The following is a 57054-nucleotide window of genomic DNA, read 5'->3' as shown; positions in this document are numbered from 1 at the left end:
CACCGGGCTCGGCCTGCCCGAGGCGCCGGTCTACTTCGCGCTGGCCCCGCTGTTCCACATCACCGGCATGGTGTGCCAGTTCGGTGCCTGTCTGAACAGCGTGGGCACCCTGGTGCTGGCGTACCGCTTCGAGGCGGGCGTCGTCCTGGACGCGTTCGCCGAGCACCGGCCGCACTACACCGTCGGCCCGTCCACCGCCTTCATGGCGCTGGCCGCCCACCCGTCCGTGACCCGCGAGCACTTCTCGTCCTTCGCGAACATCTCCTCGGGCGGCGCACCGCTGCCGCCCGCCCTGGTGGAGAAGTTCCGCGCGGGATTCGGGCCGTACATCCGCAACGGCTACGGACTCACCGAGTGCACCGCGCCCTGCGCCTCCGTCCCGCCGCACCTCGAGGCACCGGTGGACCCGGTGTCCGGCACCCTGGCCGTGGGCGTGCCGGGCCCCGAGACCGTCGTACGCGTCGTCGACGACGAGGGCGCGGAGGTGCCCTTCGGGGAGCAGGGCGAGATCGTCGTCAGCGGCCCCCAGGTGGTGCCCGGCTACTGGCGCCGCCCCGACGCCACCGCCGAGACCTTCCCCGACGGCGAGCTGCGCACCGGCGACATCGGCTTCATGGACCCCGAGGGCTGGCTGTACGTCGTCGACCGCAAGAAGGACATGATCAACGCCTCCGGCTTCAAGGTCTGGCCGCGCGAGGTCGAGGACGTGCTCTACACCCACCCGGCGGTGCGCGAGGCCGCCGTCGTCGGGGTGCCCGACGGGTACCGCGGCGAGACCGTCAAGGCGTACATCAGCCTCCGCCCGGGCGCCGAGACGGAGCCGGACGCACTCGCCGCGTACTGCAAGGAGAGACTGGCCGCCTACAAGTACCCGCGTCAGGTGGAGATCCTGCCCGACTTGCCGAAAACGGCCAGTGGGAAGATCCTCCGTCGGGAACTGCGTTCCCGTACGGAAGACGAATAGAAGTGCAACGGAAAGGCAGGTGGCGGCAGTGCCCAGGACGACGGAAGGGGACGGCACTCCGGTGCCGCAGCGGCTCCTGGCCGCCGCCACCCGGCTCTTCGCGGAGCAGGGCTACGACCGCACCTCGGTGCAGGAGATCGTCGAGGCGGCCGGCGTCACCAAGGGGGCGCTGTACCACTACTTCGGCTCCAAGGACGACCTCCTGCACGAGGTCTACGCGCGCGTGCTGCGCCTCCAGCAGGAACGCCTGGACACCTTCGCGGACGCCGACGAACCGGTCGACAAGCGGCTGCGGGACGCGGCGGCCGACGTCGTCGTCACGACGATCGAGAACCTCGACGACGCGTCCATCTTCTTCCGCTCCATGCACCACCTGAGCCCGGAGAAGAACAAGCAGGTGCGCGCCGAGCGCCGGCGTTACCACGAACGCTTCCGCGCGCTGATCGAAGAGGGCCAGCAGGCCGGCGTCTTCACCAAGGAGGTCCCGGCCGACCTCGTGGTGGACTACCACTTCGGGTCCGTCCACCACCTGTCCACCTGGTACCGGCCCGACGGCCCGCTCAGCCAGCAGGAAGTCGCCGACCATCTGGCGGACCTGCTGCTGCGGGCCCTGCGCCCGTGAGGTGATCGGCGAGGGCCGCCGCCGCGGGATTGCGCGGCCGCGGCCCGCGGCCCGCCAGGACGACCCTGCGGCCCGGCTCCGGCTGCCGGATCTCCACGCACGGCAGCCCGGCCCGCTCGCCGATCCGGCGCGGCACGAACGCCACCCCGATCCCGGCGCGCACCAGATCGACGAGCAGCCCGATCTGGGTGACGTCACAGGTGATACGGCGCTCCAGACCGCAGTGGGCGGCCAGGCGCCGCACCGCCGTCTCCAGGCCGGTGCCCGCGCGGAAGTCGACGAACGGCTCCTCGGCGAGATCCCGTATGAGGGTCCGCCCGGCCCGCGCCAGCGGATGGCCCGGCGCGGTGATCAGCACCAGCTCCTCCTGCCAGGAGGCGTACGCCGTCAGCCCCTCCGGCAACTCCCGCGTGTCCGGCACCAGATAGGCCAGGTCCAGCTCGCCCGCGCGCAGCGCCTCGGTCAGCTCGCCGACCGGGGCGTCCCGCACGGACACCTGGACGCCGGGGAACCGGCGATGGAAGGTGGCCAGCTCGGCGGGCAGATCGGTGCAGGTCAGCGTCTGGATCGTGCCGATCGACACCCGGCCGGTGGCCAGGCCCGCCACGGCCGCGACCGCGTGCCGCGCCTCCTCGGCGCCGGCCAGCAGTGCGCGGGCCCGCGGCAGCAGGGCGCGGCCGGCCTCCGTCAGGACGACCCGGCGGCCGGTCCGGTCGAACAGGTCGGCGCCCAGCTCCCGTTCGAGATTGCGGATCGAGGTGCTGAGCGCCGACTGGACGATCAGCTCGGCGCGTGCGGCGGCCGTGAAACCGCCCTCGGTGACGACAGCCATGAAGTGGCGGAGCTGGCGGATCTCCATCCATCTATTTTAGAGATGGCGTCCAGCGAAACCATCTGTTGGACCGGTGGGCGGTCCGCGCCGCACGCTGAGAGGCATGCAGCGCAGACCCGTTCTTCTCGACCTGTTCCTGTCCTTCGTCCGCGCGCTCGCCCGCGCGGACCATCACTACTCGGGGGGCTATTAGAGATACTTCTTCAGCTCCCGGCGCGCCAGCGACCGCTGGTGCACCTCGTCCGGGCCGTCGGCGAGCATCAGCGTGCGGGCGCCGGCGTACAGCTCGGCGAGCGGGAAGTCCTGGCTGACGCCGCCCGCGCCGTGCAGCTGGATCGCCCGGTCGAGGATGCCGACCACCGCACGCGGTGTGGCGATCTTGATGGCCTGGATCTCGGTGTGCGCGCCCCGGTTGCCGACGGTGTCCATCAGCCAGGCGGTCTTGAGCACCAGCAGCCGCAGCTGCTCGACGGCGACCCGGGCGTCCGCGATCCAGTTCTGCACGACACCCTGCTGGGCCAGTGCCTTGCCGAACGCCGTGCGGGAGACCGCCCGCCGGCACATCAGCTCGATCGCCCGCTCGGCCATGCCGATCAGCCGCATGCAGTGGTGGATGCGGCCGGGGCCGAGGCGGGCCTGGGCGATGGCGAAGCCGCCGCCCTCCTCGCCGATCAGGTTCGACACCGGCACGCGCGCGTGGTCGAAGACCACCTCGGCGTGGCCGCCGTGGTAGTGGTCCTCGTAGCCGAACACCTGCATCGCGCGCGTGACGGTGACGCCGGGGGTGTCGCGGGGGACCAGCACCATGGACTGCTGGCGGCGGATGTCGGTGCCGTCCGGGTCGGTCTTGCCCATCACGATGAAGATCTGGCAGTCCGGGTTCATCGCCCCGGAGATGTACCACTTGCGGCCGGTGATGACGTACTCGTCGCCGTCCCGCTCGATGTGCGTGGTGATGTTCGTGGCGTCCGAGGAGGCGACGTCCGGCTCGGTCATCGCGAACGCCGAGCGGATCTCGCCCGCGAGGAGGGGTTCGAGCCACTGCTTCTTCTGCGCCTCGCTGCCGAACTGGGCCAGCACCTCCATGTTCCCGGTGTCGGGCGCCGCGCAGTTGGTGGCCGTCGGCGCCAGCTGCGGGCTGCGGCCGGTGATCTCGGCGAGCGGCGCGTACTGGAGGTTGGTGAGGCCCGCGCCGTACTCGGCGTCGGGGAGGAAGAGGTTGCACAGGCCCTGGCGACGGGCCTCGGCCTTCAGGTCCTCCACGACCTGCGGGGTGTCCCAGGGGGACGCGAGGCGGGCGCGCTGCTCGTGGGCGACCTGCTCGGCGGGGTACACGTACTCGTCCATGAAGGCGAGCAGCCTGGCGCGGAGTTCCTCGGTGCGTGCGTCGAACGCGAAGTCCATGACGGATCAGCCTTCCTGAAGGGTGGTCAGGCCGTGCTCGATGAAGACGGGGACCAGCTCGCCGATGCGGTCGAAGCCGCGGCCGACCGTCTGGCCCAGCGTGTAGCGGTAGTGGATGCCCTCCAGGATCACGGCGAGCTTGAACCAGGCGAACGCCGTGTACCAGGCGACGGCGGAGACGTCACGCCCCGAGCGCGCGGCGTACCGCTCGATCAGCTCGGCCGGGTCGGGGTGCCCGGGGGCCTGCGCGGTGGTGGAGACGGGCGAGTCGGGCATGCCGAGCGGCCGGCTGTACATCACCAGCAGACCGAGGTCGGTGAGGGGATCGCCGAGCGTGGACATCTCCCAGTCGAGGATCGCCCTGATCTCGTCGTCGTCGCCGATCAGGACGTTGTCGAGGCGGTAGTCGCCGTGCACGACGGTCGGGGCGGGGGAGCGGGGCAGCTCCCGGCCGAGCGTGGCGTGCAGCTCGTCGATGCCGGGCAGGTCGCGGTTGCGGGAGGCGTCCAGCTGCTTCGACCAGCGGCGCAGCTGACGGTCCAGGAAGCCCTCGGGGCGGCCGAAGTCACCGAGGCCCACCTCGGCGGGGTCCACCGCGTGCAGGTCCACGAGGGTGTCGACCAGGTTCAGCACGGCGCCCCGGGTGCGCTCGGGGCCGAGGGGGGCGAGCTGGCCGGCCGTGCGGTACGGCGTGCCCTCGACGAACTCCATGACGTAGAACGGCGCCCCGAGGACGTCCTCGTCCTCGCAGAGGAGGACGGGACGCGGCACCGGCACGTCCGTCGGGTGCAGGGCGCTGATCACGCGGTGTTCGCGCTTCATGTCGTGCGCCGTGGCCAGGACGTGGCCGAGCGGGGGGCGCCTGACGACCCATTTGGCGGTACCGTCCGAGACCGCGTAGGTGAGGTTCGACCGTCCGCCCTCGATCAGCCGGCCGGACAGCGGGCCGTGCACCAGGCCGGGGCGCTCACGGTCGAGCAGGCCGCGCAGCCGGTCGAGATCGAGTCCGGGCGGGTGGTCGGGGCTCATCGTCGCTCCTACGGGCAGGTGAACACTACGCCGTCCATCATGCTGACCGGTCGGTATGCCGTCCAGTGGCTGCCCTGAAAGTGATCGGCGCCACGACGGGTGACAGCTCCCCGCGGGGGTGGCGGGGAGCTGTCGGAGGGGTCCTCCCGGTGGGGGTGGGCGCGGTGGTCCGGCGTGGGGTCAGTGGTCGTCCCAGTGGCCCTCGTGGGCGGCGTGGCGGTGGCCGTCGTGCAGGTAGTCGACGTGGTCGCCGTGCTGCACGCGCGCGTGACCGCAGCCCTCGTCGTGCTGGTGGTCGTGGCTCTCGTGGGGCGTGTGGCCGGAGGGTTCGCACTCGTCCCAGTGGCCGCCGTGCTCGCGGTGCAGGTGCCCGTCGTGCGCGTAGTCGACGTGGTCGCCGTGGGGCACCTCGGGGTGCCCGCAGCCGGGGCCGTGGGTGTGGGCGTGGGCGGTGTGTTCCTGGTGCGTGGTGGTCATGGTGGTGGTCCTCTCCTCGCCTTCGGGTTGCCGGTGTGGGGTGACGACGTCGGACAGGCTGCCACGCGTACGGTGTCATTCCGGACGTTTCGGGTCGTTCCGATTGGGTGGCGTCCGGGTACCCCGGAGCGGCTAGAGGACGAGGACCGCTCCGCAGACCGCCATGGTCACCGTGCACAGGGCCGCCGCCGTGGCGTACGCGGGGGCGAGCGCCGGGGGTCTGTTGTCCGAGGCCAGGGTGCGGATGCGGCGGTGGGCGATGCGCACGAAGCACAGCCAGAGGGCGCAGCACAGGGCGCCGGCCGCGACGGCGGGCGGCGAGGCGCCGTCGTGCAGGGCGGTCTTGGCGGCGAGTACGGCGACGACGGTGCCCGACAGGGTCGTGCGGCGCCAGGCGAGGCGGGTGCGCTCGGGCTGGAGCCCCGGGTCGCGGTCGGCGGCGGGCCGGCGGCCGGTCATCCCTCCCACCCGACGAGCACCACGACGACCATGGCCACGGCGACGACGGCGACGACGAGGCTGAGCAGTGCGGGGAAGCGGGAGACGGGCAGGTCCTCGCCGCGGCGCATGGCGCGCTCGCAGCGGACCCAGTGATTGACGGCGCGCAGGGCGCACAGCACGCCGGCCGCGAGGAGGGCGAGGGCGAGTCCGACCCGCCAGGCCCAGCGCAGGTCGGGCAGGAACTGGTCGACGGCAAAACCGCCGCCGATCAGCGCCAGGGCGGTGCGGAGCCAGGCCAGGAAGGTGCGCTCGTTGGCGAGCGAGAACCGGTAGTCGGGGGTGCTGCCCTCCCGGCGGACCTCCTCCGGAGCGAACCACAGCCGGACGTTGCGTGCGAATTCGATCACGCGGGGGACCCTACCGGGTGCCTGCGTGTGCCTGCGGCGCTCGGGCGGGGATGCCTGCGGCGGCCTGTGCTGCTTCGGCGGGGGTGCGCGTAGCGCGTCGGGTTGGGTTGTGGGGCGGGGCCACGGGCGGCCGGGCTGCCGTAGCTGCGGGCAGTCGTGCCTCCCCCAGTGCCTGAACGGCCTGGGAGGTACCCCCAGGGCGGCACGGGTGGGCGCAGCGGCACCCCGGGAGCGCCGGGCCGCGCGACCCACCCCCGGCCCGCGCCGACGCCGGCACCCGGCGCACGCCGGACCAGTGGACCCACGCCGGTCACCCGGCCGGCGAAACGTCACCACCCTCCCGGAACGCGCGCAGCCGCGCATACGCCGCCAACCCGTCCGGCACCCACTCCCACTCACCCAGCCGCCGCCCCACCTCCTCCTCCGTGAGGAACCCGTGCCACGCCACCTCCTCCACCTGCGGCCGCACAGGCACCTCGCAGCGCACCTCGTACACCGCCGACCACCAGCTCCGCCCGGCGCCGTCGTCGTACAGGAACTTGAACAGGTACTCGGGGCGCGGCAGCCCCGTCACCCCCAGTTCCTCCGACGCCTCCCGCAGGGCCGCGTCGTCGTAGGACTCGCCCGCCCCCACCACCCCGCCGACGAACATGTCGTACAGCGAGGGGAACACCAGCTTCGTCGGCGTGCGGCGGTGGACGAAGACCCGGCCCTCGGCGTCCCGGGCCTGGACGAACACGGCACGGTGGCGCAGCCCCTCGGCGTAGGCGTCCCCGCGCCGGGCCCGGCCGACCACGTGGTCGTTCTCGTCGACGATGTCCAGGATCTCGTCAGCAGCAGTCATACGCCCATCCAAGCAGCGGTCAGCGCTGCTGGAGGTCCCTCACGGGCCCCGTCCCCGACGTGCGCCGCGGCATCGCCGGGTGCAGGCCCAGCAGGACGACGCCGGTCACCACCGCCGCGAGCCCGCACGCCTCCCACGCGAGGGCGCCGGTGTCGGTGCGCAACCGGTCGCCGAGGAAGCCGACCCCGCAGGCGATCCCGGCGAGCGGCTGGGCCGCGGTCAGCGCGGGGAGCGACATGTGCAGCGGTGCCGTTTCGAACGCGCTCTGGACCAGGACCAGACAGGTGACCCCGAGCGCCACCACGGCGTACGGCTGCCAGCCGGTCAGCAGCTCCGGCAGGCCCCCCGCGGAGAACAGCCGGCCGCTGACCCGGGTCAGCGCGTCCTGCACCCCGTAGAGCAGTCCGGCGGCCAGCGCCAGCAGCACCGGGCCCCAGCTCAGCCGGATGCGGCGGGCGCACGTGGCGAGCAGTACGGCGAGGCCGAGCATCACGCCGATGACCAGCCAGTGGCGCAGCGGATCGGTCACCGCGTCGCCGCCGCGCGGCTCGCCGGCCACGAGGAACGCGGTGACCCCGCCGGCGAGCAGCGTGAGACCCGCCCAGCCCTGACGGCCCAGCGGCCGGCGGGTCTGCCGACGGGACAGGGCCAGGGCGAACAGGAGGTTCGTCGCGAGCAGCGGCTCCACCAGGGACACCTCGCCCCGGCCCAGCGCGACGGCGCCCAGGGCCATGCCGGCCACCATCAGCCCCGTGCCGCCGAGCCAGCGCGGCACCCGCACGAGGTCGAGCAGCAGCCGGGGGGAGAGGAAGTCCCTCAGCGGGGCGTGCCGGGCCGCGTTCTGCTGGAGCACGAAACCGAAGCCCAGACAGCACGCGGCGCTCACGCCGAGAACCAGAACCAGAACCGACACGCTGCGTACCTCGTTCGCGGGCCACGGGGTCGTGGGGCCCGACTCTAGTGCTCCCCGGGCCGGTGTGCCGGGCGAGTGCCCGCATCCGGGTGATGACGGGGGGAGGGCACGAGCTACGGGTTTCAACTTCCCATGGAGAGCGGTGAGTTGACGCGTGTAACGAGTCGGCGGGCCTTGACGCCGAGCGTTGGCTGCCGCTTTGCTGTGCGTGATCAGTTCATGGCAAACCGGCTACCGACGACCGACCGCGTCGCGTGAGGAAGTTCCGCGGTGTCCCCACCCCCGCCTCCCCTCGGCCGCGGCCGCAGACGTGCCGCCCGGACCTTCGACGAGGCCCTCGACGACACCGAACTCGTCGCCGCCCGGGCCGCGTTGGCGCAGGGGCGGTGGCAGAGCGCCCGTTCCCTGCTGGTCCACACGGGCGACGACTTCGACCGCCGCGGACACCGGGTGACCGTCCTCGCCAAGGAGCCCTACTGCGCCCCCTGGGCCCGCGAGTGGCTGCTCGCCGAGCCCGAGTCGGCCGACGCCCGCGTCCTGCTCGCCCTCGCCCTGGTCCACCGCGCCCTGCGCGGCAAGGAGAAACCGGACCGGGCCCGGGAGTCCTGCCGGGACGCCGCCGCACACGCCCCCGGCGACCCCACCCCCTGGCTCGGCCTGCTGATGCTGGAGCGCTCGTCCGGAACCGACGAGGCGGTCGTGCGGGCCTTCGAGCAGGTCCGGGGCCGGTACCCCGACCACCACCACGCCCATCACCTGATGGTCGCCCGGCTCGCCGAACGCCGGGCCGAAGGGGGCCCGGACCCGCTGCACGAGGTCTACGACTTCGCCAACTGGGCCGCCGAACAGGCCCCCGCCGACTCCCCGCTGGCCGTCCTGCCGGTGATCGCCCACGCCGAGCGCTACCGCGTGCTGGCCGCCGCCGGACACGAGTCCGCCGACCCGCACGCCTCGGGCCACTGGATCGGCCGCCGCGCCCGGCTGGTGATGAAGGCCGCCTTCGACTGGTGGCTGGAATGGGAGCAGGACGGTCACCCGCGGCGCCTGATCGACCTCAACTTCCTCGCACACGCCAAGTACTGCGAGGGGCGGGGCGCCGAGGCCGCGGCGCTGTTCCACCGCATCGGCGAACACGCCACGCCCGCCCCGTGGTCGTACCCGGACCGCGACCCCTACCCCGCCTTCCGTGCCGCCCGCGCCGGTGCGCTCGGTACGGCCTGATGTTCCCGGATTCGACAGAAGGACGGTCTCGATGACCACGGGCAGTTCGAGCACGAGCACAGCCGCGCCAGGCGGAGGCATCAGCACCTTCAAGGGGGAGGAACGGGCACTGCGCGCCGACCGGCTCGGCACGGGCGGCCTGCTGCTCTCCGTCCTCGCCGCGACGGCCCCGCTCATGGTGGTCGCCGGGGTCATGCCCACCACCTACGCGGTGATGGGCATCGTCGGGCAGCCGCTGCTCTTCGTGGTGCTGGGCGTGGTGCTGATCCTGTTCAGCGTCGGCTATGCCGAGATGAGCCGGCACGTGCACAACGCGGGCGCCTTCTACGCGTACATCTCCCGCGGGCTCGGCGGCACCGCCGGCGCGAGCGCCGCCATGGTCGCCCTCGTCGCCTACAACGCCCTCCAGGTCGGCATCTACGGCATCTTCGGCTTCGAGGTCTCCGGACTCCTGGCCACCTACGCCGACCTGGACGTCGCCTGGTGGATACCCGCGCTGCTGGCCGTGCTCGCCGTCGGCACCCTGGGCTGGCTCAAGATCGACGTCAACGCGCGCGTGCTCGGTGTCCTGCTGCTCATCGAGGTCGTCCTCGTGGTCGTGTTCGACATCGCCGCCGTCACCGACCCCGGTGCGGAGGGGCTGTCGCTGCACGCCTTCAACCCCGACACCCTGACCGGGGCCGGCGTCGGCACCGCGCTGTGCTTCTGCATCGCCGCCTTCCTCGGCTTCGAGCAGGCGCCCGTCTACGCCGAGGAGACCAGCAGGCCGCACGTCCTGGTCCCGCGCGTGATGTTCCTCGCGGTGGCCGGCGTCGCCGTCTTCTTCGCGCTCAGCAGCTGGGCCCTGACCGTCGCCACCGGACCCTCGAAGATCGTGGGCACCGCCCAGGAGCAGAGCGCCGGGCTGCTGTTCTTCCTCACCGAGTCGCGGCTGGGCGGCACCTTCACCGACGTCCTGCACGTGCTGTTCGTGACCGGTATGTTCGCCGCGCTGCTGAGCTTCCACAACGTCGTCGCCCGGTACGCCTTCGCCATGGGCCGCGAAGGTCTGCTGCCCGCCGCCTTCGGACGTACCAGCGGCAGCAGCGGCGCGCCCGGCACCGGCTCGCTGCTCCAGACCGCCGTGTCCGCGGTCGTCGTCATCGGCTTCGCGATCGCCGACGACAAGCCGGCCGGCGACCCGACCGAGCCCGTCCTGCACCTGTTCACCTGGGGCGGCAACATCGGAGCCCTGGGCGTGATCGTGCTGATGGCCGCCGCCTCCTTCTCCGTGGTCGCCTTCTTCGCCCGGCGCGGTGCCGCCGGCCCCCAGGGCGTGCGCCTGGCGACCTCCGTGCTGGCGGGCGTCGCCCTGCTGGTGATCGCCGGCTACACGGTGAAGGACTTCGACGTCCTCGTCGGCGCCGGCCCCGACTCCTCCCTGAGCTGGGTGCTGCCCGGCATCATCGGCCTCGCGGCGGCCGGCGGCCTGGTGCAGGGACTGCTGATGCGCTCCCGGGCGCCCGAGCGGCACGCCCGCATCGGCCAGGGCAACGAGGCGTTCCAGCTGGACAAGGCGGCGTCCCCGTGAGCCTCACGGGGACGCCGACGGCGTGACCGGGTCCGGGGTGGCGACCGTGAAGGCGTCCTCCCGGGCCACCTCCGTGCCGCCGTAGCGGACCCGTACGGCGACCGCAGTGCCCGGGGCCGCCGGCACGGCCGGGACGACGACGGAGAGGACCAGCCGGTCGCCCGTCCCCGCCGGCGCGGTCAGCGGCCCCGCCACACCGACCCCGCCGACGGACACGCTGCCCTCGCGCAGCAGCTCCGCGTGGTCGAAGTACGTCCCGCGCAGCTCGATCGCGACCAGCTCACCGGGCCGGGCGGCGCCGTCGCTGCCCGCGTCCACCCCGGCGATGCCGTAGGTGCAGGCGGTGGCACCGCCCGGTGCGGGCGCGAGCCGTACGGTGGCGCCGGGATGCCGCCGGTGGAACTCCAGCAGACCGCCCAGCACCTCGTACGCGGCGCTGATCTTGCAGCCGGCCGGCCGCCCCGCCAGTTCCGCGTGGTCGCGGGCGGCCGTCTCCCAGCTGCCGCCCCGGCCCTGTACGGCCAGGCAGCCGTGGGCCAGCCCCCGCAGCACCCGCCGGTCGTCGCTCGGCGGCACCGGCCCGAGCGCGGCGAGGACCTCCTCGCACCGGTCGGGCGAACGGAGCAGGTCGTACAGGCTCTGCGGGTCGGCGACACCGTCCGTGTCCGGGGAGTCGGGGCCCGCGGGCAGCCAGGCGGGGACGGTCAGCGGCCGGGCGCCCGGGCTGCTGCCGGGCGGCTCCGAGCGGGGGGAGGAGGAAGGGGAAGGGGCCGGGGAGCCGGGGGCGGCCGGCGCGGGCGCGGAGCCGGCGGGAGCGGGGACGCCCGTCGAACCGCCGCTGCCGTCCGGCCGCCAGGAAGGGGCGGCCTCGGGGGACGGCGCCGTTCGGTCCACGGCACCGTCCGGGCCGCCGTTCGACAGCCCGCCCGCCACACTCGCCTCCCCGCCGCCCCTGGGCGGGCCGCCCTCGCCGGCGACGCAGGAGGCCGCGAGGACCGCCACCGTCCCCGCGACGCACAGCCCCGCGACCCGCATACCGAGCGAAACCCCCATGGACGCCCCCCGACGTGATCCCCCGACGCGCACCGGGCCTCTCATCATCCGGTCGCGCGCCCCCTCGGGGAAGTGGCCCGGCGAGGGGGAAACACCGGCCCGGAGAACCGGAAAAGGGGACGGGCCCGGCGAGGCGGCGGCCGTGACGTCCGTGGAGGACGGTCCGGCGGCCGGCCTCGGCCGGGCCCGCGGGGGTGAGGAGGGGGCGACCCGTCGTCGCCGTACCCCTAGATGATCAGCGACAGGAGCAGGACCAGGGCACCGGCGACCACCGAGATGATCGTCTCCATGACGGACCAGGTCTTGATCGTCTGGCCGACGTTGAGGCCGAAGTACTCCTTCACCAGCCAGAAACCGGCGTCGTTGACATGGCTGAAGAAGAGCGAGCCGGCGCCGATGGCCAGCACCAGCAGGGCGGCGTGCGTGGTCGACATGTCGGCCGCGAGCGGCGCGACGAGACCGGCCGCCGAGACGGTCGCCACGGTCGCCGAACCGGTCGCCAGCCGGATCGCCACCGCGATCAGCCAGGCCAGCAGCAGGGCCGGGATCGACCAGTCCTCGGAGATCTCCAGGACCATCCGGCCCACGCCGGAGTCGATCAGCGTCTGCTTGAAACCGCCGCCCGCGCCGACGATCAGCAGGATGCCCGCGATGGGCGCGAGCCCCTTCTCGACCAGGCCCGACACGCGCTCCTTGCCGAACCCGGCGGGCCGCAGCAGCGTGAAGATGCCCATTATCACGGCGGCGAGCAGGGCGATCAGCGGGTTGCCGATGACGTCGAAGGTGCGCTGCACCAGGTTCTCGGGGTCGTCGACGATGATGTCGACGAGCGCCTTGGCCAGCATCAGCACGACCGGCAGCAGGATGGTGGCCAGGGTGGCGCCGAAGCCCGGACGCTTCTCCAGGTCCTCGGAGGCGCGCTGCGGGATCATCCGGTCGGGGGCCGGGACGTCCACCCAGCGGGCCGCGTACTTGGAGAACAGCGGACCGGCGATGATCACCGTCGGGATGGCGATCAGGACGCCCAGTGCCAGCGTCACACCGAGGTTGGCGCCGAGCGCGTCGATCGCGACCAGCGGGCCGGGGTGCGGCGGGACGAGGCCGTGCATCACGGACAGACCGGCCAGCGCCGGGATGCCGATGCGCATCAGGGAGTAGTTGCCGCGCTTGGCGACCATCAGCACCACCGGGATCAGCAGCACGATGCCGACCTCGAAGAACAGCGGCAGGCCGATGACGGAGGCGATCAGCACCATCGTCCACGGCATCGAGCGCGCGCTCGCCCTGCCGAGGATGGTGTCCACGATCTGGTCGGCGCCGCCGGAGTCGGCGAGCATCTTGCCGAGGATCGCACCGAGGGCGATCAGGACGCCGACGCCCGCGACGGTGGAGCCGAGCCCGGCGGTGAAGCTGGTGATGACCTTGTCCAGGGGAGCCCCGGCGAACGCGCCGAGTGCCAGTGACCCGATGGTCAGCGCCAGGAAGGCGTGCAGCTTGAACTTGGTGATGAGCAGGACGATGACGGCGATGCCCAACAGCACGGCGATGCCCAGCTGGGCGTGGCCGGCCGAGGTGATCGGCTCGACGGTGTCCGCTGCCAGCATCTCGACGCTGAGTCTGGTCACGGTGATTCCCTTGCGGTGATGGGGATTCGGGGGGCGGGGCCGTGCGGCACCCATGAGTGACGCACGTCCCCGGGGGAGGGGGTGGGGGGTGGCAGTGGGGGACCGAGGGGGTTACTGGGCCGGCTCGGAGAGTGCCTTGAGGGCCTTCATCGCCCGCTCGGTGATCTCCTCGGGGCTGCCGGCGACATCCACGGCGACTCCCGCCTCGTCCGGCTCCAGCGGCTGGAGCGTGGCGAACTGGGAGTCGAGCAGGGCCGTCGGCATGAAGTGCCCCTGCCGGTGCGACATCCGGTCCTCGATCAGCTCGCGGCTGCCCGTGAGGTGGACGAAGACGACACCGGGAGCGGCGGCGCGCAGCCGGTCGCGGTACGACCGCTTCAGCGCCGAACTGCTCACCACCCCACCGAGCCCCGCCCGTCCGTGCGCCCAGCCGCCGATGGCGTCCAGCCAGGGCCAGCGGTCCTCGTCGGTCAGCGGGGTGCCGGCCGTCATCTTGGCGATGTTGGCCGGCGGGTGGAAGTCGTCGCCCTCGGCGTAGGGAACGCCGAGCCGGGCCGCGAGCAGGGGGCCGATCGTGGTCTTCCCGGTGCCCGCTACGCCCATGACCACGACGACATGGGGGGTGTGCAGTTGCTGCATCGTGCTCTCGCTGTCTGCTGTCTTCGTCGACACGTGATGTCGACGTAACTGAAACCCATTAGGTACGACGAATTCAAGAGCTTGTGACAAATAAATCTGACTTTTTGTTCCCGTGACGCGCCACGTACGCTGAGTGCATGAGCACACCGGGCCGGGGGCTGCACGGCCAAGTACTGGACACCCTCGGCCCCGACATCACCGCGGGTAAGTACCCTCCGGGCAGCGTTCTGCGGACCGACGAGCTGGCCCAGCGCTTCGAGGTGTCACGCTCCGTGATGCGCGAGGCCGTCCGGGTCCTGGAGTCCATGCACCTCGTCGAGTCGCGCCGCCGCGTCGGCGTGACGGTGCTGCCCGAGTGCGAGTGGAACGTCTACGACCCGCAGGTCATCCGCTGGCGGCTGGCCGGCGCCGACCGGCCGCGCCAGCTGCGCTCGCTGACGGTGCTGCGGTCGGCGGTCGAGCCGGTGGCGGCGGGACTGGCGGCGAGGCACGCCACGTCCGAGCAGTGCGCGGAACTGACCGAGTGCGCGCTCGGCATGGTCGCCAATTCACGCGGTCACAAGCTGGAGGGCTACCTCTTCCACGACGTGGCGTTCCACCGCGTGATCCTGACCGCCTCCGGCAACGAGATGTTCGCCCGCCTCGGCGACGTCGTCGCCGAGGTCCTGGCCGGCCGTACGCACCACGACGTGATGTTCGAGGACCCCGACCCGGCCGCCGTCACCCTGCACGTCCAGGTCGCGGAGGCCGTACGGGAACGCGACGCCGAGCGCGCCGAGCGGCTGACCCGGGAGATCACGGTCGGGGCGCTGCAGGAGCTGGACATCCTGGCGCCGTAGCGGCCGGTCCCGTCCGGGTCAGTCCAGGAACTCGCCGTCCACGTACACCCACGCCCCGTCCACCCGCTCGAACCGGCTCCGCTCGTGCAGCGAGCCGCCGCGGTAGGACGCCCGGAACGTCACGGTGCCGGTCGTGTGGAACGCGGACCCGTCGGCCGTGTCCAGGATCTCCAGCCCGGTCCACCGCGTCCGCGGATCGAGGCCGAGGCGCTCGGGCCGCGTCCTCGGGTGCCACGTCCGCAGCAGGTAGCCCGCGTCCCCCTTGACGAAGGCGCTGTAGCGCGAGCGCATCAGGGCCTCGGCGGTCGGCGCGGCTGCCGCCCCCGTGTGGAACCGGCCACAGCACTTCTCATACGCCTCGGGCAGCCCGCACGGGCAGGAACGCGTGGTCATGGCCGCCATTGTGCCCCGTCCCCGGCCCGGCCGGGAAAGCAGAAGACCCCTGCTCAGCAGGGGTCTCAGCCGGTGTCCGAGGGGGGACTTGAACCCCCACGCCCGATAAAGGGCACTAGCACCTCAAGCTAGCGCGTCTGCCATTCCGCCACCCGGACAAGGTGTCTGTCGTGCGGGGCGCTGCCCCGCGGCGACGACGTAAACATTACCAGGCTTTCGGGGGTGGCCGATCACCCCCGCCTGCCCGTGAACGGCGTGTGACGGACCGGGACCGGTCTTGGGTGCGGGCGGCCGGAGGAGGAGGATGAGGAGGACCCACCAGCAGTGACAGCGGGAGGAAGCACGTGAGCGAGACGGGCACGGCCAGGAACGTCACCGGCGAGGACGAGGTCGTGGACCTCTGCCGCGAGCTGATCCGGATCGACACCAGCAACTACGGCGACCACTCGGGTCCGGGTGAGCGCAAGGCGGCCGAGTACGTCGCCGAGAAGCTCGCCGAGGTGGGACTCGAACCGAAGATCTTCGAATCCCACCCCGGACGCGCCTCCACCGTGGCCCGGATCGAGGGCGAGGACCCCTCCCGGCCCGCGCTGCTGATCCACGGCCACACCGACGTCGTCCCGGCCAACGCGGACGACTGGACCCACCACCCCTTCTCCGGCGAGATCGCGGACGGATGCGTGTGGGGGCGCGGGGCCGTCGACATGAAGGACATGGACGCCATGACCCTCGCGGTCGTCCGGGACCGGCTGCGCAGCGGGCGCAGGCCGCCCCGGGACATCGTCCTGGCGTTCCTCGCGGACGAGGAGGCCGGCGGGACGTACGGCGCCCGCTACCTGGTCGACCGCCACCCGGACCTCTTCGAGGGCGTCACCGAGGCGATCAGCGAGGTCGGCGGCTTCTCCTTCACCGTCAGCGAGCAGCGCAGGCTGTACCTGATCCAGACGGCAGAGAAGGGCATGCACTGGATGAAGCTGACCGTGGCCGGCACGGCCGGGCACGGCTCGATGATCCACCGCGACAACGCCATCACCGAACTGTCGGAGGCCGTCGCGCGCCTCGGGCGCCACAAGTTCCCCGTGCGCGTCACCAAGACCACCCGCGCCTTCCTCGACGAACTCGGCGACGCGCTCGGCACCGAGCTCGACCCGGAGAACATGGAGGGGACGCTCGCCAAGCTGGGCGGGATCGCCAAGCTCATCGGCGCCACCCTGAGCAACACCGCCAACCCCACGCAACTGGGCGCCGGCTACAAGGTCAACGTCATCCCGGGCGAGGCGACCGCGCACGTCGACGGGCGGTTCCTGCCCGGCCACGAGGAGGAGTTCCTCGCCGACCTCGACCGGATCCTCGGGCCGAAGGTGCGCCGCGAGGACGTGCACTCCGACAAGGCCGTCGAGACCACCTTCGACGGAGCGCTCGTCGACGCGATGCAGTCCGCGCTGGTGGCGGAGGACCCGGCCGCGAAGGCGATCCCCTACATGCTCTCCGGCGGGACGGACGCCAAGTCCTTCGACGACCTCGGCATCCGGGGCTTCGGTTTCGCACCGCTGAAGCTGCCGCCGGAGCTGGACTTCGCGGGCATGTTCCACGGGGTCGACGAGCGGGTGCCGGTGGAGGGACTGCAGTTCGGCGTGCGGGTGCTCGACCGGTTCATCGACGCGTCCTGATCTGTCCGCAGAAACGAGACTTCACTTTTCGTCCGCGTGTGCGGTGACCGACCGGGAAGGATGAATGCGCTCATAAGCTCGTAGCCCGATTACTCCCTCCTCGTTACAGGTGATGCGATCAGCAAGCTGGGATCGCATTTGCCAACTAGGAGGAATAATGATCAAGAAGGTCGTCGCCGCTGCGGCTGCCACCGGTGGTCTGGTTCTCGCGGGCGCGGGCATGGCCGTCGCCGACTCCGGTGCCCAGGGTGCCGCCGTGCACTCGCCGGGCGTCCTTTCCGGCAACGTCGTTCAGGCGCCCATTCACGTCCCGGTGAACGTCTGCGGCAACACGATCTCCGTGATCGGTCTGCTGAACCCCGCCTTCGGCAACGTCTGCATCAACAAGTGACGTTGTGTCTCGCCCAGAGGGGTTTCGCCCATGGGGATGTCACCCCGTGAAGGGCTTCGCCCCATGAGGGTCTGAGTCCGTCGGCCCCGGCGCGCGTTATGCGCTCCGGGGCCGACCGGTCTTCTGACCACGGGCAACGCCGGAACGCCGGAATCGGCGTCGACGGCGGCATTGATCGACGTAATTCGGGACAACGGGACAAGGGCAAGGCAGGGATTCATCACATGCGACAGGTCACCCGCAAGGGCCTGATGACGATGGCGGCCGCCACGGGCGTGATCGCCGCCGCGGGCGGCTCCGCCCACGCCGACTCCGGAGCGCACGGTGCGAGCGCGGGTTCGCCCGGTGTGCTGTCCGGCAACACGGTGCAGGTGCCGGTGCACGTGCCGGTCAACGTCTGCGGCAACACGGTCGACGTCGTCGGCATCCTCAACCCGGCGATGGGCAACGCGTGCGTCAACGAGGGCGGCAGTGCCGCCGGCGGACACGGCGACTCGGCCGGGTACGGCGATTCGGCCGGATACGGCGACTCCGTCGAGCACGGCGGTCAGGGCGGTGCGCACGCCGGCGGACGCGCCACCGGCTCGCCCGGTGTCGGCTCCGGAAACCACGTCGAGGTGCCGGTGCACGTGCCGGTGAACGTGTGCGGCAACAGCGTCGACGTCATCGGCGCACTCAACCCGGCGATGGGCAACGACTGCGCCAACGGGGGCGGGGGCGACTCCACCCCGCCGGGCGGCGGCCAGGAGACGCCCCCCGCCGAGCCGGGCACCCCGGAAGAGCCGGGCACCCCCGGCACCCCGGAGCCCCCGAACGGGCCCGACGACGAGACCCCGCCCGGCCCCTCGGACACCGACCGGCCGGGTGCCCCGTCCGTCACCCAGCCGCACGGCTCCGCCCAGCTCGCGGCGACCGGCAGCGACCTTCCGCTGGGCCTCGCCCTGCCGGTCGGCGCGGGAGCCCTGCTCGCGGGCACGGTGCTCTACCGCAAGGCGCGCCGCTCGGCCTGACGCGGGCCACGGCGCGACGGAGCGGGCCCCGCACCGGCGGGGCCCGCTCCGTCCTCTGTTCTCCTGCCTCTGTTCTCCTGCTCTCCTGCGCTCGCGCCCGTCCCGGCTCTCACCAGGTGACGCGTACCTGGCGGATGATCCGCCGGCGCAACCGCACCCTGCGGCTGCCGTCGCGCAGCAGGCTCAGGCGGTACAACTCCCAGTGTCCGTACTCGGCATGGTCCGTCAGCAGACGTGTCGTCTCCTTGCGGGAGACCCCGCGCGGCACGTACACGTCGACAAATTCGTATTCCGGCATCGCATCTATTGTGCGGGCTGGGGCCCGGTACGGATAGCGTCTGCACTATGTCTGATGCTGCGCAGCCCACCGCTGCCGAGGTACGCGCCGCCGCCGAGGCGGTCAAGACCGCGCTCGACCGCCACCTGGCCGCGGTCGAACGCCGGTCCGGGGAGGACGACCCGGCCGTCTACGAGGCGTTCAACGAGCTGGCCGCGGCCGCGGAGGCGTACGACGAACTGCTCTACGACCGCTATGACGAGGTCACCCCCTTCGAGATCCCCGGCGCGGACGACTCGCTGCCGCCGTACACGGGCCCCGAGGAACCCAACGCGCTGAGCGTGCTGATCCGCCGCGACTACGCCGTGGTGGAGCCGCAGCGGCTCATGGCGCAGGCCCGGCGCGTCGAGGCGGCGGACGACGAGGCGGGCCCGGACACGGACGTCTCGGGCACCGTCCACGGGGCGCTCGGCATCCTCTTCGGCGAGTTCGAACCGGACGAGATCGCCTCCCGGCACAAGGAGTTCGGTCTGGAGGAGGCCGACTCCACACTCTGGGTGACGGCCGCGGACGAACCCGCCGACCCCGGCGAGTGGCTGGAGGCACCGTTCGAACAGGTCGATCCGCAGCGCGTGGTCTGCCGCTTCGACGTCAGCGCGGTGTTCGACGACGAACTGGACGACGAGGAGGACGACGAGGACGACGTCGAGGACGTGGAAGACCTGGAGGACGACCTCGACGCGGATCCCGACGAGATCCTGGACGAGGACGAGGACGAGGACCTGGAGCCGCTGGACGTGGAACGCCTCTGAGCGGCGCGCGCGGCGCGGCCGGCCCGCATGGCGGCGGTCACGGGGGTGTCCCCGGTGACCGCCGCCGTCGCCGTCCAGGCCGGGGCGGACTCAGCCGGCCGCCGGAACCTGTGGAGCGAGCAGCACCGGCAGCCGGGTCGTGCGGGGCTTGGCCGGGACCTCGGCCACGGCCCGCGGCAGCGCCTGCTCCACGCCGTGCACCACGGACAGATGGCGGTCGGCCCGGCCGAACGCCGTGTACACCCAGGGGCGGCTGAGGGCCTGCGCGGCGTCGCCGGGCAGGACCACGACCACCGCGGGCCACCGGCACCCCACCGCCTGGTGCGCGGTCAGCGCCCACCCGTGCCGTACGGACCGCTCCACCCGCTCCTTCGGCACGACGACGGCCTCGCCCGCGCACGACAGGTGCAGCCCGTCGGCGTCGGCCTTCACCACGCGGCCCGGCAGCGTACGGCCCGGCACGGGGGAGTAGGCGACACGGTCGCCCGGGTCGAAGCCGCCGAACCGGCCGGGGCCCGGGTTCAGCCGCTCCTTCAGCGCCGCGTTCAGCGCCCGGGTGCCCGCGGCGCCGCCGTGTCCCGGCGTGATGACCTGGGTCTCCTCGGCGGGGACGCCGATGGCCCGCGGCACCGAGTCCGCGACCAGCTGCACGGTCCGGTGCACGGCCTCGCCGGCGTCCCGCACCGGCACGATCACGACCTCCTTGCCGGGCGCCTCCACCTGGAGCAGCTCACCGGCGCCGATGCCGGAGACCAGCTCGCCGAGGGGCCCGGGGTCCGGCCGCCGGGAGGCGACCTGGGGGCAGATCCGTGCCGCCAGCAGGTCGCCGAAGACCCGCCCGGGCCCCACGGACCACAGCACCGCCGGGTCCCCGGCCAGCACCAGCCGCGCCCCGTCCGGCAGCGACTCCGCGAGCAGGGCCGCCGTCTCGACGTCCAGCTGCGGTGCGTCGAGGACGACCAGCAGATCGAGGTCCAGCGCGCCGTCCGCGTCCCGCCCGGGCCCCTCGCCGCCGGCCAGCAGCCCGGCCACCGTGGCGACGGCGGGTCCGGCCGGGCCGTCCGGTGCGGGGGAGTCCGGGGACGCGGCGGACGACGGCCCGCCCAGCAGCCGTGCGAAGCGGTCGCGGCCGATGGGGCCGTGCGTGGCGGCCCAGGCGCGCAGGCCGAGGCCGTGCGCGGCGCGCAGCAGTGCGGCCGGCTCGGCCAGGGACGCCTCCTGGCCCGTGTGCAGGACCAGTCCGTGGCCCGCGACCGCGCGGATCAGGTCGGCGGCGGAGCCCTGTGCGGAGGTGGCGGCCCGCTCCCAGTCCTCCGCCGAGCCGTCCTGCTTCGGCACCGAGTTGATCAGCCGGGCCAGGGCGTCGGCGAGACTCTCCTCCGCGAGCGCGTACCGCTCCAGGCCGACCAGGACCCGGACCGGGCGCTGCTCGTCCCCTTCCTCCGCTTCCTGCCCGTCGGCCCCGGCCCCGTGCACCGCGCCCTGGGCGGCGGGCTCGTCCAGGGCGTCCTGGAAGACCAGGGCCTCGCCCTCGGCCAGCGTGCTCTGCACGGCGGCGTCGGGATCCGGCACGCCCCGCTGGGACAGCGCGGTCGCCAGCCGCGGCAGCTCCAGGGCCGTGTGCCCGCTCAGGGCGGCCTGCTCCAGGAGCCAGACGGTGACCGCGCGCCCGCGCCGCTCGTCGTCCGGGCCGCACTCCGCCCCCAGCAGCGCCCGTGCGAATCCGTCGGCCTGCTCCGGCCGCACCCCGGTGATCCTCAGCAACTGCCAGGGGTCCGCGCGCAGCGAGGCGTCCGCGCCCTCGCCGAGCAGCGCGGCGGCCTGCGGTGCGAGCGCCTCGGGAGCGCCGCCCTCGGCCAGCACGCGCCGCACCGCCTGCACGGTCTCCGGCGCGGGACCGGCGGGTGCGCCGGCCGGCCGGGCGGGCACCGGCTGCGGCTGCCGTACGGGCTCGGGGGCGGGGCGGCGCGGGGCGGGCCGGGACTCGCCGAAGACCGCGGCGGCCGGCTTCTCGCCGCTCTCCACGGCACGGACGGCGGCCAGCAGCTCGGCCGCCGTGCCGCTCAGCTTCCCCCCGCTGCTGATCGGCCCGTGCTTCTCGGCCTTCCGCCGCTCGATCCGCTCCCGCTCGATGCGCTGTGCGGCCAGCTCGGCCTCGGCCTCGGACACCTGACCGCCCGCGGCCTCGCCGCCGGGCTCGCCGGTCCGCCCGGCGGGCGTCGCCGCACCGGCGTCGTCCGCTGCGGTCTCCTGCGCCCTTGCCTCCTGCGCCTCCGCCTCGGCGCCCGGGGTCCCCGGCTCGGCCTCCACGGCGTCCGCGGTGTCCTCACGGGATTCGGGCTCCGTGCTCACAGCGTGCTCCAGTCGTGATCGGGATAGCGGTGCACGGGCGCCGACACGTCGTCGAGCGCCCGGCAGATCTCGTCAGGAAGACTAAGGGTCTCCACTGACAATGCCGCCGTGAGCTGCTGCGCGTTCCGCGCGCCGACGATCGGCGCGACCACGCCGGGCCGGTCGCGGACCCAGGCCAGGGCCACCTGCAGCGGGGTCACCGCGAGCCCGTCCGCCGCGGTGGCCACGGCGTCCACGATGTGCCCGGCCGTCTCGTCCAGGTACGGCGCGACGAACGGGGCCAGATGCTCCGAGGCACCCCGCGAGTCCGCCGGCGTCGCGTCCTTGCGGTACTTGCCCGTCAGCACCCCGCGGCCCAGCGGCGACGAGGGCAGCAGGCCGACGCCCAGGTCCAGGGCGGCCGGCAGCACCTCCCGCTCGATGCCGCGCTGCAGCAGCGAGTACTCCATCTGCGTGCTGGCCAGCCGGCTGCGCACGCCCGGCGCCGCCAGCTGCCAGGTCGCCGCCTTCGCGAGCTGCCAGCCGCAGAAGTTGGACACCCCGGCGTAGCGGGCCCGGCCGCTGCTGACCGCCAGGTCGAGGGCGTGGAGCGTCTCCTCCAGCGGTGTGTACGGGTCGTAGGCGTGGATGTGCCACACGTCGACGTGGTCCGTGCCGAGGCGGGCCAGCGAGGCGTCCAGCGCGGAGAGCAGATGCCCGCGCGAGCCGTCGAAACGGCGGTCGGGGTCCGGCACGCTGCCCGCCTTGGTCGAGATCACCAGGTCCCGGCGCGGAACCAGGCCCTCCATGAGCCTGCCGAGCAGGTACTCCGCCTCCCCGTCGCCGTACACGTCCGCGGTGTCGACGAGGGTCCCGCCCGCTTCCCAGAACGTCTTCAAGAGGTCCGCGGCGTCATGCTCGTCGATGTCCCGGCCCCAGGTCAGGGTGCCGAGACCGATGCGGGACACGCGCAGGCCGGTGCGGCCGAGATGCCTCTGCTCCATGAACGCCGACATTACTGGCCGGGACTTGCGCTGTGGGGGCCTGTGGACAACCGAATCCCGCGCGCTAAGGTCTGGGCCCAAGGGACGTTACTGATCGGTAAGGGGAATCGGCCATGCAGCTCGGGATCAACCTCGGCTACTGGGGTGCCGGAATGGACGCGGACAACCTGGCCGTCGCCCAGGAGGCCGACCGGCTCGGCTACGCCGTCTGCTGGGCGGCCGAGGCCTACGGCTCCGACGCCGCCACCGTGCTCACCTGGGTCGCCGCCCAGACCGAGCGCATCGACGTCGGCTCCGCCATCTTCCAGATCCCCGCCCGCCAGCCCGCGATGACCGCGATGACGGCCGCCACCCTCGACTCCCTCTCGGGCGGCCGCTTCCGCCTCGGCCTCGGCGTCTCCGGCCCGCAGGTCTCGGAGGGCTGGTACGGCGTGAAGTTCGACAAGCCGCTCGCCCGCACCCGCGAGTACGTCGAGATCGTACGGAAGGCGATGACGCGCGAGCGGCTGTCGTACGACGGCGAGCACTGGACGCTGCCGCTGCCCGGCGGTCCCGGGAAGCCGATCAAGCTGACCGTGCACCCGCAGCGCGAGCACATCCCGCTCTACATCGCCGCGATCGGCCCGAAGAACCTGGAGCAGACCGGCGAGATCGCCGACGGCGCCCTGCTCATCTTCCCCTCCGCCGAGCACCTGGAGGAGACCGCGATCCGGCACCTGCGCGCCGGGCGGGAGAAGGCCGGCAAGACCCTCGACGGCTTCGACGTCTGCCCCACCCTGCCGCTCGCCCTCGGCGACGACAAGGACGTCGCCGCACTCGCCGACACCTTCCGCCCCTACACCGCGCTCTACGTCGGCGGCATGGGCAGCCGCAAGCAGAACTTCTACAACCAGCTCGCCCGGCGCATGGGCTACGAGCAGGAAGCCGCCGAGATCCAGGACAAGTACCTCTCCGGCGACAAGCAGGGCGCCGCGGCCGCCGTCCCGCACGACCTGATCGACAAGACCGCGCTCCTCGGCTCCGTCGACCGCATCGCCGACCGGATGAAGGACTACGCCGCGGCCGGCGTCACCACCCTGACCCTCGCTCCCGCGGGCTTCACGCTGGACGAGCGGATCGCCGCGCTGCGCGCCGGCACCGAGGCCCTGGAGCGCGCCGGCCTCGCCTAGGGCCCGTCCGACGTCTGGGATTTCCGCGGCCGTGGTGGGGGCTCGGGGGGTCTTCCCCGCCACGGCCGTCACGGGGAACAACGCCGCCGCGCCCCCGCGGTTACGCCCCTTCGCGGCCTGCGCGGTCCTTCTTTTGGCGGAGTTGTCCGGCAGAGGTGTTGCCGTGCCCGTCCGTCCGCACTTGACTCGTTCTTTGCGAACCCTGCAGAGGCAGAGAGGTGCACCCGATGCTTTCGGCCAAGAGTCTGTTCCAGGAGATCCTCGACCACGATGAGTCATTCCGTCTCTTCTGCTCCATCGCGGCCAGCGGCGAGTCGCAGGGCGGCTGGGAGAACGCGCGCATCGCGGCGCTGGTGCCGGAGAGCGAGCGCGCACTCGCCCCCAAGATCACCAGGCACGGCGCGGACGAGGACAAGCACGGGCGGATCTTCAACGCCCTGCTGAAGAAGCGCGGCCTGGAACCGGTCGAGGTACCGCCCGAGACCGACTACACGATGCTCCTGGAGCGGCACGGCATCGGGCTCGCGCACGAGAAGCTCAAGGCGGACCAGCCGCTGACCGTGCCGGACATCATCACCTACCTCGCACACAGCAGGGTCACCGAGCAGCGCGCGGCCGAGCAGATGCAGATGCTCCGGAAGTACTTCTCCGACCACCCGGACGTCGGCCGGGCCGTCCGCATGATCTCCAACGACGAGGACAACCACCTCGCCTACGCCCACGAGGAACTGCTGCGCTTCGCCCGCGCCGGGCACGGCCGGCTGATCCAGCGGACGCTGCGCGAGTGCGCGCTCGCCGAGATCCGCGTCTACCGGGACGTCAGCCTCGCGGTCATGGCCCACATGGGCCGCGTCCTCGGCTGGCCGAGGGCCAAGTCGGCGGCGCTCGCGGCGGGCATCCACGCGGTGTACCTCTACGAGCGGCTGGGCGGCTGGCGCCGCATGGTGAGCCTGCGGATGCCCGAGCGGCGCGACGCCCTCGGCGGACCGGCGTCCGCGGCCCCCGAGTTCGCCTGACCCCGCTACAGCCAGCCCCTGCGCTTGAACAGCCGGAACAACAGCACCTCCAGGGCGGCCAGCAGCACGATCACGGCCGGATACGACCACACCCAGTGCAGCTCGGGCATGTGGTCGAAATTCATGCCGTAGACCCCCGCGACCATCGTGGGGACCGCGGCCATGGCCGCCCACGCCGAGATCTTCCGCATGTCGTCGTTCTGGCGGACGCTCATCTGCGCCAGGTGCGCCGACAGGATGTCCGAGACCAGCCGGTCCAGGCCCTCCACCGACTCGTTCACGCGCGTGAGGTGGTCGCTGACGTCCCGGAAGAACGGCCGCGCCCGGTCGTCGACGAACGGCACCCCGGCGCCGAACGCGCCCGTCCCGGCCAGACGGGCCAGCGGAGGCGCCAGGGGGACGGTCGCGCGACGGAACTCCAGGATCTGCCGCTTGAAGGTGTAGATCCGCGACGCGGTGTGCCGCGAACCGCCGCCGGCCGGCGAGAAGACCTCGGCCTCCAGCTCCTCCAGGTCGTTCTGGAGCTCGACCGCCACGTCCAGGTAGTGGTCGACGGTGGCGTCGGCGATCGCGTACAGCACCGAGGTCGGGCCCTTTCCGAGCAGCTCGGGCTCCTGCTCCAGACGCCGTCGCACGGACTTCAGCGGGGAGCCCTCGCCGTGCCGGACGACCACCGCGAACCCGTCCCCCAGGAAGATCATGAGCTCGTCGGTCGAGACGGCGTCGCTGTCCGGCTCGTACACCACCGGCTTCAGCACGGCGAACAGCGAGTCCTCGTACACCTCAAGCTTCGGCCGCTGGTGCGCCTTCAGGGCGTCCTCCACGGCCAGCGGGTGCAGCCCGAACTCCTGGCTGACCAGGTCGAACTCGCCCTCCGTGGGCTCGTACAGCCCGATCCAGACGAAGCCGCCCGCGGCCCGTGCCTCGCCGAGCGCGTCGGACAGGTCCTCCGGACCGTCCGCACGACGCCCGTCCCGGTAGATGGCACAGTCGACGATCACCGAACGCATTCTCCTCCCGACGCGGCGCCCCCGCACCGGGTCTGCGCCTACTCTGGGCCGCATGCCCACGCTGATCCTGGTTAGGCACGGACGATCCACCGCCAACACCGAGGGGGTGCTCGCCGGCTGGACGCCGGGCGTCGCCCTTGACGAACGCGGCGCCGCACAGGCCGCCGCACTGCCCGGCAGACTCGCCGGGCTGCCCATCCGCGAGGTCGTCGCCAGCCCGTTGCAGCGCTGCCAGGAGACGATCCGGCCGCTGCTCGACGCCCGGCCGGAACTGCGGGCCCACACCGACGAACGGATCGGGGAGTGCCACTACGGCGACTGGTCGGGCCGCAAGCTCGCCGAGCTCAAGGACGAACCCCTGATGGAGGTGGTGCAGACGCACCCCTCGGCGGCGGCGTTCCCCGGCGGCGAGTCGATGCGCGCGATGCAGACACGCGCCGCCGAGGCGGTGCGCGAGTGGAACGCGCGCGTGGAACGCGACCACGGAGCGGACGCCGTCTACCTCATGTGCTCCCACGGTGACATCATCAAATCCCTCGTCGCGGACGCGCTCGGCCTGCATCTCGACCTCTTCCAGCGGGTGTCGGTCGAACCGTGCTCCGTGACGGCGATCCGCTACACCCGTCTGCGGCCGTATCTCGTCCGCCTCGGCGACACCGGCGACTTCGCCTCCCTGGCGCCGCGCGAGGAGCCGCCCGGCGACGACGCCCCGGTCGGTGGCGGTGCGGGCGCACCGTGATCGTCGGCCGCAGTAGGGTGAAGCGGTCGCAGCACCGCCTTCCCCCGACTTTCCATGGAGACAGGACGTGTCCCGTCAGGTGTTCCTCTACGACCAACCGGAACGTTTCGTGGCCGGCACGGTCGGACTGCCCGGGCGCCGTACGTTCTTCCTCCAGGCCTCCGCCGGCACCCGCGTGACCAGCGTGGCCCTGGAGAAGACCCAGGTCGCCGCGCTCGCCGAACGCATGGACGAGCTCCTCGACGAGGTCGTACGGCGCAGCGGCGGTAGTACCCCCGTCCCGGCCGTCGCCCCCACGGAGAACGCCGACACGGCCCCGCTCGACACCCCCGTCGAGGAGGAGTTCCGGGTCGGCACCATGGCGCTGGCCTGGGACGGCGAGGACCAGCGCATGATCGTCGAGGCTCAGGCCCTCGTGGAACTCGACGCCGAGACCGAGGAGGACCTGGCGGAGGCCGAGGAGCGGATGCTCCAGGACGAGGAGAACGGCCCGCCGATGCTCCGGGTCCGCCTCACCGGTGCGCAGGCCAGGGCCTTCGCCAAGCGCGCCCTCGACGTCGTCAACGCCGGGCGGCCGCCGTGCCCGCTGTGCAGCCTCCCGCTCGACCCGGAAGGACACGTATGTCCGCGCCAGAACGGATACCGCCGCGGGGCGTGACCGCCGACGCGGCGGACACCAGGCTGCTCGCCCGGGGCGAGCTGACCGTGCGCGGACGCATCCGTGACGCGTCCAACGCGGCGCTGTACTGCACGGTGGCCTACGAGGGCCGCGAGGCGCCCTGCATCTACAAGCCGGTCGCCGGGGAACGGCCCCTGTGGGACTTCCCCGACGGCACGCTCGCCCGGCGCGAGGTCGCCGCCTACGAGGTCTCCGAGGCGACCGGCTGGGGGCTCGTGCCGCCCACGGTGCTGCGGGACGGGCCGTACGGCGAGGGCATGTGCCAGCTGTGGGTCGAGGCGGTGCCGGACGGCGAACTGCTCGCCCTGGTGGAGGACGACGAACCCGGCCCCGGCTGGAAGCCGATCGCGTTCGCCGAGGTCGGCGAGGGGCGGACCGCGCTGCTCGTGCACGCCGACGACGAGCGGCTGCGGCGGCTCGCCGTGCTGGACGCCGTGATCAACAACGCCGACCGCAAGGGCGGGCACCTGCTGCCCGCCGAAGGGGAGCGGCTGTACGGCATCGACCACGGGGTGACCTTCCACGCCGAGAACAAGCTGCGGACGCTGCTGTGGGGCTGGGCCGGGGACCCGCTCACCGGGGAGGCCCTGACGGTGCTCGAAGCCCTCGGCGAGGCGCTGAAGGACGGCGCGGACCTGGCGACCCGGCTCGCGGAACTGATCACCCCGGACGAACTCGCCGCCACCCGCGCCCGCGTCGAAACCCTCCTGACCTCCGGCAGGCACCCGGAACCAAGCGGCGATTGGCCGTCCATCCCCTGGCCCCCGGTCTAACCCACCCACCACCCCGGCCACACCCCCGCCCTACCGGACGGCCGACCCCGGGCCGGCAGGCTGCCGTGAGGGGCCCCGGCGGGCCGGTGGCAGGGCGAGCGGTGACCCCCGGAGGCCGTCCTGCCGGACGGCGGCTGTGCCGGTGGGGGCTGTCCACACCGGGCCGCCGGGTCGGGCACGCCCCTGCCGGCGTGCCCGACCCGGCGGCCCGGTTCCCCGTGGGCGTTCTGATCTCAGTCGGCCGCCGGTGCGGCGCAGCATCGGGGGGCGGTTTGCGCAAGAGGGCCTTGTCGGCCATCCGGCTCGGTCCGGTTCGTGTACGGATCAGCCGTCCGGTTAGGCTCATGACATGCATGCCTGGCCCGCTTCCGAGGTCCCCGCCCTGCCTGGTCAGGGCCGCGACCTGAGGATCCACGACACCGCGACCGGCGGCCTGGTCACCCTCGACCCCGGTCCTGTCGCCCGTATCTACGTCTGCGGCATCACGCCGTACGACGCCACCCACATGGGGCACGCGGCGACCTACAACGCGTTCGACCTCGTGCAGCGCGTGTGGCTCGACACCAAGCGGCAGGTTCACTACGTCCAGAACGTCACCGACGTCGACGACCCGCTGCTGGAGCGGGCCGAGCGGGACGGCGTCGACTGGACCGCCCTCGCCGAGAAGGAGACCGCCCTCTTCCGTGAGGACATGACGGCGCTGCGGATGCTCCCGCCGCGGCACTACATAGGCGCCGTCGAGGCCATACCCGGGATCGTCCCGCTGGTCGAACGCCTGCGCGACATCGGCGCCGCCTACGAGCTCGAAGGGGACATCTACTTCTCCGTCGAGTCCGACCCCCACTTCGGCCAGGTGTCCCACCTCGACGCCGCCGCCATGCGCCTGCTGTCCGCCGAGCGGGGCGGCGACCCGGACCGTCCGGGCAAGAAGAACCCGCTCGACCCGATGCTGTGGATGGCGGCCCGCGACGGCGAGCCCAGCTGGGACGGCGCCTCGCTCGGCCGGGGACGGCCCGGCTGGCACATCGAGTGCGTGGCCATCGCCCTCGACCACCTCGGCATGGGCTTCGACGTCCAGGGCGGCGGCTCCGACCTGGCCTTCCCGCACCACGAGATGGGCGCCTCGCACGCCCAGGTGCTCACCGGCGAGTTCCCGATGGCCAAGGCGTACGTCCACGCCGGCATGGTCGCCCTCGACGGCGAGAAGATGTCCAAGTCCAAGGGCAACCTGGTCTTCGTGTCGCGGCTGCGCCGCGACGGCGTCGACCCCGCGGCCATCCGGCTCACGCTCCTCGCCCACCACTACCGCTCCGACTGGGAGTGGACCGACCAGGTGCTGCGGGACGCCGTCGCGCGGCTCGGCCGCTGGCGTGCCGCCGTCTCCCGGCCCGACGGCCCGTCCGCCGAGGCCCTCGTCGAGGAGATCCGCGAGGCCCTCGCGAACGACCTGGACTCCCCGGCGGCGCTCGCCGCGGTCGACCGCTGGGCCGAGCGGCAGCAGACCGAGGGCGGTACGGACCCGGGCGCGCCCGGCGTCGTCTCGCGCGCCGTCGACGCGCTGCTCGGCGTCGCCCTGTAGACGGGGACAAAGAGGTAAGGGGGCTTCCGCGGGCAACGGCTGCGGAGGCCCCCTCACCTGTGGTGGGGTGTTCCACGTCTGTTGACGGAACGGCCGGCCCCCGGGCCGGCCCTCTGCGGAAGGACGTACCGTGGCACCCACCGATCGCTCCTTCGCACGACTCGCACGACGAGGTTTCCTCACCGGCACCGCCGCCGTGACCGGTGCGGCCCTGCTCGGCGGTACCGCACGCGCGGCGGGGCACGACCCCGCCGGGGCCGCGTGGCCCAGGCGGTTCTCCCTGCCCGACGGCTTCAGCCCCGAGGGCATCACCATCGGCACGGCCCCGTTCGCGTACTTCGGCTCCCTCGCCAACGGCGACATCTACCGGGCGGCACTCGCCACCGGCCGGGGCGCGGTCGTCGCCAAGGGACTCGGCGTCGGCCACCCCAGCGTGGGCCTCAGGATCGACCGGCGCGGCAGACTCTTCGTCAGCGGCGGCGACAGCGGCGAGATCCGCACGGTCGACGCCGGAACCGGCGGCACCGAGAAGGTGTACGACACCGGCGGCACGTTCGTGAACGACGTGATCCTCACCCCGGGCGCCGCATGGTTCACCGACTCCTTCAAGCCGGTGCTCTACAAGCTGGTCCTCGACCGGCACGGCCGCCCCGGCGCCGTCGAGACCGTGCCCCTGAGCGGCGACTGGGAGCAGGGCCCGGACTTCACCGCCAACGGCATCGAGCGCACACCCGACGGCAGTGCGCTGCTCGTGGTCAACGCCTTCGCCGACGGCGGCGGCCTCATGCGGGTCGACCCGCGCACCGGGACCGCCCGTGCCGTCGACCTCGGTCCGGCCCGGCTCCCCAACGGGGACGGCCTGCTGCTGCTCGGCCGTACCCTCTACGCGGTCCAGCAGTGGCAGAACGCGATCGACGTGTTCCGGCTGAACCCCGCCGGCACCAAGGGCACCGCGATCGCCCGCATCACCGACCCGCGCTTCCGCATCCCGACAACCGTCGCGGCCTGGGGCGACCGGCTGTACCTGCCCAACGCGCGCTTCGACGTGGACCCGCCACAGCCCGACACCGAGTTCGACGCCGTCGCGGTCGATCAGGTCTGAACCGTCCTGAGCATGACGGGGCGGGGCCGCATGCGCCCCGCCCCGTCCCTCACTCCTCCGACGTCTCCTCGTCGTCGCCGCCGGTCTTCGGCGGCTTCGGCGGGCGGGGGCGGCCGCCCGGACTGTCCCGGAGATACGGCGGCCCGGCCGTGCCGTCACCGCCGTCCGCCGTGGCGTGCCCGCCCGGGCCGGAACCGTCCCGGCGACGCAGATAGCGCTCGAACTCGCGCGCGATCGCCTCGCCCGACGCCTCCGGCAGCTCCGCGGTGTCCCGGGCCTCCTCCAGCGTCTGGACGTACTCGGCGACCTCGCTGTCCTCGGCGGCCAGCTGGTCAACGCCCACCTGCCAGGCGCGCGCGTCCTCGGGCAGCTCGCCCAGCGGGATGCGCACGTCGATCAGGTCCTCCAGCCGGTTCAGCAGGGCCAGCGTGGCCTTCGGGTTCGGCGGCTGCGACACGTAGTGCGGCACCGCCGCCCACAGCGACACCGCCGGCACACCGGCGTGCGTGCACGCCTCCTGGAGGATGCCGACGATGCCCGTGGGCCCCTCGTACTTCGTCTCCTCCAGGTCCATGCGGCGGGCCAGGTCGGCGTCCGACGTGGTCCCGCTGATCGGAACCGGACGGGTGTGCGGGGTGTCACCGAGCAGCGCGCCCAGGATGACGACCAGTTCGACGCCCAGCTCGTGGGCGAAGCCGAGCAGTTCGTTGCAGAACGACCGCCAGCGCATGGACGGCTCGATGCCCCGGACCAGGACGAGGTCGCGCGGCTTGTCACCGCCGACCCGGACCACGGACAGCCGTGTCGTCGGCCACGTGATCTTGCGGACGCCGGCCTCCATGAACACCGTGGGCCGGTTCACCTGGAAGTCGTAGTAGTCCTCGGCGTCCAGCGCCGCGAACACCTCGCCCTTCCATTCCCTGTCCAGATGCGCGACCGCGGTGGAGGCGGCGTCACCGGCATCGTTCCAGCCCTCGAACGCGGCCACCATGACCGGGTCGATCAGCTCGGGAACCCCCTCGAGCTCGATCACCCAGCGCCTCCTTCCGACGTTCCCTCGCGTACCCCCCAACCTTACGGCGTGCCGAGGGGGCACCCGCAGCCCCCTTGCACGGGGGAGTGAACGGATCACTGCCCCGTTCGCCGCGGCCGGACACCCGTCGCGGCCTCGGACGTCGCGGCCGCCGGCTCACAGGCAGGCGCGCAGCCACTGCTCCACGGACGCGATGTGCACCGTCGCCCAGGAACGGGCGGCCTCCGCGTCCCGGTCGCGCAGCGCGCCGAGGATCGCGCGGTGCTCGTGGAGCGTGCGGCCGACCGCGTCCCGCTGCGTCAGCCCGCGCCAGACACGGGCCCGGGTGGTGGGGCCGGACAGGCCGTCGAGCAGGGAGCAGAGCACGGAGTTGCCGGAGTTCCGCACGATGCCCCGGTGGAACTCCAGGTCGCAGGCGACCAGTTCCTCCACCGACGGCTCGTCACCGAGGGCGTCCAACCGCGCGTCGAGCTCGTCCAGTTGCGCCTCGCTGATCCGGGAGGCCGCCAGCGCGGTCGCGGCCGGCTCCAGGATCCGGCGCACGGCCAGGAACTCCAGCACTGTGTCGTCCCGGTGGAAGTCGACGACGAAGCTCAGCGCCTCCAGCAGGAGTTGCGGATCCAGACTGCTGACGTAGGTGCCGTCGCCCTGCCGGACGTCCAGGATCCGCGTCAGTGACAGGGCGCGTACGGCCTCCCGCAGGGAGTTGCGGGACAGCCCGAGCTCGGCGGCGAGTTCGCTCTCCTTGGGCAGCCGGTCCCCGGGCCGCAGCGCGCCGGAGACGATCATGGCCTTGATCTTCTCGATCGCCTCGTCGGTGACTGCCACGTCCGGCCTCCCTGTGTCGCGCTGACGCCCCTAGACATCCGATGTCTTCAGGCCATTATGAGGGCGCCGGACGGGTATGGGGCGCCGGACGGGCCGCGGACGCGCACCGCGCACACGCCGGGCGGCGGCCCCGTCGCCGCGAAGCCGCCGCCCTCGGGCACCCGGGTCCTACTTCTTGTCGAGCAGGTCCTGGACCTTGGCGCGGACGTCGTCCGTGGCCAGGCCGCGGATCGTCAGCGTGGTCCGGCGGCGCAGCACGTCGTCCGGGGTCTCGGCCCACTCGTGGTCGCGGGCCCACACGACCTGCGCCCAGATCTCCGGGGCGTCGGGGTGGACACGCTCGGCCAGCTCCGGGTCGTCGTTGGCCAGACGGGCGATGTCGAAGGCCAGCGAGCCGTAGTGCGTGGCCAGGTGCCTGGCGGTGTCGGCCGCCATGCGCGGGCCGGGCGCCGGGCGGTCCACCAGCAGCCGGTGGGCGACCGCGCGCGGGTTGGCGACGCCGGGCAGCGGCAGCTTCTTCGGCAGGGAGGCGATCGGCTCGAAGTCGTCACCGAGCGGGTGGCCGGGCAGCGACTCCAGCTTCTTCATCACCGTACGGCCGATGTGGCGGAAGGTGGTCCACTTGCCGCCCGCCACCGACAGCATGCCGCCGCGGCCCTCGGTGACGACCGTCTCGCGCTTGGCCTTCGACGTGTCACCGGGCCCGCCCGGCAGCACGCGCAGCCCGGCGAAGGCGTAGGTGATCAGGTCCCGGTCGAGCTGCTGGTCGCGGATGGAGAAGGCGGCCTCGTCGAGGATCTGGGCTATGTCCTTGTCGTTGACCGCGACGTCCGCCGGATCGCCCTCGTACTCCTCGTCGGTCGTGCCGAGCAGCAGCATGTCCTCCCAGGGGAGGGCGAAGGTGATGCGGTACTTGTCGATCGGGGTCGCCAGCGCGGCCTTCCACGGGGAGGTGCGCTTGAGCACCAGGTGCGCGCCCTTCGACAGGCGGATGGACGGCGCCGCGTTCGGGTCCTCCATCCGGCGCAGGTGGTCCACCCACGGGCCGGTGGCGTTGAGCACCAGACGGGCGTTCACCCCGAACTCCTCGCCGGACAGCCGGTCCTTCAGCTCGGCGCCCGTCACCCGGCCCTTGGTGAAGCGCAGTCCGGTGACCTCGGCGTGGTTGAGGACGACCGCGCCCGCCTCGACCGCCGCGCGCACGGTCATCAGGGCCATGCGGGCGTCGTTCATCTGGTCGTCGCCGTACACGGCCACGGCCTTGAGGTTCTCGGTGCGCAGCTCGGGCACGTCCGCCTGCGCCTTGGCGGGGGAGAGCAGGTGGCCGACGCCGTCGCCGAACGCCGACAGCGCGGAGTAGGCGAAGACGCCCGCGCCGAGCTTCGCCGCGCCGTGCGGCCCGCCCTTGTACACGGGGAGGTAGAAGGTGAGCGGGTTCGCCAGGTGGGGGGCCACCTGACGGGAGACCGCACGGCGCTCGAAGTGGTTCTCCGCGACCAGCTTCACCGCGCCGGTCTGCAGGTAGCGCAGTCCGCCGTGGAGCAGCTTGGAGGAGGCGGAGGAGGTGGCGCCGGCGAAGTCGCCGGCGTCGACCAGGCCCACCCTGAGACCGGACTGCGCGGCGTGCCAGGCGGTGGAGATGCCGAGGATGCCGCCGCCGATCACGAGGAGGTCGTACGACGCCTTGGAGAGCTGCTCCCGGGTCTCGGCCCGGCTCGGGTTCGAGCCGGAGGCCGGGTGCGTCCCCAGGGCAGGCACGGACTGCAGGGTGGACTGAGTGGTCATCGCGGTTTCTTACTCCTCGTCCTCGAGCCAGCCCATGGTCCGCTCGACGGCCTTGAGCCAGTTCTTGTACTCACGGTCGCGGGTCTCCGCGTCCATGCGGGGGGTCCACTCGGCGGCCCGCCGCCAGTTGGCGCGCAGGTCGTCGGTGCTGTTCCAGAAGCCGACGGCGAGGCCGGCGGCGTAGGCGGCGCCGAGGCAGGTGGTCTCGGCGACCATCGGGCGCACCACCGGGGCGTCCAGGAAGTCGGCGAGGGTCTGCATCAGCAGGTTGTTGGAGGTCATGCCGCCGTCGACCTTGAGGGCGGTCAGCTCGACGCCGGAGTCCTTGGTCATGGCGTCGGCGATCTCCCGCGTCTGCCAGGCGGTGGCCTCCAGGACGGCGCGCGCGAGGTGCGCCTTGGTGACGTACCGGGTCAGGCCGGCGATCACGCCGCGGGCGTCGGAGCGCCAGTACGGGGCGAAGAGGCCGGAGAAGGCCGGTACGAAGTAGGCGCCGCCGTTGTCCTCGACCGACAGGGCGAGGGTCTCGATCTCGGCGGCGGTGGAGATCAGGCCCATCTGGTCGCGCATCCACTGCACCAGCGAACCGGTGACGGCGATCGAGCCCTCCAGGGCGTAGACCGGCTTGTCGTCGCCGATCTGGTAGCCGACGGTGGTCAGCAGGCCGCTGTAGGAGTTGATGATCTTGTCGCCGGTGTTCATCACCATGAAGGTGCCGGTGCCGTACGTCGACTTGGTCTCGCCCTCGGCGAAACACGTCTGGCCGAACAGCGCCGCCTGCTGGTCGCCGAGCGCGGAGGCGACGGGGATGCCGCCCAGCAGCTCGCCCAGCTTGCCGCCCTTGATCTCGCCGTAGACCTCGGCCGAGGAGCGGATCTCGGGCAGCATCTGCGTCGGCACGCCGATCGACTCGCAGATCCGCTCGTCCCACTCCATGGTGTGCAGGTTCATCAGCAGCGTGCGGGAGGCGTTGGTGACGTCGGTGACGTGCCTGCCGCCGTTGGTGCCGCCGGTCAGGTTCCAGATGACCCAGGTGTCCATGGTGCCGAAGAGCAGGTCGCCCGCCTCGGCGCGTTCGCGCAGGCCGTCGACGTTGTCCAGCAGCCAGCGGGCCTTGGGGCCGGCGAAGTAGGAGGCCAGCGGCAGGCCGGTCTCGCGGCGGAAGCGGTCCTGGCCGACGTTGCGGCCGAGTTCGCGGCACAGGGCGTCGGTGCGGGTGTCCTGCCAGACGATGGCGTTGTGGACGGGCTCACCGGTGTTCCTGTCCCAGACGAGCGTGGTCTCGCGCTGGTTGGTGATGCCGATGGCCTTGATGTCGTCGCGGGTGATGCCGGCCTTCTCGACCGCGCCGGCGACGACCTCCTGGACGTTGGTCCAGATCTCGGTGGCGTCGTGCTCGACCCAGCCGGGCTTGGGGAAGATCTGCTCGTGCTCCTTCTGGTCGACCGAGACGATGCGGCCGTCGCGGTCGAAGACGATGCAGCGGGAGGAGGTCGTGCCCTGGTCGATGGCGGCGATGAAGGGTCCGGCGGTGTGGGCGTCGGTCACTGTGTGCTCCTGGGGTTCCGTGGTGGTGGGCCGGTGCGTACGGCGCGTGCTGAGCGGCTCGGGGCTCCGTGCTTCGGTGGGCGAGGCGCGGTGCTCCTAGGCGAAGGCGACGTTGTAGACGCCGGCGGCGATCGCGCCGCCGATCAGCGGACCGACGACCGGGATCCAGGCGTAGCTCCAGTCGGAGCCGCCCTTGTTGGGCAGGGGCAGCAGGGCGTGCACGATGCGCGGACCGAGGTCACGGGCCGGGTTGATCGCGTAGCCGGTGGGGCCGCCGAGGGACAGGCCGATCGAGACCACCACGAAGGAGGTGATCAGGGCGCCGAGGATGCCGAGTCCGTTGCCCTCGTCGTTCAGGCCCTGGGTGAGGATGGCGAGCAGCAGGACGAAGGTGCCGATGATCTCCGTGGCGAGGTTCTGCACCGCGTTGCGGACCTCGGGGCCGGTGGAGAAGATGCCGAGGACGGGACCCGCGCCCGTCTCCTGCGCCTCGACCGACTTGGCCGCCGTGTCCTGCGCGCCCGGACCGCCGACGATCTCGCGGTCGGTGAGGTGGGCCTGGAACTGGCCGTAGTAGGCGACCCACACCAGGGCCGCGCCGATCATGGCGCCGAGGATCTGTCCGGCGAAGTAGGTCGGGACGTTGCTCCAGTCCCCGTCCTTGATCGCGATGCCGACCGTCACGGCCGGGTTGAGGTGCGCGCCGGAGAGCGGACCCGAGATGTACGCGGCCGTCATGACGGCGAAACCCCACCCGAAGGCGATGGCGAGCCAGCCGGCGTTGCGGGCCTTGGAGGCCTTGAGCGTGACGGCGGCGCAGACACCGCCGCCGAGCAGGATGAGTATGGCGGTACCGATGGTCTCGCCGATGAAGATGTCGGAGCTGGACACCCGCGACTCCTTTGTCCTTCGTCCAGGGGAAGCCGAACTCCCGGGTCCCTCCGGGTGTTCCGGCGCCCTCGGTGTGAGAGCGATGGCGGCCCTTGGCGTTGTCACACTCTAACGCGTATTGCCGGTAGGTGTTCGACAATGCCGACCGATGGACGGGAGTCTTGCTCTGGCGTCACACGTGCGTCAAGAGTCCTGTTATCGAAAGCACGATCGTTATTGATCGCCGGCGGTTATCGGTCTCGCGGGGGCTGTGCGCCCGGGCATTCGCGGTGTATGTCCCGTTTCAGGGTAGGTCGATGGCCGGAACGACGCAGTCGTCCCGGTCCCACCTGCGTGTCCGCCGCTCAGAACCGCCCGGCGCCCAGGTCCCGCGACACCGCGCGGGCACAGTCCCGTACCGCCGCGACCAGCTCGGGGCGCAGCTCGCCGTCCCGGCACAGCCGCTCCACGGCGCCGGTGATGCCGACCGCGCCGACCGGCATGCGGCGCCGGTCGTGGATGGGTGCGGCGATGGACGCGACGCCCTCCCAGGTCTCCTCGACGTCCGCCGCGTATCCCCGCGCGCGCGTGATGTCGAGGATGTGCTCGAACCCGTCCAGCTCGCAGACGGTCCGGTCGGTGAACGCCTTGCGGTCGGCCTCCAGGGCCTCGCTGCGGGCCACCGGGTCGTAGGCCGACAGCACCTTGCCGAGGGCCGTGGAGTGCAGCGGCTGCATGGCCCCGATCTCCAGGACCTGCCGGCTGTCGTCGGGTCGGAAGACGTGGTGCACGATCAGCACCCCCTGCTGGTGCAGGACGCCGAGGTGCACGCTCTCGCCGCTGGACCGGGCCAGGTCGTCCGTCCACACCAGGGCGCGCGCCCGCAGCTCGTGCACGTCGAGGTAGGTCGTGCCCAGGCGCAGCAGTTCGGCGCCGAGCTGGTAGCGCCCGGAGGCGTCGTCCTGCTCGACGAAGCCCTCCTGCTGGAGGGTGCGCAGGATGCCGTGGGCGGTGCCCTTGGCGAGGCCCAGCGACGAGGCGATGTCCGACAGGCCGAGCCGCCGCTCGCCGCCCGCGAGCAGGCGCAGCATCGCGGCCGCCCGTTCGAGCGACTGGATGTTCCGTGCCATCGCCGTAGTGCCCTCCGTCCCCTTCGACTGCCGATCCCGACGCATTCCAACATCGTTCGGCAATGCCGAACACTACCGGTCGATGCCGACCTCCCGCTAATGGTCGGTGGGCAACTGTTGCAGCCCCGGCCGGATTCCGGGGCCGTGGTCCGCACAGCCTCCCAGGGGGGAGCCGTCCGGCCCTCCATCCTCGTCCGTCCCCTGGACGCCCTGACCATCCGCCCCCGGTCCCGGCTACCCTGGCGGCGTGCGTCCTGCCCGGGGACGTTCCGTGCGAGCGTCCCGGGGCAGCGCAAAGCCGACAGCCGTCGCATCCAAAGGGAGCCCCTTCATGGCCTCGTCGCCGTCCACCCCGTCCGCCGACACCCGGACCCGTGTGTCCGCCCTCCGCGAGGCACTCGCCACCCGTGTGGTGGTGGCCGACGGGGCGATGGGCACCATGCTCCAGGCGCAGAACCCCTCACTGGACGACTTCCAGCAGCTGGAGGGGTGCAACGAGGTCCTGAACCTGACGCGGCCCGACATCGTCCGCTCGGTGCACGAGGCGTACTTCGCCGTCGGCGTCGACTGCGTGGAGACCAACACCTTCGGCGCGAACCACTCCGCCCTCGGCGAGTACGACATCCCCGAGCGCGTCCACGAACTGTCCGAGGCCGGCGCCCGGGTGGCCCGCGAGGTCGCCGACGAGTTCGCCGCCAAGGACGGCCGCCAGCGCTGGGTCCTGGGCTCCATGGGCCCCGGCACCAAGCTGCCCACCCTCGGCCACGCCCCGTACACCACCCTGCGTGACGCCTACCAGCGCAACGCCGAGGGCCTGGTCGCCGGCGGCGCCGACGCGCTGCTGGTGGAGACCACCCAGGACCTGCTGCAGACCAAGGCCGCCGTGCTCGGCGCCCGGCGCGGCCTCGACGCCCTCGGCCTGGACCTGCCCGTGATCGTGTCGGTGACGGTCGAGACGACCGGCACCATGCTGCTCGGCTCCGAGATCGGCGCGGCACTGACCGCCCTGGAACCGCTGGGCATCGACATGATCGGCCTGAACTGCGCCACCGGCCCGGCCGAGATGAGCGAGCACCTGCGCTACCTCGCCCGCCACTCCCGCATCCCCCTGTCCTGCATGCCGAACGCCGGTCTGCCCGTCCTCGGCAAGGACGGCGCCCACTACCCGCTGACGGCACCCGAGCTGGCGGACGCGCAGGAGACCTTCGTCCGCGAGTACGGCCTGTCCCTGGTGGGCGGCTGCTGCGGCACCACCCCCGAGCACCTGCGCCAGGTCGTGGAGCGGGTCCGGGACACCACCCCCACCCAGCGGGACCCCCGGCCGGAGCCGGGCGCGGCCTCGCTGTACCAGAGCGTGCCGTTCCGCCAGGACACCTCGTACCTCGCGATCGGTGAGCGCACCAACGCCAACGGGTCGAAGAAGTTCCGCGAGGCCATGCTGGCCGGCCGCTGGGACGACTGCGTGGAGATGGCCCGGGACCAGATCCGCGAGGGCGCCCACATGCTCGACCTGTGCGTGGACTACGTCGGCCGGGACGGCGTCGCCGACATGGAGGAGCTGGCCGGCCGCTTCGCCACCGCCTCCACGCTGCCGGTCGTGCTGGACTCCACCGAGGTCGACGTCATCCGGGCCGGGCTGGAGAAGCTCGGCGGCCGGGCCGTGATCAACTCGGTGAACTACGAGGACGGCGACGGCCCCGAGTCCAGGTTCGCGAAGGTCACCCGGCTGGCGCAGGAGCACGGCGCCGCGCTGATCGCGCTGACCATCGACGAGGAGGGACAGGCCCGCACCGCCGAGAAGAAGGTCGAGATCGCCGAACGGCTCATCGCCGACCTGACCGGCAACTGGGGCATCCGCGAGGAGGACATCCTCGTCGACTGCCTGACCTTCACCATCTGCACCGGCCAGGAGGAGTCCCGCAAGGACGGCATCGCCACCATCGAGGGCATCCGCGAACTCAAGAAGCGGCACCCGAAGGTGCAGACCACGCTGGGCCTGTCGAACATCTCCTTCGGCCTCAACCCGGCCGCCCGGATCCTGCTCAACTCCGTCTTCCTCGACGAGTGCGTCAAGGCCGGCCTGGACTCGGCGATCGTGCACGCCTCCAAGATCCTGCCGATCGCCCGCTTCGACGAGGAGCAGGTCACCACCGCCCTCGACCTCATCTACGACCGCCGCAGCGAGGGATACGACCCCCTCCAGAAGCTGATGGCCCTCTTCGAGGGCGCCACCGCCAAGTCGCTGCGCGCCTCCAAGGCCGAGGAGCTGGCCGCCCTCCCGCTGGACGAGCGCCTGAAGCGCCGGATCATCGACGGCGAGCGCAACGGCCTGGAAGCCGACCTGGACGAGGCCCTCACGCAGCGCCCCGCCCTGGAGATCGTCAACGAGACCCTCCTGGACGGCATGAAGGTCGTCGGCGAACTGTTCGGCTCCGGCCAGATGCAGCTGCCGTTCGTCCTCCAGTCCGCCGAGGTCATGAAGGCGGCCGTGGCCTACCTGGAGCCGCACATGGAGAAGACGGACGAAGCCGGAAAGGGCACGATCGTGCTGGCCACCGTCCGCGGCGACGTGCACGACATCGGCAAGAACCTCGTCGACATCATCCTGTCCAACAACGGCTACAACGTCGTCAACCTCGGCATCAAGCAGCCGGTCTCCGCGATCCTGGAGGCCGCCGAGGAACATCGGGCCGACGTCATCGGCATGTCCGGGCTCCTGGTCAAGTCCACGGTGATCATGAAGGAGAACCTGGAGGAGCTCAACCAGCGCGGACTGGCGGCGGACTACCCCGTCATCCTCGGCGGCGCCGCCCTCACCCGGGCCTACGTCGAGCAGGACCTGCACGAGATCTACGAGGGCGAGGTCCGCTACGCCCGCGACGCCTTCGAGGGTCTGCGCCTCATGGACGCACTGATCGGCATCAAGCGGGGCGTGCCCGGCGCGCAGCTGCCCGAACTGAGGCAGCGCCGCGTCCGCGCGGCCACCGTGGAGATCGAGGAACGGCCCGAGGAGGGGCACGTCCGCTCCGACGTCGCCACCGACAACCCGGTCCCGGAGCCCCCGTTCTGGGGCACCCGCGTCATCAAGGGCATCCAGCTCAAGGAATACGCGTCCTGGCTCGACGAGGGCGCCCTGTTCAAGGGCCAGTGGGGCCTGAAGCAGGCCCGCACCGGCGAAGGACCCACCTACGAGGAACTGGTCGAGACCGAGGGCCGGCCGCGGCTGCGCGGCCTGCTGGACCGGCTCCAGACGGAGAACCTGCTGGAGGCGGCCGTGGTCTACGGCTACTTCCCGTGCGTCTCCAAGGACGACGACCTGATCCTCCTGGACGAACAGGGCAACGAGCGCACCCGCTTCACCTTCCCCCGCCAGCGCCGCGGCCGGCGCCTGTGCCTGGCCGACTTCTTCCGCCCGGAGGAGTCCGGCGAGACCGACGTCGTCGGCCTCCAGGTCGTCACCGTCGGCTCCCGCATCGGCGAGGAGACCGCCAGGATGTTCGAGGCCAACGCCTACCGCGACTACCTCGAACTGCACGGCCTGTCCGTGCAGCTGGCCGAGGCCCTCGCCGAGTACTGGCACGCCCGCGTGCGCTCCGAACTCGGCTTCGCCGGGGAGGACCCGGCCGCGATGGAGGACATGTTCGCCCTGAAGTACCGGGGCGCCCGCTTCTCCCTCGGCTACGGCGCCTGCCCCGACCTGGAGGACCGCGCCAAGATCGCCGACCTGCTCCAGCCGGAGCGCATCGGCGTCCACCTCTCCGAGGAGTTCCAGCTGCACCCCGAGCAGTCCACGGACGCCATCGTGATCCACCACCCGGAGGCGAAGTACTTCAACGCGCGCTGACCCGTCCGTCGGCCCGCACCTCACCTGTTCGGCCGGTGTGCCCCGGGGCACACCGGCCAAACCAGGCGCTTCGGCCCCGCGCGTCGTACACTGGTCGATCCACCGCAGGCCGGTTCCCCCCGTGGGAACCGGCCTGATCGTCCCTTCAAGGAGGTACGTGGATGACCAGTACGGTCCCCGCGCTCGGAACCCGTACGGCCGAAGGCTCCGCCCTGCAGGCCGTGCTCCTGGACATGGACGGCACCCTGGTGGACACCGAGGGCTTCTGGTGGGACGTCGAGGTCGAGGTCTTCGCGGCCCTCGGCCACACCCTCGACGAGTCCTGGAGGCAGATCGTCGTCGGCGGCCCGATGAGCCGCAGCGGCCGCTTCCTGATCGAGGCCACCGGCGCCGACATCGCGCTGGCCGAGCTCACCGTGCTGCTCAACGACGGCTTCGAGCGCCGCATCGGCCGTGCCCTGCCGCTCATGCCGGGAGCGGGCCGCCTGCTGACGGAACTCTCCGCGCACGAGGTCCCCACGGCCCTGGTCTCCGCCTCGCACCGGCGCATCATCGACCTGGTGCTCAGCTCCCTGGGCCCCCAGCACTTCTCCCTCTCGGTGGCCGGTGACGAGGTACCGCGCACCAAGCCGCACCCCGAGCCCTACCTGGCCGCCGCCGCCGGACTCGGCGTGGATCCGGCCAGGTGCGCCGTCATCGAGGACACCGCGACCGGTGTCGCCTCCGCCGAGGCCGCCGGGTGCCACGTCGTGGCGGTTCCCTCCCTCGCCCCCATCACGCCCGCGCCCCGGCGCACCGTCGTGTCCTCCCTGGAAGAGGTCGACCTGGCATTTCTGCGCGGCCTGATGACGCAAATGCGCTAGGCGTTCACCCAGCGTGCAGCGTCGATAGCGGGGGAATTCCGGGAACGGGTGTGCGACCGAAGGACGGAACGCCCGCGGGGGAATTCCCGCCGCTTCGGATGGCTGAATTCCGGCAGTCGCAAGGCCCCATCTGCATGTGACGTTCGCCACGCCCTGGAGGGTCGACAGCCGCCCTCGCGTGTGCTGTTCCCCGCTCTGCGAACGTTGTCGAGGCGCCCATGTGTCCCGATTGGTGGAACGCTGCACTAATCCTTCCGCTGTCGGGTTTTCGGTGTGTCCACGCCCGGTTTCGCAGCGTGATGAGCCCTCAACTCCGGTGGCTGCGAACCCCCGTGCGGGCGCGGACTAATCTCATGCGAGAACCTCAGTCCTTACCCCCGTGTACCGCCCGCGACACCCCTGCATGCCGGATACACGGACCGACAGCTCTGGAGAAACTCGAGCATGAACCGCAAGACTTTGGTGCTGCCGGCCGTCGTCGGCCTGCTCGCGCCGGTCCTCGCCGCCTGTGGCGGGTCCGACGGCGGCAGCGGCGGCGGGGACGCGATCGTCGTCGGCACCACGGACCGGTTCAGCGTCTCGGAGGACGCGCCCGCGCCCCTCGACCCGGCGTACGCCTACGACGTGGGCCTGTGGAACGTCCTGCGTCAGACCACGCAGACCCTCATGGTGCAGCCCCGCGGCGACGGCGAACCGGTGCCCGAGGCCGCCGAGAAGTGCGGGTTCACCGACACCGGCAACGAACGGTACGCGTGCACCCTGCGGGACGGCCTGAAGTTCGCCAACGGTGACCCGATCACCGCGGAGGACGTGAAGTACTCCATCGAGCGCGCCCTGTCCATCAAGGACGAGAACGGTGTGTTCGCACTGCTGTCGACCGTCGACACCGTCGAGACGCAGGGCGACCGCGAGGTCATCTTCCACCTCAAGACGGCGGACGCCACCTTCCCGTTCAAGCTGTCCACGCCGGTCGCGGGCATCGTCAACCCGGACCAGTACCCCAAGGACAAGCTGCGCGAGGGCTTCGAACTCGACGGCTCCGGCCCGTACACCATGAAGGCCGAGGTCAAGGACAACGAGCTCACCAAGGCCGTGTTCACCAAGAACCCCAACTACAAGGGGAGCCTGAAGGTGAACAACGACAAGGTCGAGATGGTCTTCTTCGACGACGCCGAGGCCATGGGCAAGGCGCTCGAAAAGGGCGAGATCGACCTGATGACCCGTGCCATGACGCCGGACCAGATCCAGAAGCTCACCAACGCCACCGACGGCGACATCGACCTGGTCGAGGTGGCCGGCCTCGAAATCCGCTACCTGGGCTTCAACACCGACGCGCCGACCGTGAAGAACAAGGCCGTCCGCCAGGCCATGGCCCAGCTCATCAACCGCAGCGAGCTGGTGTCCGAGGTCTACGGCTCCCAGGCCGAGCCGCTGTACTCGATGGTCCCGGCCAGCATCACCGGCCACTCCAACTCGTTCTTCAACAAGTACGGCGACCCGAGCGTGAGCAAGGCCAAGTCGCTGCTGGAGGACGCGGGCGTCTCCACCCCCGTGAAGCTGACGCTGCACTACACCACCGACCACTACGGTGCCGCCACCAAGACGGAGTTCGAGCAGCTGCAGAAGCAGCTCAACGACAGCGGCCTCTTCGACGTCGACATCGACGGCAAGCCCTGGGACAAGTTCCGCCCGGCCGAACTGAAGGGCGAGTACGACGTCTTCGGCATGGGCTGGTTCCCCGACTTCCCCGACGCCGACAGCTTCCTCGCGCCGTTCCTCGACAAGGACAACACCCTCAACTCGCCGTACGCCAACAGCGAGGTCATCAACACCCTGATCCCGGAGTCCCGGCGCGAGGCCGACCGGCTGTCCGCCGCCGACAGCCTGACCAGGATCCAGGACATCATCGCCGCCGACGTGCCGATGCTGCCGCTGTGGCAGGGCAAGCAGTACGTCGCCGCCCGCGACGACATCACCGGCACCGCCTACGCCCTCAACTCCTCCTCGACCCTCCAGGTGTGGGAGCTGAGCCGTGGCGTGAGCGACTGACACACCGTCGCCCCGACACGAAGGGCGCCCTCTTCACCGAGAAGAGGGCGCCCTTCGCGCCGTGCCGCGACGACTCCTACTGCGCGCCGGGACGCACCAGCCCGCTCTCGTACGCGTACACCGCCGCCTGCACCCGGTCACGCAGACCCAGCTTCGTCAGCACATGCCCCACATGCGTCTTCACGGTGGTCTCGCTGACGAACAGGTCAGCGGCGATCTCCGCGTTGGACAGACCACGCGCCACCAGCTTCAGCACCTCCACCTCACGCTCGGTCAGCGTGTGCAGGGTGTCCGGCACCGGCTCCTCACCGGACGGCAGATGCGTGGCGTACTTGTCGAGCAGCCGGCGCGTGATGCTCGGCGCGAGCATCGCCTCCCCGGCCGCCACCACCCGGATCGCCTGCACCAGCTCGTTGGCCGGGGCGTCCTTCAGCAGGAAACCGCTGGCGCCCGCCTTCAGCGCCTCCACCACGTACTCGTCGAGATCGAACGTCGTCAGCACCAGCACCTTCGCCGGGCCGTCCCGCTCGGGGCCGGTGATCTGCCGGGTCGCCTCCACCCCGTCCATCCGCGGCATGCGGATGTCCATCAGCACCACATCGGGCTGCAGCGCCCGCACCTGGTCGAGGGCCTGGAGGCCGTCCCCGGCCTCGCCGACGACCGCGATGTCCTGCTCCGCCTCCAGAATCATCCGGAAGCCCGTACGCAGCAGCGGCTGGTCGTCGACCAGTAGGACGCGGATGGCCACGTAAGTCTCCTTCGCTAGTCCGGCCCCATTCTGCCCTGCGCCCCTGCCCCCCGACGCCCCCGGGGCGCCTCAGCCCGACCCGGCCGGCCGCACCGGCAGCGGATAGGGCGGGGGAGTGCCGCCGAACTCCGGACAGTGCGCCTGGTGGTCGCACCAGCCGCACAGCTTGGTGGGACGCGGCCGCCAGTCCCCCGTCTCCGTCGCCAGCCGGATCGCGTCCCACAGCGCCAGCAGCTTGCGCTCGACACGCTCCAGATCCGCGACCACCGGGTCGTACGTCAGCACGTCACCGCTGCCGAGATAGACCAGCTGCAGCCGCCGCGGGACGACCTTCTTCAGCCGCCACACCACCAGGGCGTAGAACTTCATCTGGAACAGCGCACCCTCGGCGTACTCCGGGCGGGGCGCCTTGCCCGTCTTGTAGTCGACGATCCGCACCTCACCCGTCGGCGCCACGTCGACCCGGTCGATGATGCCGCGCAGCCGCAGCCCCGAGTCCAGCTCCGCCTCGACGAACAGCTCCCGCTCGGCCGGCTCCAGCCTGCTCGGGTCCTCCAGGGTGAACCAGCGCTCGACGAGCCGCTCAGCATCGGTGAGCCAGCGCGCCAGCCGCTCACCGTCCGGATCGTCCGCGAACAGCTCCCCGACCTCCGGCCGGGTCTCCTTCAGCCGGTCCCACTGGCCCGGGATCAGCGCCTTCGCCCGAGGCGCCGTGCGCTCGGCCGCCGGAGCGTCGAAAAGCCGCTCCAGCACCGCGTGCACCAGCGTGCCCCTCGTCGCCGCCTCGCTCGGCTTCTCCGGCAGCCGGTCGATCACCCGGAACCGGTACAGCAGCGGGCACTGCATGAAATCGCCCGCCCGCGACGGCGAGAGCGAGGCGGGCGGCACGGCGACGGGCACCGGCGCGTCGGGCGGCGTGGCCATGGGCACGGGCGCGGCCTCCGGGGCCGCCACCACACCTGCCCGGTCCGCAACCGCCGCCGGCCCGGCCGCGACCGGCGGCTGCGCCGGCTGCGCGCCACCGCCCGCGTCCTCCGCGACACCCTCGATGCTCGTCTCCATGACCCCAGACCTTACGGCCCGCCACCGACAGCGACCCAGCCGCGGCCGCGACCGCCGTGACGCAGGGTGAGCACAGGGGTGCCGGGGCGAAACGGCGCACCACGGCCGCATACCATCGACTCGAGACCCTTCCGCCCGGCAGGCGCGGAAGACGCTTCGAACGAGGGGACACCGTGGACGTGAGCGGCGGGAGCGGGCAGCCGCGGTCCGGCAACGACGAGACGGCCGAGCACCACGCAGGGCCTGCGGACCCGGCCACCGGCTCCGCACACCCCGGAACCACGGCTCCCCGCACCCCGGGGGAACCACCCGCGGACCGCCCCCGCACGCCGGGAGCGACCCCCGCGGGCGGCAGCGCCGAGGAGACCCCGCCGCGGGACCGGGACACCGACGACGGCACCCCACCGCCGGCCGGCGCGAGCGACGGCCCCTCGCAGGAGCCGCGGCCCGGGGACGACACCCCGCCCGGCCCGCCCCCGGCCGCCGGCAGCGACCGGCCCGGCCCCTCGACCCCGGACCCCACGCCCGGCCCCAACGGCGACCGCACCCGCGCAGAGGCCGCAACCGGCCCCGGACGCCCGCCGCAGCGCCCCCCGGAGCCCGGCGGCGGCCTGCTCATGGGACGCCCGTTCGGCGTGCCCGTGTACGTCGCCCCGAGCTGGTTCCTCGTCGCCGCCCTCATCACCTGGGTGTTCGGCGGACAGCTCGACCGCGTGCTGCCCGAGCTCGGCGCCGCCCGCTACCTCGTCTCCCTCTTCTTCGCGGTCGCCTTCTACGCCTCCGTCCTCGTCCACGAACTGGCCCACACCGTCGCCGCCCTCCGCTTCAAGCTCCCGGTCCGCCGCATCCAGCTCCAGTTCTTCGGCGGCGTCTCCGAGATCGAGAAGGAGGCCGAGACCCCCGGCCGCGAATTCGTCCTGGCCTTCGTCGGCCCGCTGCTCTCCCTCGTCCTCGCCGGCGCCTTCTACCTCGCCCTGCTCCCCGTCGAGCCCGGCACCGTCCCCGGCGTCCTGCTGGCCGGCCTCATGATCTCCAACCTCATCGTCGCCGCCTTCAACCTGCTGCCCGGCCTCCCCCTCGACGGCGGCCGGATGCTGCGCGCCGTCGTCTGGAAAATCACCGGCAAGCCGATGAGCGGCACGATCGCCGCCGCCTGGGTCGGCCGGGCCCTCGCCGTCTCCGTCCTGATCGGCCTGCCGCTGCTCACCCAGTCCGGAGCCCTCGGCTCCGCCGCCGAGGACAGCATCGGCATGGACACCGTCATGGACGCCCTGCTCGCCGCCATCCTCGCCGCCATCATCTGGACCGGCGCCGGGAACAGCCTGCGCATGGCCCGCCTGCGCGAACACCTCCCCGAACTGCGCGCCCGCACCCTCACCCGGCGCGCGGTCCCCGTCCCCGCCGACACCCCGCTCTCCGAGGCCCTGCGCCGCGCCAACGCCTCCGGGGCCCGCGCCCTGGTCGTCGTCGACCACGAAGGCACCCCCGTCTCCCTCGTCCGCGAGGCCGCCATCGTCGGCGTACCCGAGCACCGCCGCCCCTGGGTCCCGGTCAGCGGCCTCGCCCAGGACCTCACCGACGGCATGCGCGTCTCGGCCGAGCTGTCCGGGGAGGAACTCCTCGACGCCCTCCGCGCGACCCCCGCCACCGAGTACCTCGTCGTCGAGGAGACCGGCGAGATCTACGGCGTCCTGTCCGCCGCCGACGTCGAGCGCGCCTTCGTCAAGGCCATGGCCCGCCCCTCCTGACCGCCCACATGGTCGGCGGCCCCGCCCAGGACCGGTAGGCTGGTCACATGTCCGAACCGACCGGTGCCGCCCGCAGGCGCGGGCCCTTCAAGGTCGGGGACCAGGTACAGCTGACCGACCCCAAGGGCCGCCACTACACGTTCACGCTCGAGGCCGGGAAGAACTTCCACACCCACAAGGGTTCCTTCCCGCACGACGAACTGATCGGTGCTCCCGAGGGCAGCGTTGTCCGCACCACCGGTAACGTCGCCTACCTCGCGCTGCGCCCCCTGCTCCCCGACTACGTCCTGTCCATGCCCCGCGGGGCAGCCGTCGTCTACCCGAAGGACGCGGGGCAGATCCTCGCCTTCGCCGACATCTTCCCCGGCGCACGCGTCGTCGAGGCCGGCGTGGGCTCCGGCTCGCTCAGCAGCTTCCTGCTGCGCGCCATCGGCGACCAGGGCATGCTGCACTCCTACGAGCGCCGCGAGGACTTCGCCGAGATCGCCCAGCAGAACGTGGAGCGCTACTTCGGCGGCCCGCACCCCGCCTGGCAGCTCACCGTCGGCGACCTCCAGGACAACCTGTCCGACACCGACGTCGACCGCGTCATCCTCGACATGCTCGCCCCCTGGGAGTGCCTGGAGGCCGTCTCCAAGGCACTCGTGCCCGGCGGCATCCTGTGCTGCTACGTCGCCACCACCACCCAGCTCGCCCGGACCGTGGAGTCCATCCGCGAGATCGGCTGCTTCAACGAGCCGACCGCCTGGGAGACGATGATCCGCAACTGGCACATCGAGGGCCTGGCCGTCCGCCCGGACCACCGGATGATCGGCCACACCGGCTTCCTGCTCACCGCCCGACGCCTCGCCGACGGCGTCGAGCCGCCCATGCGCCGCCGCCGCCCCGCCAAGGGCGCCTACGGCGAGGACTACGCCGGCCCCAACGCCGACGGAGGCTCCGGCCGCTGAGGCGGTCCCCGCACCCCAGCCAACGCACAGGCGCCGTGGCAGAGTTCCCGGGGACGTCCCGGAACTCGGCCACGGCGCCGTCGCGTTGGCGCGGCACCGGCGGCGCCCGGGACGGCCGCCCCGGTACCCACCCCGCCGTTCCCCCGCACTGTGACGTGTGGCACGATGCTGGCCACCCCCACCGGCACAGCCCTCACAGGAGACACTCCTCGTGCAGCACCCCGCCGTTCCGGACCTGTCGCACACCCACACCCGACCGATCCACTGGGTCGCCACCGCCACGGCTCTCGCCGGCGTCGTGGCCCTGTCCTCGGTCCTCCAGCCCGACGCCGCGACGGCCGCGCAGACCGCCGCTCCCAAGACGAAGAGCGCCCCGGCACACATCGCACCACCCGACCCCTCGGCCGTCGCCTTCCCCCTGGAATGCGGCCCGGTCGAGGCGGTGGTGCAGAAGAAGGCCTCCGGCGACCTCGACGGCGACGGCCGGCCCGAGACGGTGGCGGTCGTGCACTGCGACGCCCCCATGGGCACCCCGCCCGACGGCGTCTACGTCCTGACCCGGGACCCCGACGGCGGCAAGCCCCGGGTCGTGGCCACGCTCGTGAAACCCGGGGAACGGCGGACGGTCACCGACTTCTCCGTGCGCGGCGGCGCCGTCCACGCCACCCTCCTCGGCTACTCGTCGGCCGACGTGCCCAGTTGCTGCCCCGACGTGACGGACGACGTGAAATGGCGGTGGGACAACGGCACGTTCGTCCGCGTCACGCCGTCCCAGGCCCGCACCGTGTGACCCACCACCCCGCCCCCGAGGTGTGGCACATCAGACAACGGTCACACTGCGTACGCGAAGAGTCACAGTTGAGTCACTCTGCGTCCGGGCCGTACACCTCGGCCCTGTCCGAAACACGACGTACGTGGATGCACTCTCCGGGACATTCCCTCGCGGAGTCGATCACGTCCGTGAGAAGCGGCAGCGGTACGGGCGTTGCCGCCCCCTTCTCCTGCAGGAGCTCGTCGTCCGCGCCCTTGACATAGGCCAGACCGTCGATGTCCAGCTCGAACACCTCGGGCGCGTACTGGGCGCAGATGCCGTCGCCGGTACACAGGTCCTGGTCGATCCAGACCTCCAGCGCCTCGCCGCCGACTCCGGCCTCCTGCTGCACGGTCATCTCTCCTGCCGTTTCCTGCGTCGAACCGGTCGGGAATCCGGCCAGCTCTGACGGGTGTTGAACACTTCGACCCTACCTCCGGCTGGGTTCCACTCACGTTCCGTGGGTATTCCCCTGGCGTGAGGGAGAGCGCAAGGGTGAAGATCGGACACACCCCGACAGTCTTTGTGATCTAGGGGTTTCAATCGACACCCACCCAGGTAGGGTCTGGAAGCGTCCAGCTCCCCTTGGAGGAGGTGAGGACCGTGGCAGCCCACGACGACGACATGAACCGCGGCATCCGCCCGGGACGCGGGTCCGACGACCCGGCCGGGCAGGTGGCCTACCTTGAGCAGGAGATCGCCGTCCTGCGACGCAAGCTCGCCGACTCTCCGCGGCACACGAGAATTCTCGAAGAGCGGATCGTCGAGCTGCAGACCAACCTGGCCGGCGTATCCGCACAGAACGAGCGACTCGCCAACACGCTCCGTGAGGCCCGCGACCAGATCGTGGCCCTCAAGGAGGAGGTCGACCGGCTGGCGCAGCCGCCGGCGGGCTTCGGCGTCTTCCTGCAGGCGAACGAGGACGGCACCGCCGACATCTTCACCGGCGGCCGCAAGCTCCGGGTGAACGTCAGCCCGAGCGTCGAGCTCGACGAGCTCCGGCGCGGCCAGGAAGTGATGCTCAACGAAGCACTCAACGTGGTCGAGGCCATGCACTTCGAGAGCGTCGGCGACATCGTCACCCTCAAGGAGATCCTGGAGGACGGCGAGCGCGCCCTGGTACTGGGGCACACCGACGAGGAACGGGTGGTACGGCTCGCCGAGCCGCTGCTGGACGTGACCATCCGCCCCGGCGACGCCCTGCTGCTCGAACCCCGCTCCGGCTACGTCTACGAGGTCGTCCCCAAGAGCGAGGTCGAAGAACTCGTCCTCGAAGAGGTCCCCGACATCGGCTACGAGCAGATCGGCGGCCTGGGCAACCAGATCGAGATGATCCGCGACGCGGTAGAGCTGCCCTACCTCTACCCGGACCTGTTCAAGGAGCACGAGCTGCGCCCGCCCAAGGGCGTCCTGCTCTACGGCCCCCCCGGATGCGGCAAGACGCTGATCGCCAAGGCGGTCGCCAATTCTCTGGCCAAGAAGGTCGCCGAGGTCACGGGCCAGGCGGCCGGCAAGAGCTTCTTCCTGAACATCAAGGGCCCCGAGCTGCTCAACAAGTACGTCGGCGAGACCGAGCGGCAGATCCGCCTGGTCTTCCAGCGGGCCCGGGAGAAGGCCAGCGAGGGCACCCCCGTCATCGTCTTCTTCGACGAGATGGAATCCCTCTTCCGCACCCGCGGCTCCGGCGTCAGCTCGGACGTGGAGAACACCATCGTCCCGCAGCTGCTCGCCGAGATCGACGGTGTGGAGGGCCTGCAGAACGTGGTCGTGATCGGCGCCTCCAACCGCGAGGACATGATCGACCCCGCCATCCTGCGGCCCGGCCGGCTCGACGTGAAGATCAAGATCGAGCGTCCGGACGCCGAAGCGGCCAAGGACATCTTCGGCAAGTACCTCACCGAACGCCTCCCGCTCCACGTGGACGACCTCGCGGAGCACGACAAGGACAAGGCGGCCACCGTCCAGAGCATGATCCAGACGGCGGTGGAACAGATGTACGCCGAAACCGAGGAGAACCGCTTCCTGGAGGTCACCTACGCAAACGGCGACAAGGAAGTCCTCTACTTCAAGGACTTCAATTCCGGCGCCATGATCGAGAACATCGTCGGACGCGCCAAGAAAATGGCGATCAAGGACTTCCTCGAAAAGAATCAGAAGGGCCTCCGGGTCTCCCACCTCCTCCAGGCATGCGTGGACGAGTTCAAGGAGAACGAGGACCTGCCCAACACCACCAACCCGGACGACTGGGCCCGCATCTCCGGCAAGAAGGGCGAGCGGATCGTGTACATCCGTACGCTCGTCACCGGAAAGCAGGGCGCGGACACCGGACGCTCCATCGACACGGTGGCGAACACCGGTCAGTACCTGTAAAAGGCGGGGCGGCTGCGGGTGCCCTCGGCGGGTACCCGCAGCCGACTGTTTTCCGGAGCCCCGGCTGGAGCAAGGCAATGACGCAAATGATCTCCCCACCAGCGCAAAGGCGTTCTAGGCTCTTCCGTACCGCCGAGTCGCGCAGTGCGGGGACGGGCACCGCACACGCACGGGAGCGCCAGCGGTACTTGAGCGGCGCCCACGACCGAGGGCGCCGCCGGGCAAGGAGGGCCGCATGACCGTACGGCGAGTAATGGGCATCGAGACGGAGTACGGGATCTCCGTCCCCGGTCACCCCAACGCCAATGCCATGCTCACCTCGTCCCAGATCGTCAACGCCTACGCGGCGGCGATGCACCGGGCCCGCCGGGCCCGCTGGGACTTCGAGGAGGAGAACCCGCTGCGGGACGCGCGAGGCTTCGACCTCGCCCGTGAGGCCGCCGACGCCAGCCAGCTCACCGACGAGGACATCGGCCTGGCCAACGTGATCCTCACCAACGGAGCACGGCTCTACGTCGACCACGCCCACCCCGAGTACAGCGCCCCGGAGGTCACCAACCCGCGCGACGCCGTGCTGTGGGACAAGGCCGGCGAGCGCATCATGGCCGAGGCCGCCGAGCGGGCCGCCCAGCTGCCCGGCGCCCAGCCGATCCACCTCTACAAGAACAACACCGACAACAAGGGCGCCTCCTACGGCACGCACGAGAACTACCTGATGAAGCGGGAGACCGCCTTCTCGGACATCGTGCGCCACCTGACCCCGTTCTTCGTCTCCCGCCAGGTCTTCGCCGGCGCCGGCCGCGTCGGCATCGGCCAGGACGGGCACGAGCACGGCTTCCAGCTCAGCCAGCGCGCGGACTACTTCGAGGTCGAGGTGGGCCTGGAGACGACGCTGAAGCGGCCCATCATCAACACGCGCGACGAACCGCACGCGGACGCCGAGAAGTACCGGCGGCTGCACGTGATCATCGGCGACGCGAACCTGTCGGAGATCTCGACGTACCTGAAGCTGGGCACGACGGCCCTGGTCCTGTCGATGATCGAGGACGGCTTCATCGCCGTGGACCTGGCGGTCGACCAGCCCGTACGGACCCTGCACCAGGTCTCCCACGACCCGAGCCTCAAGCGTCTGGTCACCCTCCGCAGCGGACGCACGCTCACCGCGGTACAGCTCCAGATGGAGTACTACGAGCTGTCCCGCAAGTACGTGGAGGAACGCTACGGCGCCGACGCCGACGAACAGACCAAGGACGTCCTGTCCCGCTGGGAGGACACCCTCAACCGCCTGGAGAACGACCCCATGAGCCTGGCCGGCGAGCTGGACTGGGTCGCCAAGCGGGAGCTGATGGAGGGCTACCGGCGCAGGGACGGCGTCGACTGGGACGCGGCCAGGCTGCACCTGGTGGACCTCCAGTACGCCGACGTACGGCCCGACAAGGGCCTGTACAACCGTCTCGCGGCCCGCGGGCGCATCAAGCGGCTGCTGGACGAGGCGGAGGTCGAGCGGGCCCGTACGAAGCCGCCGGAGGACACCAGGGCGTACTTCCGCGGGCGCTGCCTGGAGCAGTACGCGGACGACGTCGCGGCGGCCTCCTGGGATTCGGTGATCTTCGATCTGCCGGGCCGGGACTCGCTCCAGCGCGTGCCAACCCTGGAACCGCTTCGCGGAACGCGTAATCACGTGAAGGAGCTCCTGGACCGCTGCCGCACGGCGGAAGACCTGGTCAAGGTCCTGTCCGGAGGGTGAGCGGGGCGCGCGGGTACGCGCGAGAAGTCGGCCGGACAGGGTGGAAATCCCCGGGTCCGGGAATCATCGAGGTGGCCCCCGTACGTTGGAGAAACTGCGGGGCCATTGTCGGACCCGGCTTGTAGGGTCTGATCTTGACCGAGCAACTGTGTCGGGCGAACCGAGCGGGGTGAGGGTTATGGCGACCAAGGACACCGGCGGCGGGCAGCAGAAGGCCACGCGGTCCACGGAGGAGGTCGAGGAGCAGGCGCAGGACGCGCAGGCCGCGGAGGACCTCAAGGAGCGCCAGGAGAAACTGAGCGACGACGTGGACTCCGTCCTGGACGAAATCGACGACGTACTCGAAGAGAACGCTGAGGATTTCGTGAGGTCCTTCGTTCAGAAGGGTGGAGAGTGATTTCGCCTTCGTTTCGAAGGTGAGATCGGGGGATCCTCGGGGTGATCGAAGAGTCTGAGCTGAGGCGTTGTTCGCGGTGCAAGCAATACCTGCCCCGGACGGCCTTCGCCAGCAATAGGTCCATGCCCGACGGCCTCCAGGCGTACTGCCGGCAGTGCTCCGCCGAGTACTACCGGCAGCGCCAGGAGGCCAAGGGGAAGAAGGTGCGGGAGAAGGTTGCCGTCCCCCCAGGGCATAAGCGGTGCCCGCAGTGCGGCAATGTGAAGCCGCACTCCGAGTGGGAGCGGAACAAGTCGTCCTCTGACGGCTGGGCGAGCTACTGCCGTGGGTGCCGTGCGGAGCGGAACAGAGCCAGCTACTTCAAGCGCAAGTACGGCCTCACCGAGGCGGAGCGTGATGAGTTGATCGCTGCGCAGCATGGCGTCTGCTGTATATGTCTGTCGGCTCCACCGGAGCATGTGGATCACTGCCATGAGACGGGTAGGGTCCGTGGCGTACTGTGCTTCAGCTGTAACGCAGCCCTTGGGCAGTTCAAGGATCGGCCCGATGCCATAAGGCGGGCTGCCGCATACGTGGAAGGAATCGCGTGGAAGCCAACACTCGTAGCACCGGGCGTCTACCAGCTGCCTTCCTGACGCCTGGCTCCTCTTCGTTCATGGACTTCCTCGGGGAGCACCAGCCGGAGCTGCTCCCCGGCAACCGGCAGCTGCCGCCGGTGCAGGGCGTGATCGAGGCGCCGCACGGCACGACGATCGTGGCCGTGACGTTCCCCGGCGGTGTCGTGCTGGCCGGTGACCGCCGGGCGACGATGGGCAATGTCATCGCGCAGCGGGACATCGAGAAGGTCTTCCCGGCCGATGAGTACTCGGCCGTGGGCATCGCCGGTACGGCGGGTCTGGCCGTGGAGATGGTGAAGCTGTTCCAGCTGGAGCTGGAGCACTTCGAGAAGGTCGAGGGCGCGCAGCTGTCGCTGGAGGGCAAGGCGAACCGGCTGTCGACGATGATCCGGTCGAACCTGGGCATGGCGATGCAGGGGCTGGCCGTGGTGCCGCTGTTCGCGGGGTACGACCTGGACCGTGGTGACGGCCGGATCTTCTCGTACGACGTGACGGGCGGTCGGTCGGAGGAGCAGGGCTTCGCGGCCACGGGCTCCGGGTCGATCTTCGCGCGCGGTGCGATGAAGAAGCTCTTCCGGAAGGACCTGACGGAGGCCGAGGCCACGACGTTGGTGGTGCAGGCCCTGTACGACGCGGCTGACGACGACTCGGCGACGGGTGGTCCCGATGTCGCCCGCCGGATCTACCCGATCATCACCGTGATCACCGAGGACGGCTTCCGCCGGCTGACGGAGGACGAGTCCTCCGAGCTCGCCCGTGCGGTCCTGGAGCGGCGGCTGGAGCAGCCGGACGGTCCGCGGGCGGCGCTGCTGTAGCGGGCGCGGCGCGGTTGCTTTTGTTGTCAGGTGGTCCAGTGACTTCGACAGAAAGGGACGGATAACCGGTGTCGACGCCGTTCTATGTCTCACCCCAGCAGGCCATGGCCGACCGGGCGGAGTACGCCCGCAAGGGCATCGCCCGAGGCCGCAGCCTGGTCGTGCTGCAGTACGCCGACGGCATTGTGTTCGTCGGTGAGAACCCGTCCCGTGCGCTGCACAAGTTCAGCGAGATCTACGACAGGATCGGTTTCGCGGCCGCCGGCAAGTACAACGAGTACGAGAACCTGCGGATCGGTGGCGTGCGCTATGCCGACCTGCGGGGTTACACCTACGACCGTGACGATGTGACGGCGCGGGGCCTGGCGAACGTGTATGCGCAGACGCTGGGCACGATCTTCTCCAGCCAGGCGGAGAAGCCTTACGAGGTGGAGTTGGTGGTCGCCGAGGTCGGGGAGAGTCCCGAGAGCGACCAGATCTACCGGTTGCCGCACGACGGTTCGATCGTGGACGAACACGGGTCGGTGGCGGTCGGGGGCAACGCGGAGCAGATCAGCGGCTATCTGGATCAGCGGCACCGGGACGGTATGACGCTGGCGGAGGCGCTGAAGCTGGCGGTGCAGGCGCTGTCCCGGGACACGAATGGCAGTGAGCGGGAGATTCCGGCGGAGCGGCTGGAGGTCGCGGTGCTGGACCGTACGCGTCCGCAGAAGCGGAAGTTCAAGCGGATCGTGGGGCGCCAGCTGGCGCGGCTACTGGAGTCGGGCTCTGCCGAGGGGGCTGCTGCGGAGGTTTCGGGGGAGGACGAGGAGGAGTAGCAGCGGCGGGTGCCTGCGGCGGCCTGTGCTGTTTCGGTGGGGGTGCGTGTAGCGCGTTCGGTTGTGTTGCGGGTCGGGGCCGTGCCGGGGGGTGTCCGTCCTCGGAACGGCGCGGAATCGGTCGGTGACCAAGTGACTGGCGTTGACGCGCCAACCGCTGCGGGCGGACACCCCCCGACACGTCCC

General features: G+C 71.6%; 53 protein-coding genes and 1 tRNA gene (1 of these 54 only partly in view). 28 read left to right on the top strand and 26 right to left on the bottom strand.

Annotation, left to right across the window (positions count from 1 at the left end; all coding sequences use genetic code 11):
- Nucleotides 1-964, top strand: the 3' portion of a protein-coding gene (locus tag H0H10_RS10810) for a class I adenylate-forming enzyme family protein (protein WP_188180661.1). Its footprint begins 701 nt before the window's first position; the window shows 964 of its 1665 coding nt (coding positions 702-1665); its start codon lies beyond the left edge, outside the window; its stop codon occupies nt 962-964.
- 28 nt (nt 965-992) lie between these two features.
- Nucleotides 993-1586, top strand: coding sequence for a TetR/AcrR family transcriptional regulator (locus H0H10_RS10805; RefSeq protein ID WP_188180660.1), 594 nt, complete (start codon nt 993-995; stop codon nt 1584-1586).
- On the opposite strand, the gene H0H10_RS10800 is transcribed toward H0H10_RS10805, so the two are convergent.
- The 8 genes from H0H10_RS10800 to H0H10_RS10765 all read right to left on the bottom strand — a co-directional run bounded on the left by H0H10_RS10800 (nt 1525) and on the right by H0H10_RS10765 (nt 7933).
- Nucleotides 1525-2445, bottom strand: a complete 921-nt coding sequence (locus tag H0H10_RS10800) for a LysR family transcriptional regulator (RefSeq protein ID WP_188180659.1) — start codon at nt 2443-2445, stop codon at nt 1525-1527. The genes H0H10_RS10805 and H0H10_RS10800 overlap by 62 nt on opposite strands.
- Nucleotides 2446-2607: 162 nt before the next feature.
- Nucleotides 2608-3822 carry an acyl-CoA dehydrogenase gene (locus H0H10_RS10795; RefSeq protein ID WP_188180658.1) on the bottom strand — a complete coding sequence of 405 codons (1215 nt, stop codon included), beginning with the start codon at nt 3820-3822 and terminating at the stop codon, nt 2608-2610.
- A gap of 6 nt (nt 3823-3828) precedes the next feature.
- On the bottom strand, nt 3829-4851 hold the full coding sequence (locus tag H0H10_RS10790; protein ID WP_188180657.1) for a phosphotransferase family protein: 1023 nt from the start codon (nt 4849-4851) through the stop codon (nt 3829-3831).
- 180 nt (nt 4852-5031) lie between these two features.
- Nucleotides 5032-5328: a hypothetical protein gene (locus tag H0H10_RS10785; protein ID WP_188180656.1), complete on the bottom strand. Its 297-nt coding sequence runs from the start codon at nt 5326-5328 to the stop codon at nt 5032-5034.
- A gap of 132 nt (nt 5329-5460) precedes the next feature.
- On the bottom strand, nt 5461-5787 hold the full coding sequence (locus H0H10_RS10780; RefSeq protein ID WP_188180655.1) for a DUF202 domain-containing protein: 327 nt from the start codon (nt 5785-5787) through the stop codon (nt 5461-5463).
- A complete protein-coding gene (locus H0H10_RS10775) occupies nt 5784-6176 on the bottom strand; it encodes a YidH family protein (protein WP_188180654.1) in 393 nt (130 codons plus the stop codon). The genes H0H10_RS10780 and H0H10_RS10775 overlap by 4 nt, the downstream gene beginning before the upstream one ends.
- 310 nt (nt 6177-6486) lie before the next feature.
- Nucleotides 6487-7020, bottom strand: coding sequence for an NUDIX hydrolase (locus H0H10_RS10770; protein ID WP_188180653.1), 534 nt, complete (start codon nt 7018-7020; stop codon nt 6487-6489).
- Nucleotides 7021-7039: 19 nt separating this feature from the next.
- The gene (locus H0H10_RS10765; protein ID WP_188180652.1) at nt 7040-7933 is read right to left on the bottom strand and encodes a DMT family transporter; all 894 of its coding nucleotides are present in this window, start codon (nt 7931-7933) and stop codon (nt 7040-7042) included.
- 270 nt (nt 7934-8203) lie between these two features.
- On the opposite strand from H0H10_RS10765, the gene H0H10_RS10760 reads away from it, so the two are divergent.
- On the top strand, nt 8204-9154 hold the full coding sequence (locus H0H10_RS10760) for a tetratricopeptide repeat protein (RefSeq protein ID WP_188180651.1): 951 nt from the start codon (nt 8204-8206) through the stop codon (nt 9152-9154).
- A gap of 31 nt (nt 9155-9185) precedes the next feature.
- The gene (locus H0H10_RS10755) at nt 9186-10724 is read left to right on the top strand and encodes an APC family permease (protein WP_188180650.1); all 1539 of its coding nucleotides are present in this window, start codon (nt 9186-9188) and stop codon (nt 10722-10724) included.
- Between the two features lie 3 nt (nt 10725-10727).
- Here H0H10_RS10755 and H0H10_RS10750 read toward each other — a convergent pair whose 3' ends face one another.
- From H0H10_RS10750 to H0H10_RS10740, 3 genes are all read right to left on the bottom strand, one after another.
- Nucleotides 10728-11777 (bottom strand): hypothetical protein, encoded by a 1050-nt coding sequence (locus H0H10_RS10750; protein WP_188180649.1) that lies wholly within the window; start codon nt 11775-11777, stop codon nt 10728-10730.
- A 227-nt stretch (nt 11778-12004) separates the two neighbouring features.
- Nucleotides 12005-13402: a GntP family permease gene (locus H0H10_RS10745; protein WP_188180648.1), complete on the bottom strand. Its 1398-nt coding sequence runs from the start codon at nt 13400-13402 to the stop codon at nt 12005-12007.
- Between the two features lie 111 nt (nt 13403-13513).
- The gene (locus tag H0H10_RS10740) at nt 13514-14041 is read right to left on the bottom strand and encodes a gluconokinase (RefSeq protein WP_188180757.1); all 528 of its coding nucleotides are present in this window, start codon (nt 14039-14041) and stop codon (nt 13514-13516) included.
- A 137-nt stretch (nt 14042-14178) separates the two neighbouring features.
- Between H0H10_RS10740 and H0H10_RS10735 the strand changes: the two genes are divergently transcribed.
- Nucleotides 14179-14880, top strand: coding sequence for a FadR/GntR family transcriptional regulator (locus tag H0H10_RS10735; RefSeq protein ID WP_188180647.1), 702 nt, complete (start codon nt 14179-14181; stop codon nt 14878-14880).
- Nucleotides 14881-14898: 18 nt separating this feature from the next.
- Here the strand turns inward: H0H10_RS10735 and H0H10_RS10730 are convergent, their stop codons facing one another.
- Complete coding sequence (locus tag H0H10_RS10730; protein WP_188180646.1) at nt 14899-15273, bottom strand: YchJ family protein; 375 nt, start codon at nt 15271-15273, stop codon at nt 14899-14901.
- Between the two features lie 73 nt (nt 15274-15346).
- A tRNA-Leu gene (locus H0H10_RS10725) sits at nt 15347-15431 on the bottom strand.
- A gap of 186 nt (nt 15432-15617) precedes the next feature.
- Between H0H10_RS10725 and H0H10_RS10720 the strand changes: the two genes are divergently transcribed.
- From H0H10_RS10720 to H0H10_RS40710, 3 genes are all read left to right on the top strand, one after another.
- On the top strand, nt 15618-16943 hold the full coding sequence (locus H0H10_RS10720) for a M20/M25/M40 family metallo-hydrolase (RefSeq protein ID WP_188180645.1): 1326 nt from the start codon (nt 15618-15620) through the stop codon (nt 16941-16943).
- 157 nt (nt 16944-17100) lie between these two features.
- Nucleotides 17101-17334, top strand: coding sequence for a chaplin ChpH (chpH, locus tag H0H10_RS10715; protein ID WP_188180644.1), 234 nt, complete (start codon nt 17101-17103; stop codon nt 17332-17334).
- 224 nt (nt 17335-17558) lie between these two features.
- Nucleotides 17559-18344, top strand: a complete 786-nt coding sequence (locus H0H10_RS40710) for a chaplin (protein WP_188180643.1) — start codon at nt 17559-17561, stop codon at nt 18342-18344.
- A 109-nt stretch (nt 18345-18453) separates the two neighbouring features.
- On the opposite strand, the gene H0H10_RS10705 is transcribed toward H0H10_RS40710, so the two are convergent.
- The gene (locus tag H0H10_RS10705) at nt 18454-18642 is read right to left on the bottom strand and encodes a DUF5703 family protein (protein ID WP_188180642.1); all 189 of its coding nucleotides are present in this window, start codon (nt 18640-18642) and stop codon (nt 18454-18456) included.
- A gap of 47 nt (nt 18643-18689) precedes the next feature.
- Here H0H10_RS10705 and H0H10_RS10700 point away from each other — a divergent pair, with 47 nt between their 5' ends.
- On the top strand, nt 18690-19433 hold the full coding sequence (locus H0H10_RS10700; RefSeq protein WP_188180641.1) for a hypothetical protein: 744 nt from the start codon (nt 18690-18692) through the stop codon (nt 19431-19433).
- A 90-nt stretch (nt 19434-19523) separates the two neighbouring features.
- On the opposite strand, the gene H0H10_RS10695 is transcribed toward H0H10_RS10700, so the two are convergent.
- Nucleotides 19524-21785 carry a helix-hairpin-helix domain-containing protein gene (locus H0H10_RS10695; protein WP_188180640.1) on the bottom strand — a complete coding sequence of 754 codons (2262 nt, stop codon included), beginning with the start codon at nt 21783-21785 and terminating at the stop codon, nt 19524-19526.
- On the bottom strand, nt 21782-22768 hold the full coding sequence (locus tag H0H10_RS10690) for an aldo/keto reductase (protein WP_188180639.1): 987 nt from the start codon (nt 22766-22768) through the stop codon (nt 21782-21784). The genes H0H10_RS10695 and H0H10_RS10690 overlap by 4 nt, the downstream gene beginning before the upstream one ends.
- A 113-nt stretch (nt 22769-22881) precedes the next feature.
- On the opposite strand from H0H10_RS10690, the gene H0H10_RS10685 reads away from it, so the two are divergent.
- Together H0H10_RS10685 and H0H10_RS10680 are read left to right on the top strand one after the other, a co-directional pair.
- Nucleotides 22882-23937, top strand: coding sequence for an LLM class F420-dependent oxidoreductase (locus H0H10_RS10685; protein ID WP_188180638.1), 1056 nt, complete (start codon nt 22882-22884; stop codon nt 23935-23937).
- Between the two features lie 227 nt (nt 23938-24164).
- A complete protein-coding gene (locus H0H10_RS10680) occupies nt 24165-24953 on the top strand; it encodes a ferritin-like domain-containing protein (RefSeq protein ID WP_188180637.1) in 789 nt (262 codons plus the stop codon).
- A gap of 5 nt (nt 24954-24958) precedes the next feature.
- Here the strand turns inward: H0H10_RS10680 and corA are convergent, their stop codons facing one another.
- Nucleotides 24959-25954: a magnesium/cobalt transporter CorA gene (gene corA, locus H0H10_RS10675; protein ID WP_188180636.1), complete on the bottom strand. Its 996-nt coding sequence runs from the start codon at nt 25952-25954 to the stop codon at nt 24959-24961.
- Nucleotides 25955-26015: 61 nt separating this feature from the next.
- Between corA and H0H10_RS10670 the strand changes: the two genes are divergently transcribed.
- From H0H10_RS10670 to H0H10_RS10650, 5 genes are all read left to right on the top strand, one after another.
- Nucleotides 26016-26702, top strand: a complete 687-nt coding sequence (locus tag H0H10_RS10670; RefSeq protein ID WP_188180635.1) for a histidine phosphatase family protein — start codon at nt 26016-26018, stop codon at nt 26700-26702.
- A gap of 67 nt (nt 26703-26769) precedes the next feature.
- Nucleotides 26770-27360: a DUF3090 domain-containing protein gene (locus tag H0H10_RS10665; RefSeq protein WP_188180634.1), complete on the top strand. Its 591-nt coding sequence runs from the start codon at nt 26770-26772 to the stop codon at nt 27358-27360.
- Nucleotides 27324-28154 (top strand): SCO1664 family protein, encoded by an 831-nt coding sequence (locus H0H10_RS10660; RefSeq protein ID WP_188180633.1) that lies wholly within the window; start codon nt 27324-27326, stop codon nt 28152-28154. The genes H0H10_RS10665 and H0H10_RS10660 overlap by 37 nt, the downstream gene beginning before the upstream one ends.
- 349 nt (nt 28155-28503) lie before the next feature.
- Nucleotides 28504-29733, top strand: coding sequence for a cysteine--1-D-myo-inosityl 2-amino-2-deoxy-alpha-D-glucopyranoside ligase (mshC, locus tag H0H10_RS10655; protein WP_188180632.1), 1230 nt, complete (start codon nt 28504-28506; stop codon nt 29731-29733).
- Between the two features lie 130 nt (nt 29734-29863).
- Nucleotides 29864-30835, top strand: a complete 972-nt coding sequence (locus H0H10_RS10650) for an SMP-30/gluconolactonase/LRE family protein (RefSeq protein ID WP_188180631.1) — start codon at nt 29864-29866, stop codon at nt 30833-30835.
- A gap of 49 nt (nt 30836-30884) precedes the next feature.
- Here the strand turns inward: H0H10_RS10650 and H0H10_RS10645 are convergent, their stop codons facing one another.
- The 6 genes from H0H10_RS10645 to H0H10_RS10620 all read right to left on the bottom strand — a co-directional run bounded on the left by H0H10_RS10645 (nt 30885) and on the right by H0H10_RS10620 (nt 38029).
- Complete coding sequence (locus H0H10_RS10645) at nt 30885-31868, bottom strand: PAC2 family protein (RefSeq protein WP_188180630.1); 984 nt, start codon at nt 31866-31868, stop codon at nt 30885-30887.
- 156 nt (nt 31869-32024) lie between these two features.
- On the bottom strand, nt 32025-32696 hold the full coding sequence (locus tag H0H10_RS10640; RefSeq protein ID WP_188180629.1) for a FadR/GntR family transcriptional regulator: 672 nt from the start codon (nt 32694-32696) through the stop codon (nt 32025-32027).
- Between the two features lie 168 nt (nt 32697-32864).
- Nucleotides 32865-34481 carry a glycerol-3-phosphate dehydrogenase/oxidase gene (locus tag H0H10_RS10635; RefSeq protein ID WP_188180628.1) on the bottom strand — a complete coding sequence of 539 codons (1617 nt, stop codon included), beginning with the start codon at nt 34479-34481 and terminating at the stop codon, nt 32865-32867.
- Nucleotides 34482-34490: 9 nt separating this feature from the next.
- A complete protein-coding gene (gene glpK / locus H0H10_RS10630) occupies nt 34491-36029 on the bottom strand; it encodes a glycerol kinase GlpK (protein ID WP_188180627.1) in 1539 nt (512 codons plus the stop codon).
- A gap of 96 nt (nt 36030-36125) precedes the next feature.
- Nucleotides 36126-36920, bottom strand: coding sequence for an MIP/aquaporin family protein (locus H0H10_RS10625; RefSeq protein WP_188180626.1), 795 nt, complete (start codon nt 36918-36920; stop codon nt 36126-36128).
- A gap of 344 nt (nt 36921-37264) precedes the next feature.
- Entirely contained in the window at nt 37265-38029 is a 765-nt protein-coding gene (locus H0H10_RS10620; RefSeq protein WP_188180625.1) for an IclR family transcriptional regulator, read from the bottom strand.
- 331 nt (nt 38030-38360) lie between these two features.
- Between H0H10_RS10620 and metH the strand changes: the two genes are divergently transcribed.
- The 3 genes from metH (at nt 38361) to H0H10_RS10605 (ending at nt 44785) form a co-directional block, all read left to right on the top strand.
- Nucleotides 38361-41873 carry a methionine synthase gene (gene metH / locus H0H10_RS10615; RefSeq protein ID WP_188180624.1) on the top strand — a complete coding sequence of 1171 codons (3513 nt, stop codon included), beginning with the start codon at nt 38361-38363 and terminating at the stop codon, nt 41871-41873.
- Between the two features lie 161 nt (nt 41874-42034).
- Entirely contained in the window at nt 42035-42736 is a 702-nt protein-coding gene (locus tag H0H10_RS10610; RefSeq protein ID WP_188180623.1) for an HAD family hydrolase, read from the top strand.
- A 444-nt stretch (nt 42737-43180) separates the two neighbouring features.
- The gene (locus H0H10_RS10605; protein WP_188180622.1) at nt 43181-44785 is read left to right on the top strand and encodes an ABC transporter substrate-binding protein; all 1605 of its coding nucleotides are present in this window, start codon (nt 43181-43183) and stop codon (nt 44783-44785) included.
- Nucleotides 44786-44861: 76 nt separating this feature from the next.
- Here the strand turns inward: H0H10_RS10605 and H0H10_RS10600 are convergent, their stop codons facing one another.
- Nucleotides 44862-45533 (bottom strand): response regulator, encoded by a 672-nt coding sequence (locus H0H10_RS10600; RefSeq protein WP_188180621.1) that lies wholly within the window; start codon nt 45531-45533, stop codon nt 44862-44864.
- A 69-nt stretch (nt 45534-45602) separates the two neighbouring features.
- Nucleotides 45603-46595, bottom strand: coding sequence for a RecB family exonuclease (locus tag H0H10_RS10595; RefSeq protein WP_188180620.1), 993 nt, complete (start codon nt 46593-46595; stop codon nt 45603-45605).
- Nucleotides 46596-46768: 173 nt separating this feature from the next.
- Between H0H10_RS10595 and H0H10_RS10590 the strand changes: the two genes are divergently transcribed.
- The 3 genes from H0H10_RS10590 to H0H10_RS10580 all read left to right on the top strand — a co-directional run bounded on the left by H0H10_RS10590 (nt 46769) and on the right by H0H10_RS10580 (nt 50083).
- Nucleotides 46769-48343, top strand: coding sequence for a site-2 protease family protein (locus H0H10_RS10590; protein ID WP_188180619.1), 1575 nt, complete (start codon nt 46769-46771; stop codon nt 48341-48343).
- 47 nt (nt 48344-48390) lie between these two features.
- Nucleotides 48391-49293, top strand: a complete 903-nt coding sequence (locus H0H10_RS10585) for a tRNA (adenine-N1)-methyltransferase (protein WP_067031713.1) — start codon at nt 48391-48393, stop codon at nt 49291-49293.
- Between the two features lie 211 nt (nt 49294-49504).
- The gene (locus tag H0H10_RS10580) at nt 49505-50083 is read left to right on the top strand and encodes a hypothetical protein (RefSeq protein ID WP_188180618.1); all 579 of its coding nucleotides are present in this window, start codon (nt 49505-49507) and stop codon (nt 50081-50083) included.
- A gap of 73 nt (nt 50084-50156) precedes the next feature.
- Here H0H10_RS10580 and H0H10_RS10575 read toward each other — a convergent pair whose 3' ends face one another.
- The gene (locus H0H10_RS10575) at nt 50157-50462 is read right to left on the bottom strand and encodes a ferredoxin (RefSeq protein ID WP_188180617.1); all 306 of its coding nucleotides are present in this window, start codon (nt 50460-50462) and stop codon (nt 50157-50159) included.
- Between the two features lie 245 nt (nt 50463-50707).
- Here H0H10_RS10575 and arc point away from each other — a divergent pair, with 245 nt between their 5' ends.
- From arc to prcA, 6 genes are all read left to right on the top strand, one after another.
- A complete protein-coding gene (gene arc, locus H0H10_RS10570; RefSeq protein ID WP_188180616.1) occupies nt 50708-52474 on the top strand; it encodes a proteasome ATPase in 1767 nt (588 codons plus the stop codon).
- A 235-nt stretch (nt 52475-52709) separates the two neighbouring features.
- Nucleotides 52710-54221, top strand: coding sequence for a depupylase/deamidase Dop (gene dop / locus H0H10_RS10565; RefSeq protein ID WP_365652349.1), 1512 nt, complete (start codon nt 52710-52712; stop codon nt 54219-54221).
- A 178-nt stretch (nt 54222-54399) separates the two neighbouring features.
- Nucleotides 54400-54618 carry a ubiquitin-like protein Pup gene (locus tag H0H10_RS10560; protein WP_030879180.1) on the top strand — a complete coding sequence of 73 codons (219 nt, stop codon included), beginning with the start codon at nt 54400-54402 and terminating at the stop codon, nt 54616-54618.
- 122 nt (nt 54619-54740) lie between these two features.
- Nucleotides 54741-55253: an endonuclease VII domain-containing protein gene (locus H0H10_RS10555; protein ID WP_188180615.1), complete on the top strand. Its 513-nt coding sequence runs from the start codon at nt 54741-54743 to the stop codon at nt 55251-55253.
- The gene (gene prcB, locus H0H10_RS10550) at nt 55205-56050 is read left to right on the top strand and encodes a proteasome subunit beta (protein WP_188180614.1); all 846 of its coding nucleotides are present in this window, start codon (nt 55205-55207) and stop codon (nt 56048-56050) included. The genes H0H10_RS10555 and prcB overlap by 49 nt, the downstream gene beginning before the upstream one ends.
- A gap of 68 nt (nt 56051-56118) precedes the next feature.
- A complete protein-coding gene (prcA, locus tag H0H10_RS10545; protein WP_188180613.1) occupies nt 56119-56868 on the top strand; it encodes a proteasome subunit alpha in 750 nt (249 codons plus the stop codon).
- The last annotated feature ends 186 nt before the right edge of the window (nt 56869-57054 follow it).

Origin of the sequence: Streptomyces griseicoloratus (assembly GCF_014534645.1) — a bacterium.
In the GTDB taxonomy this organism is placed as follows: Bacteria; Actinomycetota; Actinomycetes; order Streptomycetales; family Streptomycetaceae; genus Streptomyces; species Streptomyces griseicoloratus.
This window is presented reverse-complemented; position numbering and strand designations above follow the sequence as displayed.

Coding starts and splice junctions, on each gene's coding strand:
- H0H10_RS10800 (WP_188180659.1), bottom strand. CDS start 2,445: ATGGAGATCCGCCAGCTCCGCCACTTCATGGCTGTCGTCACCGAGGGC.
- H0H10_RS10795 (WP_188180658.1), bottom strand. CDS start 3,822: ATGGACTTCGCGTTCGACGCACGCACCGAGGAACTCCGCGCCAGGCTG.
- H0H10_RS10790 (WP_188180657.1), bottom strand. CDS start 4,851: ATGAGCCCCGACCACCCGCCCGGACTCGATCTCGACCGGCTGCGCGGC.
- H0H10_RS10785 (WP_188180656.1), bottom strand. CDS start 5,328: ATGACCACCACGCACCAGGAACACACCGCCCACGCCCACACCCACGGC.
- H0H10_RS10780 (WP_188180655.1), bottom strand. CDS start 5,787: ATGACCGGCCGCCGGCCCGCCGCCGACCGCGACCCGGGGCTCCAGCCC.
- H0H10_RS10770 (WP_188180653.1), bottom strand. CDS start 7,020: ATGACTGCTGCTGACGAGATCCTGGACATCGTCGACGAGAACGACCAC.
- H0H10_RS10755 (WP_188180650.1), top strand. CDS start 9,186: ATGACCACGGGCAGTTCGAGCACGAGCACAGCCGCGCCAGGCGGAGGC.
- H0H10_RS10750 (WP_188180649.1), bottom strand. CDS start 11,777: ATGGGGGTTTCGCTCGGTATGCGGGTCGCGGGGCTGTGCGTCGCGGGG.
- H0H10_RS10740 (WP_188180757.1), bottom strand. CDS start 14,041: ATGCAGCAACTGCACACCCCCCATGTCGTCGTGGTCATGGGCGTAGCG.
- H0H10_RS10735 (WP_188180647.1), top strand. CDS start 14,179: ATGAGCACACCGGGCCGGGGGCTGCACGGCCAAGTACTGGACACCCTC.
- H0H10_RS10730 (WP_188180646.1), bottom strand. CDS start 15,273: ATGACCACGCGTTCCTGCCCGTGCGGGCTGCCCGAGGCGTATGAGAAG.
- chpH (WP_188180644.1), top strand. CDS start 17,101: ATGATCAAGAAGGTCGTCGCCGCTGCGGCTGCCACCGGTGGTCTGGTT.
- H0H10_RS40710 (WP_188180643.1), top strand. CDS start 17,559: ATGCGACAGGTCACCCGCAAGGGCCTGATGACGATGGCGGCCGCCACG.
- H0H10_RS10705 (WP_188180642.1), bottom strand. CDS start 18,642: ATGCCGGAATACGAATTTGTCGACGTGTACGTGCCGCGCGGGGTCTCC.
- H0H10_RS10700 (WP_188180641.1), top strand. CDS start 18,690: ATGTCTGATGCTGCGCAGCCCACCGCTGCCGAGGTACGCGCCGCCGCC.
- H0H10_RS10690 (WP_188180639.1), bottom strand. CDS start 22,768: ATGGAGCAGAGGCATCTCGGCCGCACCGGCCTGCGCGTGTCCCGCATC.
- H0H10_RS10685 (WP_188180638.1), top strand. CDS start 22,882: ATGCAGCTCGGGATCAACCTCGGCTACTGGGGTGCCGGAATGGACGCG.
- H0H10_RS10680 (WP_188180637.1), top strand. CDS start 24,165: ATGCTTTCGGCCAAGAGTCTGTTCCAGGAGATCCTCGACCACGATGAG.
- H0H10_RS10670 (WP_188180635.1), top strand. CDS start 26,016: ATGCCCACGCTGATCCTGGTTAGGCACGGACGATCCACCGCCAACACC.
- H0H10_RS10660 (WP_188180633.1), top strand. CDS start 27,324: ATGTCCGCGCCAGAACGGATACCGCCGCGGGGCGTGACCGCCGACGCG.
- mshC (WP_188180632.1), top strand. CDS start 28,504: ATGCATGCCTGGCCCGCTTCCGAGGTCCCCGCCCTGCCTGGTCAGGGC.
- H0H10_RS10635 (WP_188180628.1), bottom strand. CDS start 34,481: ATGACCACTCAGTCCACCCTGCAGTCCGTGCCTGCCCTGGGGACGCAC.
- H0H10_RS10620 (WP_188180625.1), bottom strand. CDS start 38,029: ATGGCACGGAACATCCAGTCGCTCGAACGGGCGGCCGCGATGCTGCGC.
- metH (WP_188180624.1), top strand. CDS start 38,361: ATGGCCTCGTCGCCGTCCACCCCGTCCGCCGACACCCGGACCCGTGTG.
- H0H10_RS10610 (WP_188180623.1), top strand. CDS start 42,035: ATGACCAGTACGGTCCCCGCGCTCGGAACCCGTACGGCCGAAGGCTCC.
- H0H10_RS10605 (WP_188180622.1), top strand. CDS start 43,181: ATGAACCGCAAGACTTTGGTGCTGCCGGCCGTCGTCGGCCTGCTCGCG.
- H0H10_RS10595 (WP_188180620.1), bottom strand. CDS start 46,595: ATGGAGACGAGCATCGAGGGTGTCGCGGAGGACGCGGGCGGTGGCGCG.
- H0H10_RS10585 (WP_067031713.1), top strand. CDS start 48,391: ATGTCCGAACCGACCGGTGCCGCCCGCAGGCGCGGGCCCTTCAAGGTC.
- H0H10_RS10575 (WP_188180617.1), bottom strand. CDS start 50,462: ATGACCGTGCAGCAGGAGGCCGGAGTCGGCGGCGAGGCGCTGGAGGTC.
- dop (WP_365652349.1), top strand. CDS start 52,710: ATGACCGTACGGCGAGTAATGGGCATCGAGACGGAGTACGGGATCTCC.
- H0H10_RS10560 (WP_030879180.1), top strand. CDS start 54,400: ATGGCGACCAAGGACACCGGCGGCGGGCAGCAGAAGGCCACGCGGTCC.
- H0H10_RS10555 (WP_188180615.1), top strand. CDS start 54,741: ATGCCCGACGGCCTCCAGGCGTACTGCCGGCAGTGCTCCGCCGAGTAC.